General features: G+C 29.0%; 65 protein-coding genes and 1 pseudogene (1 of these 66 running past the window's edge). 62 read left to right on the forward strand and 4 right to left on the reverse strand.

What is annotated here, in order from left to right:
- The first annotated feature begins 177 nt into the window (after positions 1–177).
- The 3 genes from L3B98_RS29125 (at position 178) to L3B98_RS15640 (ending at position 1130) form a co-directional block, all read left to right on the forward strand.
- Entirely contained in the window at positions 178–282 is a 105-nt protein-coding gene (locus L3B98_RS29125; protein ID WP_341274139.1) for a helix-turn-helix domain-containing protein, read from the forward strand.
- A 14-nt stretch (positions 283–296) separates the two neighbouring features.
- Positions 297–464, forward strand: coding sequence for a hypothetical protein (locus tag L3B98_RS15635; RefSeq protein ID WP_015393568.1), 168 nt, complete (start codon positions 297–299; stop codon positions 462–464).
- A 207-nt stretch (positions 465–671) separates the two neighbouring features.
- The gene (locus L3B98_RS15640; RefSeq protein ID WP_015393567.1) at positions 672–1130 is read left to right on the forward strand and encodes a hypothetical protein; all 459 of its coding nucleotides are present in this window, start codon (positions 672–674) and stop codon (positions 1128–1130) included.
- Between the two features lie 559 nt (positions 1131–1689).
- On the opposite strand, the gene L3B98_RS15645 is transcribed toward L3B98_RS15640, so the two are convergent.
- Positions 1690–2508, reverse strand: a complete 819-nt coding sequence (locus tag L3B98_RS15645) for an AraC family transcriptional regulator (RefSeq protein WP_238917425.1) — start codon at positions 2506–2508, stop codon at positions 1690–1692.
- A 150-nt stretch (positions 2509–2658) separates the two neighbouring features.
- Here L3B98_RS15645 and L3B98_RS15650 point away from each other — a divergent pair, with 150 nt between their 5' ends.
- From L3B98_RS15650 to L3B98_RS15690, 9 genes are all read left to right on the forward strand, one after another.
- A complete protein-coding gene (locus L3B98_RS15650) occupies positions 2659–4959 on the forward strand; it encodes a glycoside hydrolase family 127 protein (RefSeq protein WP_238917426.1) in 2301 nt (766 codons plus the stop codon).
- 499 nt (positions 4960–5458) lie between these two features.
- Positions 5459–5965 (forward strand): hypothetical protein, encoded by a 507-nt coding sequence (locus L3B98_RS15655; RefSeq protein WP_238917427.1) that lies wholly within the window; start codon positions 5459–5461, stop codon positions 5963–5965.
- 213 nt (positions 5966–6178) lie between these two features.
- Positions 6179–6670, forward strand: coding sequence for a GNAT family N-acetyltransferase (locus L3B98_RS15660; RefSeq protein ID WP_077363905.1), 492 nt, complete (start codon positions 6179–6181; stop codon positions 6668–6670).
- 126 nt (positions 6671–6796) lie between these two features.
- Positions 6797–7327, forward strand: coding sequence for a hypothetical protein (locus L3B98_RS15665; RefSeq protein ID WP_077363903.1), 531 nt, complete (start codon positions 6797–6799; stop codon positions 7325–7327).
- 167 nt (positions 7328–7494) lie between these two features.
- The gene (locus L3B98_RS15670) at positions 7495–8130 is read left to right on the forward strand and encodes an MBL fold metallo-hydrolase (protein ID WP_077363901.1); all 636 of its coding nucleotides are present in this window, start codon (positions 7495–7497) and stop codon (positions 8128–8130) included.
- 247 nt (positions 8131–8377) lie between these two features.
- On the forward strand, positions 8378–8734 hold the full coding sequence (locus L3B98_RS15675; protein ID WP_077363899.1) for a hypothetical protein: 357 nt from the start codon (positions 8378–8380) through the stop codon (positions 8732–8734).
- Between the two features lie 84 nt (positions 8735–8818).
- The gene (locus L3B98_RS15680) at positions 8819–9688 is read left to right on the forward strand and encodes a PhzF family phenazine biosynthesis protein (RefSeq protein ID WP_238917428.1); all 870 of its coding nucleotides are present in this window, start codon (positions 8819–8821) and stop codon (positions 9686–9688) included.
- Positions 9689–9992: 304 nt separating this feature from the next.
- On the forward strand, positions 9993–10532 hold the full coding sequence (locus L3B98_RS15685; protein WP_238917429.1) for a DUF1697 domain-containing protein: 540 nt from the start codon (positions 9993–9995) through the stop codon (positions 10530–10532).
- Positions 10533–10758: 226 nt separating this feature from the next.
- Positions 10759–11634, forward strand: a complete 876-nt coding sequence (locus tag L3B98_RS15690) for a phosphotransferase (RefSeq protein WP_238917430.1) — start codon at positions 10759–10761, stop codon at positions 11632–11634.
- Between the two features lie 284 nt (positions 11635–11918).
- On the opposite strand, the gene L3B98_RS15695 is transcribed toward L3B98_RS15690, so the two are convergent.
- On the reverse strand, positions 11919–12242 hold the full coding sequence (locus tag L3B98_RS15695; RefSeq protein ID WP_238917431.1) for a hypothetical protein: 324 nt from the start codon (positions 12240–12242) through the stop codon (positions 11919–11921).
- A gap of 81 nt (positions 12243–12323) precedes the next feature.
- On the opposite strand from L3B98_RS15695, the gene L3B98_RS15700 reads away from it, so the two are divergent.
- The 4 genes from L3B98_RS15700 (at position 12324) to L3B98_RS15715 (ending at position 15388) form a co-directional block, all read left to right on the forward strand.
- Positions 12324–12527 carry a hypothetical protein gene (locus L3B98_RS15700; RefSeq protein WP_238917432.1) on the forward strand — a complete coding sequence of 68 codons (204 nt, stop codon included), beginning with the start codon at positions 12324–12326 and terminating at the stop codon, positions 12525–12527.
- Positions 12528–12843: 316 nt separating this feature from the next.
- Positions 12844–13539, forward strand: coding sequence for an aspartate/glutamate racemase family protein (locus L3B98_RS15705; protein ID WP_238917534.1), 696 nt, complete (start codon positions 12844–12846; stop codon positions 13537–13539).
- Between the two features lie 240 nt (positions 13540–13779).
- Positions 13780–14022 (forward strand): hypothetical protein, encoded by a 243-nt coding sequence (locus L3B98_RS15710; protein WP_343073690.1) that lies wholly within the window; start codon positions 13780–13782, stop codon positions 14020–14022.
- 280 nt (positions 14023–14302) lie between these two features.
- Entirely contained in the window at positions 14303–15388 is a 1086-nt protein-coding gene (locus L3B98_RS15715) for a metallophosphoesterase (RefSeq protein ID WP_238917434.1), read from the forward strand.
- Between the two features lie 210 nt (positions 15389–15598).
- On the opposite strand, the gene L3B98_RS15720 is transcribed toward L3B98_RS15715, so the two are convergent.
- Positions 15599–16228 (reverse strand): class I SAM-dependent methyltransferase, encoded by a 630-nt coding sequence (locus L3B98_RS15720; RefSeq protein ID WP_238917435.1) that lies wholly within the window; start codon positions 16226–16228, stop codon positions 15599–15601.
- A gap of 164 nt (positions 16229–16392) precedes the next feature.
- The gene (locus L3B98_RS15725) at positions 16393–16773 is read right to left on the reverse strand and encodes an Rrf2 family transcriptional regulator (RefSeq protein ID WP_077363885.1); all 381 of its coding nucleotides are present in this window, start codon (positions 16771–16773) and stop codon (positions 16393–16395) included.
- A 337-nt stretch (positions 16774–17110) separates the two neighbouring features.
- On the opposite strand from L3B98_RS15725, the gene L3B98_RS15730 reads away from it, so the two are divergent.
- From L3B98_RS15730 to L3B98_RS29130, 46 genes and pseudogenes are all read left to right on the forward strand, one after another.
- Positions 17111–17770 (forward strand): Type 1 glutamine amidotransferase-like domain-containing protein, encoded by a 660-nt coding sequence (locus L3B98_RS15730; RefSeq protein ID WP_238917436.1) that lies wholly within the window; start codon positions 17111–17113, stop codon positions 17768–17770.
- 168 nt (positions 17771–17938) lie between these two features.
- Positions 17939–18385 carry an HIT family protein gene (locus L3B98_RS15735; RefSeq protein ID WP_238917437.1) on the forward strand — a complete coding sequence of 149 codons (447 nt, stop codon included), beginning with the start codon at positions 17939–17941 and terminating at the stop codon, positions 18383–18385.
- An 83-nt stretch (positions 18386–18468) separates the two neighbouring features.
- Positions 18469–19485, forward strand: a complete 1017-nt coding sequence (locus L3B98_RS15740; RefSeq protein ID WP_238917438.1) for a serine hydrolase domain-containing protein — start codon at positions 18469–18471, stop codon at positions 19483–19485.
- Positions 19486–19781: 296 nt separating this feature from the next.
- Complete coding sequence (locus L3B98_RS15745) at positions 19782–20300, forward strand: GNAT family protein (RefSeq protein WP_238917439.1); 519 nt, start codon at positions 19782–19784, stop codon at positions 20298–20300.
- A gap of 101 nt (positions 20301–20401) precedes the next feature.
- Complete coding sequence (locus L3B98_RS15750) at positions 20402–20785, forward strand: VOC family protein (RefSeq protein WP_238917440.1); 384 nt, start codon at positions 20402–20404, stop codon at positions 20783–20785.
- 131 nt (positions 20786–20916) lie between these two features.
- On the forward strand, positions 20917–21705 hold the full coding sequence (locus L3B98_RS15755) for a phosphotransferase (protein WP_238917441.1): 789 nt from the start codon (positions 20917–20919) through the stop codon (positions 21703–21705).
- Between the two features lie 296 nt (positions 21706–22001).
- Positions 22002–22823 (forward strand): sporulation protein, encoded by an 822-nt coding sequence (locus tag L3B98_RS15760; protein ID WP_238917442.1) that lies wholly within the window; start codon positions 22002–22004, stop codon positions 22821–22823.
- 328 nt (positions 22824–23151) lie between these two features.
- Entirely contained in the window at positions 23152–23574 is a 423-nt protein-coding gene (locus L3B98_RS15765) for a VOC family protein (protein WP_238917443.1), read from the forward strand.
- Between the two features lie 265 nt (positions 23575–23839).
- Entirely contained in the window at positions 23840–24340 is a 501-nt protein-coding gene (locus L3B98_RS15770) for a hypothetical protein (protein ID WP_238917444.1), read from the forward strand.
- A 15-nt stretch (positions 24341–24355) separates the two neighbouring features.
- A complete protein-coding gene (locus tag L3B98_RS15775; RefSeq protein ID WP_238917445.1) occupies positions 24356–25468 on the forward strand; it encodes a lysozyme inhibitor LprI family protein in 1113 nt (370 codons plus the stop codon).
- 70 nt (positions 25469–25538) lie between these two features.
- Positions 25539–25973, forward strand: a complete 435-nt coding sequence (locus L3B98_RS15780; RefSeq protein WP_238917446.1) for a hypothetical protein — start codon at positions 25539–25541, stop codon at positions 25971–25973.
- A gap of 94 nt (positions 25974–26067) precedes the next feature.
- Positions 26068–26508 (forward strand): SufBD protein, encoded by a 441-nt coding sequence (locus L3B98_RS15785; RefSeq protein ID WP_238917447.1) that lies wholly within the window; start codon positions 26068–26070, stop codon positions 26506–26508.
- Between the two features lie 50 nt (positions 26509–26558).
- Positions 26559–26990 carry a hypothetical protein gene (locus tag L3B98_RS15790; protein WP_238917448.1) on the forward strand — a complete coding sequence of 144 codons (432 nt, stop codon included), beginning with the start codon at positions 26559–26561 and terminating at the stop codon, positions 26988–26990.
- Between the two features lie 208 nt (positions 26991–27198).
- Positions 27199–27819, forward strand: coding sequence for a DUF6064 family protein (locus L3B98_RS15795; protein ID WP_238917449.1), 621 nt, complete (start codon positions 27199–27201; stop codon positions 27817–27819).
- Between the two features lie 154 nt (positions 27820–27973).
- Complete coding sequence (locus L3B98_RS15800) at positions 27974–29116, forward strand: suppressor of fused domain protein (protein ID WP_238917450.1); 1143 nt, start codon at positions 27974–27976, stop codon at positions 29114–29116.
- 112 nt (positions 29117–29228) lie between these two features.
- Positions 29229–29387 (forward strand): annotated as a pseudogene (locus L3B98_RS15805) (CatA-like O-acetyltransferase); the annotation flags it as partial.
- Positions 29388–29664: 277 nt separating this feature from the next.
- A complete protein-coding gene (locus L3B98_RS15810; RefSeq protein ID WP_238917452.1) occupies positions 29665–30555 on the forward strand; it encodes an HNH endonuclease in 891 nt (296 codons plus the stop codon).
- 288 nt (positions 30556–30843) lie between these two features.
- Positions 30844–31374 carry a GNAT family N-acetyltransferase gene (locus L3B98_RS15815; protein ID WP_238917453.1) on the forward strand — a complete coding sequence of 177 codons (531 nt, stop codon included), beginning with the start codon at positions 30844–30846 and terminating at the stop codon, positions 31372–31374.
- 64 nt (positions 31375–31438) lie between these two features.
- Entirely contained in the window at positions 31439–31669 is a 231-nt protein-coding gene (locus tag L3B98_RS15820; RefSeq protein ID WP_238917454.1) for a hypothetical protein, read from the forward strand.
- A gap of 12 nt (positions 31670–31681) precedes the next feature.
- Positions 31682–32377 (forward strand): amino acid racemase, encoded by a 696-nt coding sequence (locus L3B98_RS15825; protein ID WP_238917455.1) that lies wholly within the window; start codon positions 31682–31684, stop codon positions 32375–32377.
- A 190-nt stretch (positions 32378–32567) separates the two neighbouring features.
- Positions 32568–32819 (forward strand): DUF3781 domain-containing protein, encoded by a 252-nt coding sequence (locus L3B98_RS15830; RefSeq protein WP_238917456.1) that lies wholly within the window; start codon positions 32568–32570, stop codon positions 32817–32819.
- A 113-nt stretch (positions 32820–32932) separates the two neighbouring features.
- On the forward strand, positions 32933–33673 hold the full coding sequence (locus tag L3B98_RS15835; RefSeq protein WP_343073688.1) for a sugar phosphate isomerase/epimerase family protein: 741 nt from the start codon (positions 32933–32935) through the stop codon (positions 33671–33673).
- A 14-nt stretch (positions 33674–33687) separates the two neighbouring features.
- On the forward strand, positions 33688–34317 hold the full coding sequence (locus L3B98_RS15840) for an HD domain-containing protein (protein ID WP_077363861.1): 630 nt from the start codon (positions 33688–33690) through the stop codon (positions 34315–34317).
- Between the two features lie 75 nt (positions 34318–34392).
- Positions 34393–35181: a hypothetical protein gene (locus tag L3B98_RS15845; protein ID WP_238917457.1), complete on the forward strand. Its 789-nt coding sequence runs from the start codon at positions 34393–34395 to the stop codon at positions 35179–35181.
- 30 nt (positions 35182–35211) lie between these two features.
- Complete coding sequence (locus L3B98_RS15850; RefSeq protein WP_238917458.1) at positions 35212–35994, forward strand: class I SAM-dependent methyltransferase; 783 nt, start codon at positions 35212–35214, stop codon at positions 35992–35994.
- A gap of 53 nt (positions 35995–36047) precedes the next feature.
- Entirely contained in the window at positions 36048–36458 is a 411-nt protein-coding gene (locus L3B98_RS15855) for a peptide deformylase (RefSeq protein ID WP_238917459.1), read from the forward strand.
- 81 nt (positions 36459–36539) lie between these two features.
- Positions 36540–37055 (forward strand): GNAT family N-acetyltransferase, encoded by a 516-nt coding sequence (locus L3B98_RS15860; protein ID WP_238917460.1) that lies wholly within the window; start codon positions 36540–36542, stop codon positions 37053–37055.
- A gap of 64 nt (positions 37056–37119) precedes the next feature.
- Positions 37120–37422 carry a DUF5316 domain-containing protein gene (locus tag L3B98_RS15865; RefSeq protein WP_238917461.1) on the forward strand — a complete coding sequence of 101 codons (303 nt, stop codon included), beginning with the start codon at positions 37120–37122 and terminating at the stop codon, positions 37420–37422.
- A complete protein-coding gene (locus L3B98_RS15870) occupies positions 37419–39023 on the forward strand; it encodes a hypothetical protein (protein WP_238917462.1) in 1605 nt (534 codons plus the stop codon). Before L3B98_RS15865 ends, L3B98_RS15870 begins: the two co-directional genes overlap by 4 nt.
- Positions 39024–39337: 314 nt before the next feature.
- Positions 39338–40594: a tetratricopeptide repeat protein gene (locus L3B98_RS15875; RefSeq protein ID WP_238917463.1), complete on the forward strand. Its 1257-nt coding sequence runs from the start codon at positions 39338–39340 to the stop codon at positions 40592–40594.
- A 194-nt stretch (positions 40595–40788) separates the two neighbouring features.
- Positions 40789–41592 (forward strand): hypothetical protein, encoded by an 804-nt coding sequence (locus tag L3B98_RS15880; RefSeq protein ID WP_238917464.1) that lies wholly within the window; start codon positions 40789–40791, stop codon positions 41590–41592.
- A 43-nt stretch (positions 41593–41635) separates the two neighbouring features.
- Entirely contained in the window at positions 41636–42496 is an 861-nt protein-coding gene (locus tag L3B98_RS15885) for an NADAR family protein (RefSeq protein ID WP_238917465.1), read from the forward strand.
- A gap of 93 nt (positions 42497–42589) precedes the next feature.
- Positions 42590–43342, forward strand: a complete 753-nt coding sequence (locus L3B98_RS15890; RefSeq protein WP_238917466.1) for a hypothetical protein — start codon at positions 42590–42592, stop codon at positions 43340–43342.
- Positions 43343–43583: 241 nt separating this feature from the next.
- On the forward strand, positions 43584–44822 hold the full coding sequence (locus tag L3B98_RS15895) for a S41 family peptidase (RefSeq protein ID WP_238917467.1): 1239 nt from the start codon (positions 43584–43586) through the stop codon (positions 44820–44822).
- A 251-nt stretch (positions 44823–45073) separates the two neighbouring features.
- Complete coding sequence (locus L3B98_RS15900; protein ID WP_015393508.1) at positions 45074–45523, forward strand: hypothetical protein; 450 nt, start codon at positions 45074–45076, stop codon at positions 45521–45523.
- Between the two features lie 42 nt (positions 45524–45565).
- The gene (locus L3B98_RS15905; protein ID WP_238917468.1) at positions 45566–46234 is read left to right on the forward strand and encodes a DUF4272 domain-containing protein; all 669 of its coding nucleotides are present in this window, start codon (positions 45566–45568) and stop codon (positions 46232–46234) included.
- Between the two features lie 33 nt (positions 46235–46267).
- Positions 46268–47227, forward strand: a complete 960-nt coding sequence (locus L3B98_RS15910; protein WP_238917469.1) for a tRNA-dihydrouridine synthase family protein — start codon at positions 46268–46270, stop codon at positions 47225–47227.
- Entirely contained in the window at positions 47227–51267 is a 4041-nt protein-coding gene (locus tag L3B98_RS15915) for a leucine-rich repeat domain-containing protein (RefSeq protein WP_238917470.1), read from the forward strand. Before L3B98_RS15910 ends, L3B98_RS15915 begins: the two co-directional genes overlap by 1 nt.
- Positions 51268–51458: 191 nt before the next feature.
- Entirely contained in the window at positions 51459–52535 is a 1077-nt protein-coding gene (locus L3B98_RS15920) for an aldo/keto reductase (protein WP_238917471.1), read from the forward strand.
- A 60-nt stretch (positions 52536–52595) separates the two neighbouring features.
- Positions 52596–53051 carry a GNAT family N-acetyltransferase gene (locus L3B98_RS15925; protein ID WP_238917472.1) on the forward strand — a complete coding sequence of 152 codons (456 nt, stop codon included), beginning with the start codon at positions 52596–52598 and terminating at the stop codon, positions 53049–53051.
- 425 nt (positions 53052–53476) lie between these two features.
- Positions 53477–54343, forward strand: a complete 867-nt coding sequence (locus L3B98_RS15930) for an alpha/beta fold hydrolase (RefSeq protein ID WP_238917473.1) — start codon at positions 53477–53479, stop codon at positions 54341–54343.
- 143 nt (positions 54344–54486) lie between these two features.
- Positions 54487–55200 (forward strand): hypothetical protein, encoded by a 714-nt coding sequence (locus L3B98_RS15935; RefSeq protein ID WP_015393500.1) that lies wholly within the window; start codon positions 54487–54489, stop codon positions 55198–55200.
- Positions 55201–55275: 75 nt separating this feature from the next.
- Positions 55276–55455 carry a hypothetical protein gene (locus L3B98_RS15940; RefSeq protein ID WP_238917474.1) on the forward strand — a complete coding sequence of 60 codons (180 nt, stop codon included), beginning with the start codon at positions 55276–55278 and terminating at the stop codon, positions 55453–55455.
- The gene (locus tag L3B98_RS15945; protein ID WP_238917475.1) at positions 55456–56028 is read left to right on the forward strand and encodes a 2-phosphoglycerate kinase; all 573 of its coding nucleotides are present in this window, start codon (positions 55456–55458) and stop codon (positions 56026–56028) included.
- Between the two features lie 73 nt (positions 56029–56101).
- The gene (locus L3B98_RS15950) at positions 56102–56872 is read left to right on the forward strand and encodes a GNAT family N-acetyltransferase (protein WP_238917476.1); all 771 of its coding nucleotides are present in this window, start codon (positions 56102–56104) and stop codon (positions 56870–56872) included.
- A gap of 49 nt (positions 56873–56921) precedes the next feature.
- On the forward strand, positions 56922–57671 hold the 5' portion of the coding sequence (locus L3B98_RS29130; protein ID WP_343073689.1) for a GNAT family N-acetyltransferase. The gene runs 57 nt beyond the window's last position; only the first 750 of its 807 coding nucleotides appear in the window; its start codon is at positions 56922–56924; the stop codon falls past the right edge of the window.

Raw genomic sequence — 57671 nt, forward strand, 5'->3', positions numbered from 1 at the left:
CCGTATGTGGTGAAAGTCACAAGTACGGTTCTTAGGGGGGAAAGAAACCGAGAGGTTTCCGACCTACCCGACATTAGACATAAAAAGCCCCAATTAAGGGGCAAAAAACTAAAAGTTTTTTATAAAAAATGAGCATAGTTATTAAATCAAAATTATTATGCTCAAAAATATAAGAAAATATTCAATAATTTATTTTATAAACAAAATGTAGATATTGTTAAAAAGACGGGATTAAGTAGAGCAACAATATATAGAGTATTATCAGATTTAGGATTGAGATAGGAGGGAATATTAAAATGTTAAAAATCAAAGATTTAGAATCAGTTTTAAATACAAATATGATGAATGTAATTTATGAAGATCATTGGAATGGACAACAATATGGATATGTAGATAGTGAAGCTAAAATAGAATTAATTCTTCCAGTTAATGAAAATACTATAAAAATTAGTGTCACTCCATGATTCGTAATTTTATAGTTACAAACAGTTTGTGAATTTGACGTAGTAAATAAAAATATGTTCTTTGAAAACTGAATAATGCGGTATTTAGAAGATATAGGTAGTCAAGTCATTATAGCAGGATGAACCAATTAATTGCAGAGTGAATAATATAATATACCAAGTGTTTACTAATGAATATAAAGAGATTAACATGGAGTAGGTGTTAAAATGAGTGGTATATTTAATCAAATTATGTTTAATATACGACGAGGATATTATAAGTATATTGGTTCTGGCTCTAGCAGAGACGTGTTTGATTTAGGAAATGGGTATGTAGTGAAAATTGCTAAGAATATGGCAGGAATTGCTCAAAATAAATCGGAATATAAAATTTCTAAAAGCGATAAATCAAAATTATTTGCAAAAATTATTCAAATATCAAATGACTCAAGTATGCTTATAATGGAAAAAGCAGATAAGATATACAATATTTCAGAGGTATTGAATTATTTTAATGTTAGAAATAAAAGGGAATTATTGAACTTAAAAGAACTACAGAATATTAAGAGTAACTATAATTTGTTATTGGGTGATTTAGATAGGAAAAGCAGCTGGGGAATTATTAAAAGAAGAACTGTTATCATTGATTATGGTCTTACGAAAGAAGTTAGCCAAAGATATTATTAATCCTTTTAGATATAAGGCAGAATATCATATATTATAAAACTTAATGCTAAATTTAAGAACATTATGTAAGAGTGAGAATATAATATAGTATACAAAAGAAGAGAGGTGATTAATATGCCATTCTTTGGATTCCCTGGGTTCTGTGGGTGCTGTAGATGCTGTAGATGTTGTAGGTGCAGACGTCACAGATGTCACAGACGTTGTCGGAGATCTAGTTGTTGCTAATGTATGCTAAATTAGTTACTTTTGTAATAAAGCTATAACGAAATTGTTAATAATAAATGCCGTATTATTCAATAAAGCGAATTTACGGCATTTTTCTTGTTGCACAATACTACAAAAGGATGCATATATGGGGAATACAGTAAGATAAATTATTATGATAAGTTTTCTTATTTAATGAGATTAAAATGAAGTTGGGACTAAATGTCACAGAGGAAGATTAAATATATGGTGAATTGCTAAACTCTTCTAGGAGAGTATATTGTTGTAGTTATATTAGGAACATTAATTAGGAATTTTGTTATTTTACAACAAACACTCGTTGATATTTGATTACTTAATTATTATCCAAGTCTGCATTAATTGGTGTAGAATATAGAATATTTCTATATTTAGTTGGTGTTATACCTTCATATCTTTTAAACATCTTTAGAAATTGGGTGTAGTCAAAAAAGCCACATTCTTTTGTTATCTGCTTAACACTTAAATGCGTATTCAAAAGTAACTGCTTAGCGCGATTTATACGCTGTGATAAGATGTATTCTTTAATACCCATCCCTTTTTCTCGTTTTACGATTTTGGAAATATAGTCCTTGTTAAAATTGAAATTTTGTGCAACATCTGAAACATTAATATCTTTCTGTAAATTAATATCTATCCATCTACAAATGCTATCAACAACTGAACGGTGTTTTGAATATGTTCTGTTAAGGGTTCGCTTAAGTTCATTTAATAGCAAAATCAGCGCTGCATTTGTTTCATCAATGGAATAAGAGGAAAAATGCAAAAGCTGTTTAAACAACTGATTAATAAGTAGGGTGTCTTCGATATGGGCAAAGGTTGGGAAATTTAGATAAGATTCAATATTGGTTTCATACATTACCCAATAAAAGCTAACAGGTGAAGTACTCTTTTTATGACCGTAATGTGTCAAGCCAGAACGGAAAAACAGAATATCACCAGGGCGAATTATATATTGACGGTCTTCTTCGGTAATATACATTTCTCCTTCAAGCATGAACGCTACTTGATATAAATTAAATTTGCGTTTCATGTGATTCCAATTGCCAGCAGATATAAATTTTCCACATAAATTATAATTTAAATAATTCTCCATTAAGTCTGATTTATCCATCCTTTCTTCGATAATGACCATTGTTAACTCATAAGTATATTAGTAAAATATTATCATAATCATTGGTTGAAGTCAAAACTATTGGGATTTCTATACATGGGCTTTGCACTTGTTTCCAAAAATTAAATAACTGATTTATACATCTATTACGTATCAGGAAGGAGTACAATTATGAAATTAGCAGTGGAAGGGTTTCCAAGCTTAAGCAAAGTAAGACTTTTAAAAGGTTTTTTTAAAACATCTCAAGATCTGGGAGAAAAATATATTTTATCTCTCGATGTGGACAGGTTTTTAGCTCCCTGCTATGAGGCGCATGGTTTGGAACCAAAGAAAAAACGTTATTCAGGATGGGAAGCAAGAGCAATCAGCGGACATTCATTGGGACATTTTATGTCAGCCCTTGCAGTAACATATCAGGCTACTGGGAATGAAGAGTTAAAAAAGATTCTTGATTATGCGGTGTCAGAATTATCGCATATACAGCAGGTAATAGGAAGGGGATATATTGGAGGCTTGGTTGAAACACCCTTTGTAGAAATAATAAATGGAACAAATATAGGAAAATTTGATATTAATGGATATTGGGTCCCTTGGTACAGCATACATAAGATATACAAGGGATTGATTGATGCATATGAGTTAGCAGAAAATTCTGAAGCCCTAAATGTAGTGGTTAATTTTGCCGACTGGGCAGTTTCAATATTAAATCAAATGTCTGATGAACAGGTTCAGGCAATGCTTGAATGTGAACATGGGGGCATGAACCATATATTTGCTAAGCTTTATAGTTTTACAGGCAATAGCACATATCTGGATACAGCAGTTAGATTTTCGCATAAAGCCATTGTTGAACCACTTGAGCAATGTGTTGATGATTTACAGGGAAAGCATGCAAATACTCAAATTCCTAAAATCATAGGTATAGCAGAAATATACAATCAGGAGCATGCTTATGAGAAATATAAAACAGCTGCACAATTCTTTTGGAATACCGTGGTTAATAGACGTTCCTATGTTATTGGAGGCAACAGTTTGAAAGAACATTTTGAAGCAATTGATATGGAAAGCCTTGGTATTAAGACTGCAGAAAGCTGTAACACACACAATATGTTGCTCTTGACAAAACTATTATTTTCATGGAATCATGACAGTGCGTATATGGATTATTACGAAAATGCTCTTTTTAATCACATTCTTGGAACGCAGGATTGTCAGACAGGAAATAAAACCTACTTTACATCCTTGATGCCTGGACATTATAGAATATACAGTACAAAAGATACTGCTTGGTGGTGCTGTACAGGCACAGGTATGGAGAATCCAGGCAAATATGCTGAAGCCATATACTTTCAGGAACAGGATGATTTATATGTTAATTTATTTATAGCGTCGCAGTTTGATTGGGAAGCAAAAGGATTAACAATAAGGCAAGAATCAAATTTACCATATTCAGATACCGTAATTTTAAAAATTATTGATGGAAAAGCAGAAGCAAATATTAATATACGTGTACCATCATGGATAACAAGCGAACTCGTTGCTGTTGTAAATGGCAAAGATAGGTTTGTACAAAGTGAAAAAGGATATCTTACAGTCAGCGGTGCTTGGGAAAAAGGTGATGAAATCAGAATTACGCTGCCAATGGCTGTTTCTAAGTATACATCAAAGGATAATGTTGGCAAGATTGCCTTCACCTATGGTCCTGTAGTTCTTGCAGGGAAGTTTGGAAATATAGGACTTCCAAATGATACAATTGAGGACGAAGTGGCATTGGACACAACAACTGCGTCTGTACCAGATATATTTACAGAGGATGAGGATATATCAAATTGGATTACAATGAAGGATGCTGAGACCTTAACCTTTAAAATTTCAGCTGAGGTTACAACTGATAAAAATGAAGTAACACTTGTTCCGTTTTATCAGATACATCATGAATTTTATAGTGTGTATTGGAATTTGAACACTGTAGGGGATAAATTTGAAAAACTATTGAGTGATATTACCATCGACAGCATAGAACCTGATGGACAACAGGATGAAATAGGGCACAGCATGAAAGGTAATTGCCTCAAAGCAAAACATTATGGTTCGTTTAAAGACCTTAATGGTAATATGTCTATGTGGAGAGATGCATATGGTGTCGAGGAGGCTTACTTCAGCTATGAGATGAGTGTTGACGGAGAAAGGCAAAACTTCATCTGCGCAAAGTATTTTAGTGAGGATAACAAGTTCAAAGATGATGGAATAACCTATTTAAGGGATTTTGACATTATGGTGGATGGTAATGTTGTTGCTGAACAGACCATCGAGATTAGTGATAAGGAAAAATATTATAGGTTTTATGAAATACCAAAGGAGCTTACATTAAATAAAAGCAAAGTTAAGGTGATGTTTAAAGCGAAATCTGTTTATTCCTGTGTTGGGAAGGTGCTCGAAATAAGAATTACGAGAGGAAAAATAGATCAGTAGAGACTAGAAGTTTTGTTAAACAGTTTTTCATGCCTTGCTTACAGAAATGAATCTTTATAAATTAAATTCTTAGATAAAGTGTAGTAAGAGTTTATTATATACTCTTTAATAATGAGTTGATGAAATTAAATAGTAAATTGAAAATCGTATTATTCAAGAGATTGGATGTACGATTTTTTACTGCATAATTATAATAAAGACTCAACAAATTATAAAAGGTCTCTGAGAATTGAATGATGGAATATTACAATTTGTGCTATAATTGGTTTGTGATACTAAAAGCATATATTAAAGATTATTATATAAATTGAGTATTTAACTAAATGGATTTTAAGCAGCGATATTTGATTTTGATTATTCATATATCAAATAGGCTAATAATATGAAGCAAAGATTTGTGATAGTTAATATAAATTTTCCTTTGGGAGTTAATTAGGATAGTGTTTTGAAAATATGTTGCTTGTATTACATTGAAAGATATTTTGTAGGAGAGATTGAAATGAAAAAAGTTATTGATCATATTACAGAAATGTTGGAAGCTAATAATTTAACTTTTATAGATAAGCCAATTCTTATGGGTGGAATGTCTATGGAGTATTATGGAATACGAAAAGCTGGTGCAGATATTGATCTAATAGTAACAGATGAGGATTATCAAGTTCTTGCACATAAATATCCTAATAAGAGAAAAGATTTATATGGAGACTTGGGAATGGTCATTGGAGAATTTGAAATATGGAGAAGTATTGCACACCTTGATTATAATTTTTTTAAGAAAGATGCTATTGAGGAAGAAAATATTCTAATTGTATCAATAGACAGACTTTTATGGACTAGAGTGTGTGCTATGGAAGTAGAAAAATATAGAAATGATCTGGAATTGCTAAAAGAATATTATTATAACCATTATACTAATCCAAAATACCATCAAGAAGCCCTATTGCATGAGAAGTCATATTTAAAAATGAATGGTACTGTTTTAGGTGGCAAATATGATGATTTATAATATCGGATTCTAGTAATCTTTTTATTAAATACTTGATCATGTATATTCAAATTTAATGGTCAGTATAGCAAATGGAAGTTTATGGAGGATAATATATGTTTAAAATTAGGAATAAGGAGTTTAGTGTTAAATAAATATGAGAATATATGTTTATTATCAATATGAAGCAGATAAATTTCAATATTAAAATCAACTACGTAGGGAGTTAATAATATGATAAGAAGAGCAGAAATAAAAGATGCATCAAGGTTAGCAGAAATTTTAGTATTTGCAAAAAGAACTGCTTACAGACAGATATTTAATAATGACAATGTTTCATTTAACGAAATGCAGGTCTTAGATTTAGCATTAGATTTTCGGGATAAAGAATCTGAATTAGATGACTTATATGTATATGACGACGGAATTGTAAAAGGATTGATTAAATGGGGATATTCGAATATTAAAGATAGTGGAAATAGTATTGAAATTTTTCAACTCTATGTTGATACTTTTTTTCAAGGACAGGGTATTGGCAGTATTCTAATGAAAGATTGCATTGAACATGCAAAGAGAAAAAGTATCAAAAAAATATTTTTATGGGTGTTAGAAAAAAATCATAATGCTAGAAAAATTTATGAAAAGCATGGATTTGAAGCAGATGTTGTTAGTAAATTTGAAGATGGTACTACAGAAATACTTCTAAGATACAAACTAGAAATGTAAATTGTGATTTATTTATATTATGAGAAGGATTTATATGAAAATAGAATAAAATGGAACTTGAAAAAAGTAAATTATTTGTATATTGTAAGGTAATTTGAATTAGTGAAAGTGCGGGGGGAGAAAAAGATGAAATTAACAAAAATAATTGCTAGTTTATTAGCAGTAGCTACAATGTTGACGATATATCCAATAGGAGTAAGTGCAGAATGGAAACGGGATTCTAATGGCTGGTGGAATACAGAAGGGGATTCATGGGCAGTAGGATGGAAGCAAATAGATGGAAAGTGGTATTATTTTGGACAAGATGGATATATGGTGCATGATGTAACTATAGATGGATACAAATTAGGTTCTGATGGAGCATGGTGTCAAACCACACTAAATAATACCTCAAATTCAGAGCAAGATATTAGAAAAATTGCATATAATCAACTAACTTCACAGGATAAAGCTAGAGTAAAAGGAACTTGGATGGATAGCAAAGTTTCAGAAGTAACATTAAATGAAGGAATGGGAAATATTGATGATAAATCTTATATCGGAAAGATTGTATATCTTGTTGATTTTCAAACTCAAACTAATGCAAGACCAAATAATATGATTGTTTATATTGCAAAAGATAATCACAAATTAATAGGATACGGTTATGTAGATTAATTAGTTAGCGAAACTTCCATTGTGTTAACTAATTTAAAAATGAGGTATAGAAAATGTCGTATCAAGATGAAGTTAATAAATTATGAAAAGTCTAATGATTTATATATAATTTATGGGTATAAAAAAATTAGATAAATTACAATTTAGAAGGAGGATTATATTTTAATATGAGTGATATTATTAGAATTCCATGTGGAAGTGTAAATGCCTTTTTAATTAAAGAAAAATCTCATGCAGTTCTTGTTGATACTGGACTATCGGGGTATGCAGAAAAAATCTATGATGTTTGTAAAGATAGCCATGTTGAAGGTATCATACTGACACATGGACATATTGATCACATACAAAATACAGCAGTTTTGTCTAAGCGATTAAATGTTCCAATTGCTATAGGGATTGGAGATGAAGATTTAGTTGATGATAACACAGCACAATCTATGTATGGAAGAGGAGCAATTGGGAAAATATTCTGCTATTTCTCTCAAAAATCAATTAAAAGTAATCCTATAGAAAAATTTAAACCCACTATATTTTTGAAAGATGGAGATTCTTTAGAATGCTTTGGAATCAAAGGGAAGATAATTGGACTTCCAGGACATACTAAAGGCTCAATAGGCATTGATGTTGAACAAAGAGATTTGATTGTTGGGGATTCATTAATGAATATTTTAAAACCAACAATCTCCTTGCTTTATGAAAATAAAATTCAACTTGAACTTAGTGCGAGAAAGATTAGTGATTTAGGAAATAGATTAATTCATTTTGGACACGGAAAATCGGTACAAAACAGAAAGTGGATTTAAAGTTCAAATTTCAATTTGCACACCTATAAAAAGAGCAGCTATGCTGCAATACGGAACTTTTACCCTATGCATATATCTAAATTCTTAACTGATCGGTAAATTTAAATTTGCAGAGTTATCAATTTCTCTTGATTCGATAAGTTTTAGTTGATAATTAGTATATTACAAGCACTAAAAGAAGTTGATAAATTATATTTACGTATATAAAAGAATTGGATAAATATTAATTTGATAAGGAGGCTTCATAATGGAATTTAATAATGAAGAATTGGAAAAAGCCAAATCCATGCTATCTTCTACCATTACTAAATGTGAAAAAATGAAACTTAAGTTTTTAGAAGGAACATCTCAACATTCCCTCTTAAAAAACAGAATTAAAGCACTTTATATTTCCAAGTCGCTTCTTATGGGTGATAAAACAATAAATTATACAAGCAAAGAATTGAAAGAAGCATTGCCTCCTGTGGTTTCAATCATAAATAAAAATACAAAAGCACAAAGTAAATATGAAAAAGGAACTTCGCAATTCAATCGATTTGAACCCATAATCCAAGCCATGCTTATTTCAAAAGTATTCATTGAGAGCAAAATAAACACTGATTAGGTATTATGATAAGTTCAAATTTGAAAGGAATAGTAAAAATATGTATTGTAGATTATTATATGTTTAGTCAAGGGGGAATTAATTATGAAGGTAAAAGCTTATACATTAAATTCATTTGCAAAATGCATAGAGGGAGGAAATCCTGCTGGAGTTGTGCTCAATGCAGATGATTTATCAGAAGATAGTATGAAAAAAATTGCGGGTATTATTGGCTTTAGTGAGACTGCATTTGTCATGAAATCAGAATTAGCAGACTTTAAAGTTAGGTTTTTTACCCCGAATGAAGAGGTTGATATTTGTGGACATGCCACAATAGGAACTTTTAGTACACTATTAATCAAAAGATTAATTAAACCTGGTAAGTATCTTCAAGAAACTAAAGCAGGAATTTTAGGTATAGAATTAAAGGAGGATTTTTCAATAATGATGAATCAAAATGCGCCAAGTTATCATCAAACAATATCTAAGAAAGAAATTGCAGATTCATTGAATATTACTATGAATGAAATGATTGAAGAACTACCAGTACAAATTGTATCTACAGGTCTTAGGGATATACTTATACCAATTAAGAATATAGATCTAGTTAATGCAATAAAGCCAAATTTTGAAAAAGTGTCAGAAATCAGCAGTAAATATAATACGATCGGCTATCATATTTTTACTCTTGAATCGCTTAATAATTCAAATGCCTACTGTAGAAATTTTGCACCACTCTATGGAATACCAGAAGAATCTGCAACTGGTACATCTAATGGTGCTCTTGCATGTTATTTATTTAAATATGATAAAATTAAGTCTGACAATGCTAATAATATAGTTATTGAGCAAGGTTATTCAATGGAAAAGCCTTCAGAAATAATTGTTGCTTTAAGAACTGAAGGCGAAGAAGTTATTGAAGTTAAGGTTGGTGGGAAAGCATTAAATTTATCAGAAATAGAGGTTCAAATATAGTAGATAAATAAAAGCTTACTAAATAAAGCACAATAATATAAATACGTTATTAAGTTGGCAATTCTTCTTTATGCTCCATTTCAAGTGAGATTAGAACGAATAAAACAACGTGAGATAACTCGTTACAGAAGTGTTCATTAGACTAATAATGTGCATAACAAGTAAATATTGTGAATTAATTAAGAAAATTGAAGAATATGGTATCATAAAAATATGCTATAATTAACTCATAAATGTGCTATTATATGAGTTTATAGTTTTTTACTAAGAAATAAATTAGAATTTGATGAGGTGACTTTGTTATATGAAAAGATATATTGCATTTTTAAGGGGCATCAATATAAGTGGCAAAAATAAGATTCCAATGGTTGGATTAAAGGCAGGTTTTGAAGAACTTGGTTTTTTAGAAGTTAAGACATATCTGAATAGTGGCAATGTCATCTTTTCAAGTGATGAGGATCACAAAGAGGATTTTTCTGGTCAGCTTGAAACAATGATAAAAGACAGGTTTGATTTGCAAATACCTGTTTTTGTCATATTAAAGGAAGAACTTGAAGATATATTACATAATGCCCCTGACTGGTGGGGAAATGAAGACAAGGAAATATACGATAATCTTATTTTTATAATGTTGCCGGCAACATTTACTGATATATTTAGTGAAATAGGAGAGCCTAAAGAAGAATTTGAAAAGATAAAGAATTACAAAAAAGCAGTATTCTGGTCTTTCAATCGAAAGGATTATCAAAAGACAAATTGGTGGTCGAAGACAGCTAAGGCAAACATTAGTAGCAAGCTGACAATCAGAACGGCAAACACAGTTAGAAAGATAGTTCGGATGTAATAAAGTTGCAAATACCAGTTTATAGAGTAAGTTAAAGGACTAATTTTAAAATATTACCAAGATAAAATTAAATATAACTTAAAGAGAATACCGTATTATTCAAAAAAGAATATACGGTATTTCTTTATACATAACTCTAATATATTATCTATTACTCTTTTAATTATTAAATATTTTTAAATTTGTCTAATAGAATATCTGCATTTCAAGAAGGGGATGATTAGGTTTGCCTATAAATGATTTTAAGACTAGGATATTGATTGAAAAAGGATGGTCAGATGATAAAAAATATTGCGTTATAACTCCTGAAGGAAAAAAGTATTTATTACGTATTTCAAAAATAGAGCAAAAAGAACGTAAGAAAGTTGAATTTGAAATGATGCAGTATGTAGAGGAACTTGGTGTTCCTATGTGCAAACCTATTGAATTTGGCACTTGTGATGAAGGTGTATTTTTTCTACAAAGTTGGATCGAAGGAGAGGATTTTGTAGAAATTCTTACAACTTTAACCAATGAAGAACAATATTTATATGGAATTGAGGCTGGTAAAATACTTAAGCATATTCATACTATTCCAGCACCTGGTACACAAGAGGAATGGGAGGTACGATTTAATCGTAAAATTATGCGGAAGATCCAAATGTATAAAGATTGTCCTATAAAATATGAGAATGGACAATCGTTTATTGACTATATAAATGAGAATCGTTATTTGCTGAAAAATCGATCACAATGTTATCAACACGGTGATTACCATGTGGGGAATATGATGATTGATTATGAAGGAAAACTTCAAATTATTGACTTTGATAGATATGATTTTGGTGATCCATGGGAGGAATTTAATCGAATTGTTTGGTGTGCACAACAATCACCACTTTTTGCTTCGGGGATGGTAAATGGGTATTTTGATGGTAATGTACCAATGGACTTTTGGCAATTACTTGCATTATATATTTCAAGCAATACATTATCAGCACTACCTTGGGCAATTCAATTTGAACAAAGTGAAATTGACACCATGATAAATCAAGCTAAAGATATTCTAGAATGGTACAAGAATATGAAAGATTCAGTTCCAAGTTGGTATAAGAGCATGTAATATGAGGACAAAAAGAAGTTGAAAAATTTTAATCGATTATGCTGGAAATGGATACAGAAAACTATATTGGAGATAATATTAGCTTTGAATTAAATTTGCTGGAAAGATATACTGTTATTAGAATTTGGCGCAGATATTAATAGGTATAAGAGAATGGAATACTATACAGAAGTGTCCATTAATCTAATAATGTTCATGATATGTAAATATTGCGAAATAGTAATACAAGAAAGATAATATACTTAATATAGTGTTTAGAATTACACTAAACACTATACTGTAAACTATGAAAAAGGAGAAAAAGATATTTCACCAGCACCAACAAGAACTATAACATCTCCTTCTTGAATAGGACCAAGTTTTACAGTTTCATTTGGGTCATTAAATCTTAAAAATATTTCTAGACTACCTTTAGAATTAATAATTATGCTAGTAAGAGGTTTACCAGGAGTTATAAGTTTAGCTGTAATATATTTTCCAGTATATTGAGAGGTATTATAAATACCTTGTGTGTAAGTAGTTGCAATAGGAATTGGTTGTGCTTGAGGGATTTTAACAAATGTAAATAAGGATATTAGAAAAAATACTAAAAATTTCTTTATATTCATAACAGCACCTCCATTTTATTAGTATTTTGTTTTTGAAATTAGAATATACGCACTATAGTAAGAAAGTGAGGTAGAGCAACAATGACAAATTATGAAGTTTATTTTGGAACAAAAGAAAGGGCATTAGATTCTTTGACTTTACTCCTTGAGTTTCCAGATCATCCAAGACAAGAGGTAAGAGAATTTCAAAAGGAAGTTAAAGAAATGGGAGAAGTTAGATGGTTGAAAAGTGAATGTACAAATAAAAGATGGTGGAAAAACGAACTAATTACAAGGAATAGGTAATGCGTAATACTAAAATTTTATTAAAAAAGCCCCAATAAAGGGGCTACAAGGAACGAAAAATTTTTAATCATGAGTACATTCTTATTATGTGAAATTTAAGAAATAAATATTCAAGTTGTAAATTTGACGCAGTAGATAAAGATCTTGTTCTTTGAAAATTGAATAATGTGATATTTACAATATATGCTATAATTGATTTGTAGTAGTAATTGAATGTGAATTATTGAAAGCTGATGAAAATTGATAGGTTATTAAAAATAACCTAATATTCGTATAAAACTAATATGAAATTTTATATCTGAAGGAGATGGTTAATCTGAAGACGATAGGTTTAATAGGTGGAATGAGTTGGGAATCATCACTTGAATATTACAGAATTATAAATGAAACTGCTAAATTAAAATTAGGAGGACTTCATTCTGCGAAATGTATAATGTATTCAGTAGATTTTGAAGAAATAGAAGTTTTACAACATCAAGGTAAATGGGATGAGTTAGCAAATATTATGGTTAATGTTGCTGAAAAACTTAAGAATGGTGGCGCTGATTTTATTGTTATATGTTGTAATACAATGCACAAGGTGGCAAGTGATATAGAAGATAAAGTAGGATTAAAAGTTTTACATATAGCTGAAGCGACAGGTAAAGAAATAATTCAAAATGGTATGAAGAAGGTTGGATTACTTGGGACTAAATATATTATGGAACAAGATTTTTACAAAAAATTTCTAAAGGAAAAATTTAATATAGATGTAGTTATTCCAGATGAATGTGAAAGAGAACTTGTTCACGATGTAATTTTAAATGAATTATGTAAAGGCGTAATAGATGCTTCTTCAAAGAGAAAATATTTAAAAATAATAGACAATTTAACTTTAAAAGGTGCGGAAGGAATAATATTAGGCTGTACTGAGCTACCCTTATTGATAAAACCAGAAGATGTTAATATACCAATTTTTGATACAGCAACAATACATGCCATTTCTGCATTTGAATTTGCATTAGATAAATAGTAATTAAGTTATTAAATGTTAGTTCTTAATATTGTTATGCCATAATATTTATAAAACATGAATCAATAAAATTAAATAGCAAATTGTAAAATCGCATTGTTCAAGAAATTGAATCGGCGATTTTTTTAATGCGTCATTCTATTAATAGATGTAGGTAATAGATTAGATTTATATGTTTGGTATAATGAATTAATCCTACATAGTTGTACAAGAATAGTCGAATAGACTGATGAAACTCCTATTTTAATATTTGCAGAACTTGATAATGAACGCTATTCAACAAGGCAAATTTCTGTATTCTTAGACAGGCACGTGGAGATTATGGGAGATGAGGAAGATTTTGTATCTGAAGAACCATACCCATCAAATGAAGAAATAAATAATATGGGTGAGTTTAGAATTTTTAATATATCAAAGTCTGAATTTGAAAAAATATGGGTAAGTTATCCAAAGTATTTTGAGAATGATTTAGAGTATAGATAGCAATTAAATGTATAAATTGCTAAAAAACATAATAATAAATTTCAAGGCTAAAGGAAATAAAAACGAATACAGGATTATGAGAACATTATATTAATGTGTAAATTTTTAAATAATTAGATGAATATAATTGGAACAATACTATGAGCTAAAAAATAAATGACCAACTATAAAATCATATTATTGGAGATATGAATATGCTCTGATAAGAATCTATAAGAGAATTTATCACTATATTTAGTCCATGTAGAAATCACTATTATAATGAAAGTAGAGGAACAAAATGAATAATAAAACTTATGAGAATAAAATACCAATTTATTTAAAAGAAATGGTTGATCTACAAATTGCAAAAGCAAAAGAGTTTCAAGGTCAAAAAACAATGAGTTTTTCTTTTTTTACTGATCCCCATATTACTGAAACATCGACTTTTGCAGATATAGAGACTATAAATTATATAAACAATAATATGGATATTAAATTTACAGCTTGTTGTGGAGATAATCTTGATAATGGAATAACGAAGCAAATTCATTTAGATACAGCAACAAAATTAATTAGTAAGATATCCTTTGATAATTATTTTACTGTTAAGGGAAATCATGATGATAACTCTATAAATTCAAATGGAGTAGACAATGTAAAATATACTATGCTGCCACAAGAACAATATAATATTATGTTTAAAAGGCTAGATGGAATTGTTCAATTTGATGAATCAAATAGAGAAGGAATGTATTATTACTATGATATTCCAGAATACAAGGTTAGAGCGATTTTTTTAAATTCCATTGATATTCCTTATATTAAAAATCAAGATAATAAAGCAGCATGGAAGTATGATGGACAAAATACTTATGCTTACTCAAATGCTCAATTAAACTGGTTGGCGCATATTGCTTTGAAGCTGCCAGATGAGCAATGGAAGGTTATGCTCTTTACACATGTTAATCCATTTCCAGAAGGAATGATAGGAGCAGACAATCTTGTATATAATGGAACTGTAATGTTAGATATTATAGATGCATTTAAGATGGGAGCAAAATATAATTCCATAGCAACTACTGGAGATTTTGGACAATCAGTTTCAGTTGATTTTTCTTCACAAGGAATTGGAAAGGTTATTGCATTTTTCTATGGGCATACGCATAGTGAACAAGTATTGACAAGAAATGGAATTAAATATATTAGTACATGGAATGATGTGCCTAGAAAATCCTTAAGCAATCCAAATGCACCAGCAAGGGCAATAGGTACAACATCAGAAATATGTTTAAATATTGTTACAGTGAATTTCGACTTAAGTAAAATTTTTATAACTAAAGTTGGGGTAGGGACTGATTTAGTAATTGATATTTCACAAAATTGAATTTAATTTAAGCTCATTATTAAAATAAATTTGTGATTTTTTGTATACATAATTCTAACAAACTACTAACTGGCAATTGTACTTATGTTTTTTTTGAGGGGATAAATAAAAAATAGAACATCGTTTGTTCTATTTTTTATTTTCTTATATGATTATTCTATTATATGGTTTAGTTATATTTTATGATTTTATTTGAGAACTTTATCGGTGTTATATCTTCTTTCTGCATTTTATCATTAAAAATTTTACTGGAGGTTTATCTGGATTATCCTTATATATGTCATCAACCTCTACAAAATCTACAAGTCCATAATTTCCGAATTCTTTCTCTATAGACTTAGAATTATAGAAAAACAGTTTCACACCATATGTTGTTTCATAATAATTTTCATCAAGCTTTCTACCATTACCGTACATTGGAGCTTTTTCTGAAACAGCTGTAAAAATCATATATCCACCTGGTTTTAAATGGTTATAGCAATCATTAATAAACTTTTTTCTTTCAGCTTCATTTAACAAATGAATAAGTGCAAAGCTAGCTACACCATCATAGAGTTTATTTTCAAAAGGCATATCAGATACTGATCCATGGTAAATTTTATTATTAATTCCATTTTTCTTTGCAATATTAATTGCTGTTTGAGAAATTTCGATTCCTGTAACTTCCATGTTATTATCAATAAACGGTTTTATATTTCTTCCGTATCCTACACCAGGAATTAGGATATCCTTTAAATTATTTTCAGCAAAGTAATCTGATACTATAATCGCAGTACTTGAGGGCTCAAACCCCCACATTGCTTGCTTTTCTGCAAAACTTCTTTCCCAAAATTCAGACATATAAACATCTCCTTTATAATTTTATTTATAATATAAATATCATTTTAGAATACACATTGTAATAAGTTATTTAAAGCACGAGTACAATTATTTTAATCAAATATATTATAGACTGTATTTATCTATAATTAGAACATAAAGAAACTTATGAAATTTAATTGTTTTTATATAATTTCAAATAGTTTTTTATTTTTAAGATAGGTTTCCATCATATTCTCGGCTTCTTCCATTGCTTTTTGAATTTTGCACGCATGATTCTCCTTCATTTCACATGTAAACATAGGGCTACTTCCTTCAGTTGCCTTAATTACATCTAAAAGTGAAATTTCTTCTTTGCTCTTCTGCAAAACATAGCCACCATTAACACCGGGAGTTGATTTAATTATATTAGCTTTAACTAACTGTGTTAAAATCTTTGACAAATAACTTGGCGAGATATTTAAATGGTTTGCCAAAGGAAGTAAACTTAGATTATCTCTTTTATCATACTTAATCATATAAGCAACTATATGTAATGCATAATTAGTAGCTTTTGTATATTTCATATTAATCCTCCATGTAGTATTATTAATCGGATATTATAGACTCTATTTATCTATAATATATCCTTTTATACTTTTAGTCAATACTAATTAATGATTAAGTAATTTTTATTATTTGTGTTATAGAAACTTCCAAATTCTAATTTGAATAGTAGTTTAAATTTTAGTAATGGGAAATTAAGATGATCGAGTTAAAAGAGTAATAGGTTTTGTGTAATAAAATTAATAGCAATTAATTAAGAATGTTCTTTAATAATTGAATACTTCAATGTTTGTAAGATATGTTATAATCAATATTGAATAGAAAATTATGGTATGAAAAAGAAGTGAGGAAATAATTATGGTAAATATGTTATTTAGTTTATATAATTTTCATGAAAGCTGGGCAAGGGAAAAAGTATCAAAATACATAATGCCTAAGGACAAGATTTTAATAATACCATTTTCCTTTAGTGAAACAATAGGAAGTGATAATGATTGGCAGGATGCGTATAGTAGGAATACTGGAAAATATTATGAAAGCATTGTAACACCATTCTTGAGCTATGGAATTGAAGAAGAAAATATAAATTTTATAAATTACTTTAAAGATACAGTTGAAAATGCAAAAGATAAAATAAAAAAGAGCAATGTAATATTCTTTACTGGTGGGTTGCCTGATAAAATGATGTTACGTTTAATTGAATTTGATTTAATTGGGTATATTCAAAGTTTTACAGGTGTTGTTATTGGCAGTAGTGCAGGAGCAATGATTCAAATATCAGAATATCACATTACGCCAGATAGAGATTATAATACATTTACATACAATAAAGGACTTAACTTTATTAAAGAATTTGATATTGAAGTTCATTATGAAGGCAGTGAAATGGTTAATCAGTATATCAATAAGGTATTAGAAGAAAAGAGAAAGAAAGTATATGGAATTACAAATACTGGTGGAATAATTATTGATGATGAAAAAATAACTCTGTTGGGAGAGGTTAAAACCTTTAGCTAACAGAAATTGAATTTATCGAAGAACATTCAAAAGAATGGTTGTAATATGTAAAATTGAAAAAGTTAGATGAATTTTAATTTATGAATGAAATAAGATTTTTTTAAAAATGCATAATGGTAAGTAAGTGCGAACTGAAGATAATTAATATTTTATTTAGGAGGGTATAAAATGAGTTGTAAAATGTGTGAAAAGCAAAAAAATATTAAAGATGACCCATATTTTATTATGGAACTTGAAACAGGATATGTAATTTTAGGATGGTTTCAGAAGTTTAAAGGCTATACTGTTTTCAATTGTAAAGAGCATGGTCCTGAATTACACAACTTAGAACATTCCTTTAAAATAAAACATCTTGAAGAAATGTCTATAGTAGCAGAGGCTGTTTCTAATATATTTAAGCCTGATAAGATGAACTATGAACTACTCGGAAATGGATGTCCTCATATTCATTGGCATCTTTATCCAAGAGTAAAAGGTGATACTCCTATAGTTAGTTCGATATATCAATTGTCAAATGAGGAATTATTTGATGAATCTACAAGACCGAATGAAAAGCAGAGGGAAGAATTGAAAGAAAAGATTAAAAATGAAATTGTACGTCTACTTTCAAGATGAGTATTAAACGAAGTAATTGTAGGATAAAGTGAACTGGTTAATATTGATTATATGAAATATGGACAAGTTATTGGAGGATGTCAATGACGAATATTAATTTAAATGAATACTTTAAAAAACAAAAAAAATTTAGTGGAAATGTATTGGTATCAAAAAATAATGAAATTATATTTAATCAATCATATGGGTATTCAAATAAGGAAAAAGGAATAAAAAATACACCTGAAACAAAATTCATGATTGGTTCTATGACAAAGCCAATAACTGCATTATGTATTATGCAGTTATCAGAAAAAGGTATGCTTTCAACGAAGCAGAATATTGAAGATTATATTCCAGACTTATATAAGGGTCAAGGAATTACAATTCATCATCTTCTAACTCATACTTCTGGGATACCTAACCACGTAATGCTAAAAAACCAAATAAAATGGGGAGAACGTCATACACCTCAAGAAATACTACAAATTGTAAAAAGTTATAAATTGAAATTCCCTGTTGGTGAAAAATGGTCGTACAGTAATACCAATTATCTTATTCTTGGCTTGATAATTGAAATGGTTTCTGGAATGAGTTATCACCAATATGTTAAAAATAATATATTTATTCCTGCTAAAATGAATAATTCAGGTTTTTGTGATGAAGAACAAAAAAATGTAGCCAATAATTATATTAAGGGTGAAAAAGGCTTCTATATAGACCCATCAATATGGTTTGCTTGTGGTGATATTGTATCAACTGTTGGTGATTATTATTTGCTTGATAGAGCAATTCAGGATGGTAAACTATTGAAAACCCAAATAGTAAGGGAAATGCAAGAGCCTCACTATGATGGCAAGTATGTAAAATATGGCTATGGATTGCTTATTAAAAAACATTTTGATTGTAAAAGTATATGCCATGGTGGGGGAATTGCGAATGGTTACACTTCTCATTTTGAGAAATATATTGATGACGATATTACTATTGTTGTATTAAGCAATGATTTAGTAAACTATCAATTCTTATCATTGGGAGGGGCTGGTGGTACATATATAAGTAGAGAGATTGCTTCCTTAATTTATGGTAAAAAGTTAGGTGCTTTAAAGAAGATATTCTAAAAGAGGTTTTTAATATAGATAGTTACTGGATATCTTTTATAAATCATGAATAAAATATAGTTTAAATTAGAAATTAAAAATGATTGTCTTTTACATCATGTAATATATAAGTGATAATAATTCAAGTTATGCTGTTTTAAAACAATGAAAGGTTAGGATGATTATGTATCTAGAACACCAGAAGAATATGATACATGGATTATAGATGGACAAGTTGAAATTGAAGATTTAATAGAATTATCATTAATGAATTGTAATTTGAGAAGCAGGTTTTACTGCTAAAGGAGAATATAAAAATGAGAATTGAGACAGATGAATTAATTATTCGTAATTTTGAGTTAAGGGATGAAAAAGATTTATGTGAATATATGCTGCAGAGAGTTAATGCTGAATTTGAAGCATATCCAGATTTTTCTTGCAAAAAAGCAAAGAAAGAGATTGAATACAGAGCACAAAGTGATGAATTCTATGCAATTGAGCTAAAAAAAGAGAATAAAGTAATTGGAAATATTTATTTAGGAAATAGGAGCTTTAATTCAAGAGAGCTGGGATATGTATTAAATGTGAATTATCAACATAAGGGATACGGAAGTTGTGCTAGTAAAGCAGTTACAGATTATATGTTTAATCAAGGTGTTCACAGAATTTATGCAGAATGTGCTCCTCAAAACGCACCTTCATGGAAGTTAATGGAGAAGATTGGAATGATACGTGAAGCGCATTTTAGAAAAAATGTTTCATTCTGTCAAGATGAGAAAGGACAGCCTATATATTGGGATACCTATGTATATGCATTATTAAATCCATATAATTAAATTTATACTGACCGACAAATTTCAATTTATGAATGAAATAAGATTTTTTTATAAATTCATAATGGTAAGTTTAGGTATAATAAAAGAAGGAGAGATTGCGTATGGAAAAAACTCTTCATTCAATACTTGCGGTGTTTCCTACTCCAAATATCGAAGAAACCGCTAAGTATTATAATGAGATTATGGGATTTAGAATTGTTAAATATTTAGATGTAAGAGAACCACATATATGCCTTTATCGAGATAGTGTGGAAATTGTATTGACTAAAGCAAATAGCGAAAAAGTCTACACTAATAGAGAACTTTATGGTTATGGGGAAGATGCTTATTTTATTACAGACAATCAAAAAGCATTACAAAATGAATTTATAAGCAAAGGTGCTAAAATTGTTCGTCCACTCCATATGACAGATTATAATAATATGGAATTTGTGTTAGAAGATATAGATGGACGGTGGATTGCTTTTGGAATGAAACAAAAGTAACACTACTGCAAATAATCGCAATGATAGTTGAGTTAATGCATATTTTTCTATATTAGCGAATTAGAATAATGATGTATTATTTCAATTTTTAGGTTTCAAATTACAAATATTAATTTTCTAGGGGGGAGCTAATGAAAAAATTATCTGGAGGTAATTCTACAAGCGTATATAAGCAGAACGAAACAGTTTTGAGGGAACAGAAGACTTGGAGTTCAACGATACATAGAGTATTACTACATTTAAAAAAAGTTGAATACACTAATAGCCCACAATTTATAGGAATTGATGATATGGGAAGGGAAATATTATCATTTGTTCCTGGAGATTGTAAAGTTGATTATCCTTTTACCAATGATAAAAATGAACAATTATCTATAATTAGAAAAGTGGCAGAAATTATGCGTAAATATCATGATGCAACGCTATCCTTTGAAAGAACAGATATAGATAGTTGGATGTTTTCATATAAAGGAGCTTTAGAAAAGGAAGTTATATGCCACAATGATATTGCACCATATAATATGACCTTTGTTAATAATATGCCATATGGATTAATTGATTTTGATACATGTTGTCCTGCCCCTAGAATATGGGATATTGTATATGCACTGTATAGATTTGTTCCATTTAGTAAAAAAAATTATGATAATGGAAAACAGGAATACAGGAATTATGATGTTGATAGAGATAAGGAGTTTAGGAAAAAGAGTATTAGGGTATTTTTTGATGCATATGGGATGGAATGTCCTAAGGATTTATTTGTACAAATGACAGCTAGACTACAGGCCCTTGCTGATTTAATTTATGATGAATCTCAAAATGGAAATAGTGCCTTTAAGAAAATGTTGGAAGAGGGACATAGGGATTTGTATTTATCGGAAATTGAATTTATCAAAGAACATGCTAAAGAATGGCTATGATTGCTACGAAATTGCTCTTTGGTTGTAAAATTTCGTCATGGCGGATTTTATCTCTTTGAATTTATAGCAAAAGTATTTCTGGACATTTTAGATTTTTACTTTTTTGTAATAAATATTATCATTCAATAGTGTTATTATTTAGGATATATGAATAATGGTGCATATTCTAATATTCTTAAGAATATGTGCTAAAATTAGTTTTAAATGTCAAAATTAATTTTCGAATATTAATAAATGTGGTATAATTATGGTGAAAATATATATTATGGAAAGTATTATTTTAGGAGGATGTTTTTATGTCATTTTTTAAACGCGCCATGGCTAGCATGGGAATTGGATCAGCAAAAATTGATACTGTACTTGAAGGAAATAGTTTTAGAGTAGGCGAGGAGTTTAACGGGAAGATTTATGTTAAGGGAGGCAATGTTGACCAGTATATTAATAAAATAACTGTTAAGTTGATGACATATTATTTGACAGAAGAAATTAAGCGAACTGTTGATGATAACGATAACGAAAAAGAAGAAATTATTACAGAAAGACACAATATTGTAATAGATCAAGTTGAATTTGTTGAAGCATTTACTGTAGAAGCAAAGCAAACATTGGATTTTGATTTTTCATTTAAGATTCCTGAAATTACTCCAATTACTTTGGAGAGACAAGCAGTTTGGATAGAAACAGATTTAGATATTGCGTCAGGAATAGATTCATCAGATAGAGATTATATAGAAATATTGCCACATCCATATGCTCAACATATTTTTGATATATTTGCAAAAATAGGTTTCCAACTAATTGAATGTGAGCAGAAATATACAAACTTTGATGGAAGATCCCTTCCAATAGTTCAAGAATTTAAGTTTAAACCAACAAATTTTTTAAATGGAGAAGTGGATGACGTTGAAATAATATTTAATTTATATAATAATGGCTTAGAAATGTTAGTTGAAATAGATAGAAAGTTAAGGGGAATTAAAGGATTTTTCCTAGAGTGTTTAGATCTTGATGAGAGTGTAATTCGCATAAGGTTTGATGGAGAAAGATTTGAAAATGATAACGGAGAAATTCAAGAAGAAATTTGCAATAGGATAATGCAAAATGCTCAGGTTTGTTAATATTTAATTAATCTAAAAAATATCTATGTATGTAATAGAGGTTAAACCTAGGGTTAGGATACGCGTACAAAAATATTAAGAGGTACAAGCTATAAGACGATACTTCAGTTAACATATACAATTATAATGTAACTTACGAAAAAGTATTTAGAAGTCTTATTATAGCTTGTACTTATTTTATTTGTTTCCAATTCGATTAGGCGATTTAATATGAAAGAATTAAGGACAGAAAGATTGATACTACGTAGATTTTCAGAGAATTATGGATAGGATTTATATGAGTATTTTTTAGTAATTTGTAAATTTTAATAAATAAGGAGGCAAAATAATGATTCAATCAATTGTACATATTGCTTTAGTAGTAAAAGATTATGATGAAGCAATCGAGTTTTATACAAAAAAACTTCATTTTACATTAGTAGAAGATACATATCAACCTGAGCAAGAGAAAAGGTGGGTGGTAGTGTCTCCGCCAGGTTCAAATGGAACAACAATATTGCTTGCAAGAGCATCTAAGCCTGAACAAGAACCTTTTATAGGGAATCAAGCTGGAGGAAGAGTGTTTCTTTTCTTAGGAACTGATAATTTCTTGCGTGATTATAATGAAATGAAAAAAATAGGAATAGAATTTGTTAGAGAACCTAAAGAGCAGGATTATGGGATAGTTGCTGTATTTAAAGATTTATACGGAAACTTATGGGATTTGGTTGAGTTCAATGAAAATCATCCTATGTATAAAAGAGTTAAATAAATCTTGATGAAATAATAATAGATGAGATTTTAATTCGGTATTATGCCTTTTCACAAAAAAAAGTTACTGTTTAAAGTGGTTCTGTAATTACAAGGCTTGCAAGATAAATTATAATTTGGGAGTGAGATGCTTATGTGTTTAGTTTGTGATAGAATTCAAGAAACGATTGAAGGTAAAAACAGATATTTTGTTAAAGATTTATAAACAGAGTATTTCATATTAAAATATGTAAAATGGTTTTATTAGTTTAAAAGGAAAATATATTATGAATAGAAAAGAATTGATTGAACAGAAAAAGAAACAATTATATTTCAAAAATTTAATGAAATCAATAGATGTAGTAACGACTAAAGAAATTTATGAAATTGGAACTGAGAGAGACTACTATAAAGACATTATTTATTCTTACCATAAACTATGGCAAGAGGGTAGGATTAAGCCATATAGTAAATTGACATGCAAGGCAACTGATAAACAATGTTGCAATTGGATTATAGACCAATCAGAATTAAAATGCGATAAAGAATATATTTTTATTAAAGTTGGCTATTATGAAGGTTACGCTAGAATCATATTTAATGATTTATTTGAAGCAGTACTTGAATTATGGAATCATGAATTGAAATTAAATAATTTATATAGTTCTATTAATTGTGGTTTTTGTAAAGGATTTTGTTTAATTGATTTAGCAGATAAAAAAATAATTGATGTTGCTTTAGTTAGTGATGATGAAGAAAATTATCAACTTTGGAAATGGTATTATTAAGTATATTCTTATTTTATGGGAGGAGTGGTTAAGATAGAGTTTAAAATTATAAGTATACTTCTTATTTTTCTCTTAAGCATGTCATTTACTGCATGTTCAAATAATAAAGACAGCGCAAACCTAGATATCAATAATGAAAGTGAAAAAACTCAGTTATCATCTGATAACAATAAGAGTTTGGAAATAGAAGCATATAAAGCAGTATTACAAAACAAGGCTGAATTTTTTAGTACGGATAATAATAAAGATGTATATTTGAATGATTTTTTAAGTAATGAAGAGATTTATGGAACTGTATTCAAATTAACTCACTTTACAGTACTTGATATGGATGGAGATGGAATACCTGAAATTGTTCTTGAATTAACTGTTGGCAATTATGTGGAGTTTTATGAGGTCTTACATTATATGAACAATAAAGTTATTGGATATATTCAAGTGCTTAGAGGCTTTGGAAATCTTAAAACAGATGGAACAGTTCATTATTCAAACAGTGCTTTTAATAACGGATATAGAAAATTAAATTTTAAAACAAATGCCTGTGAAGATTACATATTAGGTTATCATAATACAGATGACAACAATGGAAATCCAATAAGAACATATTTCATTGATGATAAACCTGCTACAGAAGAAGCATATAACGCTTTTGTTAAAGAGCAAGATGAAAAAAAGGATGTAGTTTGGTATGAATTTTCTCAAGAGAACATTGAAACTAAAATAACTGATAGTCAAACTAAACCGAGTACAGAAAATAATAACATTAAACAGAAAACTAAGAAACAGGAATATAAGGATAAACTAGATAAAATTGAATTGGGATTTAAGGGCTTAGCCGATAAGGCTTTAACTACAAAGGATATGTATGACGAGGCATGTAAAGAACATAAACAATGGGATGATGAACTAAATGATATTTATGCTGTATTAAAAGTTCAGTTATCTCCAAGTGATATGAAAAGCTTGCAAAATGAAGAACTTCAGTGGATAAAGGATAGAGATTCAAAAGCTAAAAAGGATGCGTCAGAAGCGGCTGGTGGTACATTGGAAAAAGTTTTATATGTGGGATCTTTGGCGCAGTCAACAAAAGAAAGATGTTATGTGTTGGTAGATAAGTATATGAAATGATGAAAGTTACTTTATAAAAATATAGCAACTAAATTGAATTAGACTCAGTAAAATAGATTTGTTGTATATAATGAACAGTGTGTGGCTTGGATTTATAATAGTATCAAGAGGTGGGATAATTATGCTATTTGGATTATTTAATAGTAAAAAAGATAATGATAAAAGTAGTAATATGAAGTATTATGCTGTTGATATAGCAACGAATTTTAATGATGAAGATAGAGAATATATGAAGCCAATTTATATAGTTAAATATTATTCTAAATTAAATAACACAGTTATTAATGAAGCGTTTTTTTCTAGAAATATAGAAAGTGGAGGTATTACGTTAGAACAAGCTTTTTTAACCTTAGAGGGAATCTTGAAGCAGAGTATAGAAAATAGATTGTTAATTAATACAACTATTAATGAAAAATATATGTTGTCTAACGAAGAAGAAATGATAATTAATAAACTCGAAGATATAATTAAATTTTGGTTGCCATTATCGATAGAAAGAGGATAAGTATTGTATTTTGAAAAGGTGTTGAAAGGTCTAATGTTGATATAAATTCTGATTTTTTGATATTAGGGAATATTAATGAAAGTGAGATGATACTATGGAGAATATCACAGAATTGATTGAAAAACTATATTCTAAAGATGATAAAGCTGCATATAAAGCATTACAGTTATTAGAAGCTGAAAGCGAGAAATCTAATGATGTTTATAAGTTTTTTGATAGATTTGTTGAATTAATTGAAGATAGTAACTCATATAGAAGAACAAGAGGAATTATATTAATAGCAGTTAATGCAAAATGGGATATAGAAAGTAAAATAGATGAAATTATTGATGAATATTTAAAACATATTTTAGATGAAAAGCCTATAACATCAAGACAATGTATTAAGGTATTGCCTAATATTGCAAAATATAAACCAGAGTTAGTAGAATGCATTACAGAATCATTAAGAAAAGCGGATACTAAGATATATAAAGATAGTATGCAGGCTTTAGTATATAAAGATATTATGTCTGCTCTTAAGAAAATTAATTGAAAAATTATAATTTTTAGAGCTGATTATGTATGAAACAGGGGGAAGCTACCATGAGCTTAGAGATAAAACAGATTTTTTTACCAAATCCGAACACAGATAATGAACATGTGACTTATGAAAATAAATTGCAGCCATGCATATTTTTCGAAGATTTATCACTTAAGGCATTATTTGAAAAGCATAATGATGAAATTTTTAAAAATATAGTGCGGGAAATGACTGACTATGTTAATGATGAAAATACTTGCAATGATGACATAGTAATGTTTCCTCGAAGGTGTGAACTGACTGGTGAGTGGTATGTTGGAGAGATTTATTTTGAGGACTTTAATTATCTAAGTGTTATGACACGTTTTTTAGGATTTCATCCAAATTCAAAAAGAATGCCCATTGATGATTATTTGGGACTTGAAGTACATTTTTATTATGATGAGGAGCAAGATAAATTTATTTTCGACGGAATTGACAGCTCATGCATTTAACTAAAATTTTTTATTATCAAAATATATACTTTTTTACAGATATCTTTATGGAAAGATACATATGAATATGCTGTTTTGAAATCTGAATTTATACAACAATATTGCTTGTAAGAGCATCTAAGCTTTAACAAAAGTCTTTTATAAGGAATCAAGCTGGAGGAAGATTGCTTCTTAATATAAATAATTTTGAGAGTTGAGATGATATAAAATGGATTCACAGATATTTTGGAATGTAATAGAAATGTATAATAAACAAACCATTATAATACAAAGCATTCTTTTGATTTTTATAGTTCTAGCAATTATTTTATCTTATAGTAAAAAGATTAATTGGATTGCAAAAGCTGCACTTGGTATTGGTAACTTATTTATTGGGATAGTATTTTTCGGATTATATGGGGTAGACCCAATTCAAAAATATTTTGCATTACCTTTGTATTTGTGTTGTGGTATGTTGTTTCTATTTGATAGCATTAAAAGTAAAGATGATGTTCTCAATAAACCAAATAGGTGGCAAAGCATTTTAATAATATTATATATAGCATATCCTTTTATTTCCTTTGCATTGGGAAATAGATTTCCTAGGTTAGTAACATATGTAATGCCATGTCCAATTATTAGTCTTAGTATAGCTGTATATTCTTGCTACCATAAGAAAAATAAAATTCTATTAGTTTTACTAACAATTTGGGGATTAACGGGAATAAAGTCGTCAATTTTCAATGTTTATGAGGATGTTATTTTATTGGTTTGTGGAATATATGGAATTTATCTTATTTATAGAGAGTATAAGAACAATAGGCATCTAAAGATGAGGAAGAAAACTTAATGAAAATTATAGCGAATTAGAGATGGGCATTATGCCTAAAAAGGATTGTCTAAAAGAACATTAACTAATCATAAGGTTTGCAAGATAAATATAAATTGTATTGAATGTTTTAACTAATTAAGGAAAATTTAATTAAAAATGAAAGGGAATAAAAATGGGAATATTTAAGAAATTATTCACTAAACAAAATGAAAATAAATCAGTAGAAGTTGAGAAAGTAGAAAATAAAATTTTGATAGAGAGCTGGTCGCCAGTGTGCAATATTCAGGCATTTGTTGAAAAAAGCCAAACTACAATTTATTTCTATTTATGGTTTAATCCTGGCTCTGAAAACAGCACAATAAAGCCATGTTGGGTCTGCAATATATTTAAGGGAGAGAAAGATATTGATTATAAAGCAATGGATAATGGTGATGCACCTACAATGCCTTTAGAATACTGTAGTCATAGCAATGAAGGAATTGATATTGATGAAAATGATTTATCAATTATATGGTTTGAAGAAGGGGATGCAGCTGCATTGATTGAAAATAATAAACTTTTGGCAGTAATACCCGGATGGGCAGAAAATGGATTTTATGGATATTCAAGATATGCTATTGGAACTGCACCATTTGCATGGGAATTAACAGAAGCTGAAGATAATCTTTATAAAAGAGTAATGAAAAGCAAAAAATATTGGGAATATCTAAATGAAGATTATTTTAAAGATGTACAGGCTATGCATTTATCTGTATTAGAAAACTTTTTTGGAAAGCATGAGAAGTATTATGCTATTGATAATAATGAGTTTCCTTCTAAGGCCTTAATTACTGGAACTAAGAATAATGTTAATTATGCATTTACAGCAGGGGTAAGCGTACTATGTCAGCCTAAAATTGAACAGTTTTTAGAAGATGGAGAAGCAGAGAAGAACAGAAGAATAGAACTCGGATTTGCATGCTGCGAGGATTTTAAAAATAATGATGGTTATATGAAAATGTTAAGTTATATAAGTGGACAGACAAATCTTCCGTGGCAGGAAATAACCTGGATTGGAAATGGACATACTATTCCTTGTAATGCTATAAGTAATTTTGAAGCTGTATTATTGATAAATAATAATCTGTTTCCTAAAATTAATTCACCAAAGTATGATAATTTTATGGAGGAAAGAATTAATTTGTTATGGATAATTCCAATAACTAGGGAGGAGTACAATTATATCCAAGATAATGATGTTGATAAGCTCCTCAAAAAATATAATGGCAATTTAGAAGATATGATTATATTTGATGAAAATGCAAAGTTTATTTAACTAGAGTTTATAATTGATAATCAAAAACTCTTATTTGAGATTAATTATTATAAATAAGAATTTAAATTAGATATATGCAAGCAGTTTTAAATGAAGTAGCCCTTTTCTCTTTCCAATGGTAACATTGGGAAAGTTTTTTGAAGAAGGTAAGAAAATTATTATGCCATTAACTATTCAGGTTCATCATGCTGTTGCTGATGGATATCACTGCTCATTATTTTTTTCAGATGTAAACAAAATATTATTAAATCCAGAAGAATATTTAAAGTAAACTCAAAATGTACTTACAACATTTTTATTAAAATATAGAGAAATTATTTATCCTTGACCAAATAATGAAAACAGCTAATCATCAGCATACTTTAGTGAATTTTAAAAAATGAATTGAAAAAATAAATAGTTTGGAACATTATTATGAATTTTTAAATAGTGGATTTAAATGTTTTATTATAAAAGAAAATGGTAATTTAGAAGATAGATATAATGAAATTATTAAGAACTTTAAACTAGCATAGAAGCAGTTTGATTTATATATTCGGAGGTTTAATATGATTGAAAAAATATGTGAAGTTATTGATGGTGAGTATCGCTGCGATATTGATATAACTACTGAAGAATGGAAGCAATTACTAATAAATCCTAAAGTTTTTGATGATAAAAGCAAAGAAGCTATACGAAAATGGTACATAGAACCTGGATATTCTGCTACCTGTGGTTATATAGGTAAAAAATATAATGAACATAGTATGAGTGCTAATGGAATTATTAATGGATTAGCTGGAAGAGTCCAAAAAGAACTTGGGCGATTCGTTGTTAAGGGTATAGGAGATATAGCTACAGGGACAAGATTTATTGTGGTAATGAAAAGTAAACAAATTAATACTAAGCCAAAGACTTGGGAGTGGACATTAAGAGAAGAACTTATAGAAGCGATTGAAGAATTAAGTATATTTTCAGATGATAGTTATTCAGATGATGATCTTGTTTCAGATATTAGTAAAAGTGATATTACTTTGGATGCTACAGATTTTAAATATACAGGTAAATCTAAAAATAAGAAAGTTCCTTTGTGTATTAAAAATAAATATGTTTATCCTAGAAGTCGTAGAGTGTCAATAAATGCGTTGCGACATGCACAGCATAAATGTGAATTTGACAATACTCATGCAACATTTCTTAGGAAGAATTCAAATCTAAACTATACTGAACCACATCATCTAGTACCACTTACTTATTACAACAAATTTGAAGTGTCTCTTGATGTTGAAGAAAATATCGTTTCCTTATGTTGCAATTGCCACAAGAACATACATTTAGGACAAGGATTTGAAGGAATGATTGAGAAACTATATAATGCACGAAAAGATTTATTAAAAATAGTTGGTATAGATATTTCTTTAGATGAGTTGATTAAACTATATAAAGATGATAAATCTTAAAAATTAATAATAGATAAGATGCTCAAATAATAAAATAGATAGAGCTATTTTTAATTAAACTGTAAAAAGGAGAAAGTTATGAGGGGAAGTATTATTTTATTTGCAATAAAATAGAGTGATTTTTACTATTGTTGTTAATACCTACTGCTATTATTTCAGTAGTATTACTTATATTTAGAATTTGATATTGAAGTTCATGCCTTATGAAAGAACTGAAATTGAGAATCAGCGCGCTTATAAGGTATTAGAATAAAAGAAAAAGAAAGAATATTGTCTGGGGGAGTTTATATGGAGGAATTAAGAACAGAAAGACTTATAATGCGTAGATTTTTAGAAAATGATGGAGAGGATTTATATGAGTACTTTTCCAATCCTAAAGTGCTAGAATTTGAACCATATAAACCATTTACAAAACATGAGGCATATATGGAGGCAAAAAGGCGTGTAAGTGATGAAAAATTTCTTGCTGTATGTTTAAAAAACGGAAAAGTAATAGGGAATATCTACTTTGCTAAAGGAGAATTTGAAACTTGGGAAATAGGGTATATTTTCAATGAAAAGTACTGGGGAAATGGATATGCAACTGAAAGTATTTTTGCACTTATGAAATATGCATTTGATAACCTTGATACTAGAAGGATTATTGCCATGTGTGATCCAAAGAATCCAAATTCGTGGAAATTATTAGAACGAGTTGGTATGAGAAGAGAAGGAACGTTGCTTCAAAATATATACTTCTTTAAAGATGAAGAATGTAACCCTATATGGAAAGATACATATGAATATGCTATTTTGAAATCTGAATTTTCGCAACAATAAAATGTGAATGGTTTCCGAAGCAACAAGGCATATGCCAGGACATATTTCTATTTTTATCGAATCAATGAAAACTTTAATAAGTGGAGATCTGTTGGTTTCAGAAGGTGGTGTATTGAAAATTGCCGATGAACAATTTGTACTAGATAAAGAGGCAGAAATAAATTCACTAAAGAAAATTGTTAATTTTGATATTGGAAAAATTGATAAGAAAGATGTATATATAAGTTTACGCAAGAGCAAAAGTACAGAGCAACTATATCGTGAATTGATAAAAAATATAAAATGTAAGCTTTAGGGAGTGGTTAATATGAAAAAGTTAGGCCTAGTTGGTGGAATGGGACCGGAGTCTACAATTCCATACTATCATGATATTGTATATGGAGTGCAAAATAAAGTAGGAAAAAATTTTTTCCCTAATATGACTATTGAAAGTGTTAATGTTTTTGATATCCTTAAAATGTGCGAACTAAAACAATATGAAGCACTTATAAATTATTTAATGGTAGCTATCAATAATTTGCAATCCAGTGGTGTAGATTTTATAGCTTTATCCGCTAATACTCCGCACATTGTTTTTGATGAGCTTAAGAATCGTTCAAATATCCCACTTGTCAGCATTATTGACGCTACTTGTAATGAAGCAAAACGACGTAATATATCTAAGGTGGGATTACTCGGAACTATCTTTACTATGAATGGGGACTTTTTTAAAAAGCCGTTTACTGAAAATCATATAGAAGTGATAACTCCATCTGATGAAGAAATGGATATTGTTAATCAAAAGATTTCACAAGAATTGGAGTTTGGTATTGTCAAAGAAGAAACTTTATCAGCATTTTTGAAGATTGTCCAGAGAATGAAAGCTGAAGATAGAATACAAGCAATTGTTTTAGGTTGTACCGAATTACCATTATTGTTCAAAGGTGTCCAAACACCAGTAGAGTGTTTGGATACAATGCAGATACATATTGAAACTCTTATCAATATGATTATAGATGATTGAATGAAATTTCAATCTGACCAGGTGATTTAATAAGTAAATGTATAGGTTATATTTTCTGATCAGTTAAGAATTAATAGATATGAGTAAAAAGTTCTGTATTGTAGCATAGCCACTCTTTTTATAAGTGCATAGCTGCTCTTTTTATAGGTGTATAAATTATAATTTGAAAGGCTGATATATAGTGACGAAAATGGATGATAGAATTGAACTGATTTCTAACTTAGATAAGTTGCATACAACAGATTTAGGAGTAGTTAGAATTAAGAAAAATCTTTCTTTAGACGTGGATGATGTTATTAGTTGGTGTAGAGAAAAAATAGAAAATCAAAATGCCTTGATAACTAGAAGAGGAAAGAATTGGTATATAAACATAGATGATTGTGAAATAACAGTAAATGCTTATAGTTATACAATTATTACAGCTCACAAGATAAAAAATTAAAGTGAGATTATTTGAATAGATAGTTTCTATGGATAAAATCTATGATAGCAAAAGAGAGAAGGAAGTATATTATGATTACTATTTATGATTGGTTTGGCTATGAACTGACGAAAATGGAACGTTATCGTTTGATAAAAGATGCTGGATTTGATGGGATTTTATTATGGTGGAGTGATGGCTTTGGGCGTGATTGCTTTGGTGTAGGTGATTACCGTAATGTACCTCTTATTGTGCGAGAAGTAGGGCTTTTTATAGAAAATATCCATGCGCCAGTTTATGGGGAAAATAATCTTTGGCTTGATAATCTTGACGGCGAAGATATTATGGCTTGCTATTTGCAATGCATTTCAGATTGTGCAGAATTTGAAATTCCAACTATGGTGGTGCACTTACCTAATGATAATCATCTGTATAATGAAGTAGGGATTGATAGGATAAAGAGAATTGCTGAGAAAGCTGAAAAATTTGGTGTTAATATTGCGATGGAGAATTTAAGAAATTTCTCTAATTTGTCATATGTATTGGAGCAAGTAGATTCACCTCGTATTGGGTTTTGTTATGATTGTGCTCATCATAACAGGTATTGTTCAGACAATGATTTATTAGCAATGTATGGTTCTCGTTTGATGGCACTACATTTGCATGATAATTATGAAAAAGCAACACATAGATTGCCTTTTGATGGCACAATTGATTGGACTAATGCAATGAAAAAAATTGCAGAAACAAATTATTCGGGTCCGACTGCCATCGAGGCTATGAATTGGGATTATAAGGATTTATCAGCAGAGGAATTTTTAAAAGAAGCCTTTGAGCGAGCAAAAAGGTTAGAAGCATTACGATTTTATTATTGATATAGGAGGATAATATGTTTCCAAATAGAGAAATAGCTGAAAAAGAATTAGAGTTAGCAGGAGAATTAAACCCGGGTCCTTGGACAGAACACTCTATTAATGTAGGATTGGCAGCACAAATAATTGCTGAAAAATGTGGTAATCTTAACCCAGAAAAAGCATATGTGCTAGGAATTCTTCATGATATTGGTAGGAGATGTGGCATAGTAGCAAGAAGGCATGCGATTGAAGGATATAAATTTATGCTTAAAAAAGGCTGGGATGAAGTGGCACGGATTTGTTTAACACATTCATTCCCAGTTCCTGATTTTGATAAAGAAATAGGTAAAAATGATATGAATGATGAAGAAAGTGAATTTGTAAGAACTTATATTAATGAAGTGATTTATGATGACTACGATAGGCTGTTGATTCTTTGCGATTCACTGGCAGATGCTCAAGGTTTTTGTATGTTAGAAAAGCGATTTGTTAGTACTACAAGACGTTATGGCACCTTTTCATTTACAGTGGAACGTTGGAATGCAACCTTTGAAATAAAAGAGTATTTTGAAGAACAAATGAATTGTTCTATTTATGATATTCTTCCCAATATTAAAGAAACTACATTTGTGGATGTGCCATTATGGAAGCCACCAGTAAGATAGAGTAATCTTCACTTCAGAGTGAGTGTATTAATCCTTGCTGATTTGTTTTAGAAATATGTTAAGGAGGAAAGAGCAATGGATTTTGGAAATATAATATTTGCAGCTATATGTTGTTTGTGTTCATTGATTTTTGGAGTAATAGCTCTTTGGGCGTTCAAACGGAAAGATCCAATGCACTTTTGGTCAGGAACCACAGTAAGGCCTGAAGAGATAACAGATATACCATCATATAACCGGGCAAATGGTTTGATGTGGACAATTTATACAATTTGTATGGTTATTACGGGTGTATTCTCACTTTTTAGCATTCTAACAGGTGCTATTTTATTAATTATCTTATGTATACCAGGAACTGTGGTATTAATCGTTGCATATAATCGCATTTATAATAAATACAAAAGTACATCGTTTATTTACAGGACTGATGAGTTAACAGCTAAGACTCCAAAAGCGGTTATTATCGCAATAATTTCAATTACTGCAATAATTGTTATTTCATTAGTTCCATTATTTTATTATGGGGAAAAAGATCCTGACATAAGTATACTTGATAACCAAATACAAATAAAAGCTATGTATGGATTAAACGTTGACTTCTCAGAAATTTCTAAAATATCTCTTATAGAAAAAAGCATGAGTGAAATTGGTACTGTTAAAAAGACAAATGGTTATGACGGTATTGGAGGAACATTAAAAGGAAATTTTAAAGCAGATCACCTTGGTGAAATTTTACTCTTTGTGAAATCAAAGTCAGCTCCTACAATAAAGATTGAAAGAACTAATAAGGAAGCTGTATATATAAGTTTACGTAACAGCGGAAATACAGAACAATTATACCAGGATTTGATAAAAAAATATCATTAAAAAAGAATTAACTTATGGGAGGGCTAAAATATGTCAATAATTACAGGGTTGGAAAACACATTTAATTTAGTATGCACTGAATATGATAAGTGGCGTCCTACTTATGTTAAAGCATTATATGATGATATTTTTGATGCAAAAGAAATAAATTCGTCAAGCAATGTTTTGGAGGTTGGAATAGGAACTGGTCAAGCAACATTGCCAATAATTGAAACAGGTTGCAAATTAACTGCTATTGAATTAGGAGACAAGTTAGCAGAGTTCTCACGTTATAAATTTAAAGATTATGAAAATTTCAAGGTTGAAAATTTAGCATTTCAAGAGTTTGAGTATCCTTCTAATTCCTTTGATATCATATATTCGGCTACAGCCTTTCACTGGATTCCTGAAGAGATAGGATATACAAAAGTATTTGATATGCTGAAAAGTGGTGCTATTTTTGCACGATTTGCTAATCACCCATTTAAGGATAAGATACGAAATAACATAAATATTGAATTTGAAAAAATATATGCAAAGTATATGCCAGGGGCATTAGGTGGGGAAGAATATAGTGAGGAAAATGCCCAAAATATAGCAGACATAGCTTTTAAATATGGTTTTATAGATATAAGTTATAGGCTTTATCATAGAACAAGAAATTTTACTGCTAAGGAGTACACATTATTATTAGGAACTTATTCAGATCACATTGCTATTGAAGAAAAGACAAGAAGGAAATTCTTTGGTGAAATAGAAGAGGTGATCAATGATAACGGTGATATTATTACTATATATGATACAATAGATTTACAACTTGCAAGAAAACCATAACTTAAAAACGTATTTTCAATAAAAAAATATAACTGGAAAAAGAGGGATAAATAATGATAAAACCAATTGTAAAAGATATATTGTTCTTAGGACAAAAATCAGAAAAGGCTACTAAAAATGATATAGCAGTAGTTGATGATTTGATTGATACATTAAGTGCAAACTTAGAGCATTGTGTTGGTTTGGCTGGTAATATGATTGGCGTAAAAAAGCGTATATTGGTATTTACTGTAGGCAGCCTTATTGTGCCTATGATAAATCCAGTAATATTAAAAAAAGAAAAGCCTTATGAAACAGAAGAAAGTTGTTTATCTTTAATTGGCTTTAGAAAAACAAAAAGATATGAAATGATAGAAATTGAATATTTTGATAGAAATTTTAATAAGAAAAAGCAAGTTTTTAATGGATTTACAGCGCAAATAATTCAACATGAAATGGATCATTTTGAAGGTATAATAATTTAATTTGAATAGTTAGTAAGAATCTTCAATTGATGAGGGTTCTCTTAGCTATTTGGGATAAGTTTTCTTATAGGAGGTTATGACATGGTATTAGAGACTCAAAGATTAACATTAAGAGAAATGACACAAGGGGATTTTTTAGCTCTTTGTAAAATTTTACAAGATGCTGATGTAATGTATGCATATGAAGGAGCATTTAATCTAGATGAAGTTCAAGCTTGGCTTGACAAACAATTTAAACGTTATAAAGAATATGGCTTTGGTATGTGGGCCGTTGTTTTGAAGGAAACAGATAAAATGATAGGACAATGTGGGTTATCAATGCAAGATTATAATAATAGCAAGATAATGGAAGTTGGGTATCTTTTTCAAAAAGAATATTGGCATAATGGATATGCAAGTGAGGCTGCAATCGCTTGTAAAGAATACGCCTTTGATAAACTGAATGCTATGGAAGTATATTCTATTATTCGAGATACCAATACAGCATCTCAAAATGTGGCAATACGAAATGGAATGACTTGTATTGATAAGTTTATAAAGCATTATAGAGGTGTTGATATGCCTCATGTTCTATTCTCTGTTAAGAAGGTTTTATAAATTATTATTAGTTAATATAAATAAAGATCGGTTTTATTTAGTAGAGTTTGAGAGGTGGTTATAATTGAAGTCATCATTTTTTATGGGGATAGTTATTGCATTAGCAGCTTATTTAATAGGTTTTTTATCAAATAATTATAATGTAACGTTAAAAATAACTGGATTTGTTTTAATTGTCTCCTTTGTTATAGCTGGTATATTAAATGGTACATTTATTAGCGGTGATAGATACAGAGCTAACTTCATGAATGAAACCAAAGAAGATAGAGACAAAAAAATGAAAATGGTAAATTATTTGCTGCTATTGTCAATACCAAATGCTATTATTTCGCTGGCGATAATAATATTTAGAAATAATTTACAATGAAAGAATGGAGAATGAATAAAGTGGATTGGAGAAAAGAACTGACAGGGTATTTAGAAAAAGATGAGGAAATTCCAGCTAAGATGGTTCAAGAATGGACAAGCTTACCTTTAAGCAATTTAGATAAGTTGTTGAAAATTCATTATGATGCATGTAAGTTGTCAACCAAGTTATATCATGAAGAAGGAGAATTGATGCAATATTTTGATGCAAGCCTTGCTAAATTAATTTTAGCTATAGCATCTGATAAGGATGAAGAGGGAGTGAAATATTTATTTGATCATCTTGATAAGGAGGCACTTAAACGTATAAAACCTTTTACAGAAATAGAACATGCACAACTTATTTTACTTAGATATATTGTTGAAGATAATGACATATATGCATTATTTGAAAAAATGACACTTATGGGCGATAATAATATGCAGAAATTCATCAAATGCTTATTGAAAGATGGAAGTGGGAATCCAAATATTTCAGATGCTAAAAGTAGGCTTTTTAGAAAAATGGAAATAAAAAAGGTAATTGACAAGTTGGATTTATTAAGTAATGATATTATTTCTGATGATGATGAAATTTATGATTCATTAGATAAGTGGTATGATGAGGATAAACATTATTATATTAGTGAAGTTATTAAACTAATTCCTGAAAATAAATGGAGTAAAAAACTTATTATAGAATATGTGTGTGCATGCAACAATACAAATGAACCAAATGAGGCAATTGAATGTCTTAAGAAATATGATTTTCTCGGGGATGAGTCCGCTGTATGGCATTACCTATATGGATATGCATTATGTATGTTAAAGCAGTATGAAAATGCAATAATAGAATTTAAGCATTCGTTGGCGATAGATCTTAATAGAGAAAGTTCGAAGGAAATGCTTGAAAAATGTGAGAAAGTATTAGCAAAAATAAACCATAAGAAAGTGAAACGTAAGAATATTGTGATTGAGTATGATGGAGATAAGAGTAAGTATTTTGTTAAAAGTGGAGCCTTTGATCTGGGATATTTAGGTTGTTATGAAGCTAAAAAAATAGAAGTAGAGTTTGATATTGAAGATATACCTGATGGACTTGAAAATATTGTGAATTCAGAAATGAAACAAAAAGTGATTGCAAAGAAATTATCACAGTTTTACCAGGAACGCCAGAAAGAACTTTTGGAAAATCAAAATGAAATCAACAATACTTTCTTACAATATATATTTAATGATATAACAGATTGTGAATATCCTTTTTGGGAAACTGAAAATGGAGAAATTGAATCCTTCATTATTAAAAGAAAAATGCCTAAAAATCCAGAAGATGTGTTTAGTAGTGAAGTTTTGGATAAGATTGGGCAGGCATCCGAAGAGTATTATGAAAAACCAAATGATGGAAGTATCAAAAAAACAGATATGAAGTTGATAATTTCAGAATGCTTCCCAATGATAAAAATAAAAAGCCTTATAGATTTGATAGAACCAGAATATCTTGTATTTAATGGTGCAAATGTAAGCTTTCAGTGTAGTAGCGATGTATGTGGTGGAATGCTTATATGCAGTGCATACGCTGAAATTCATAAGGATAATTCATTCTGGGATTGGCACAATCACTGATAATTTATTGAGGAATGCATTAATATATTAAAAGATATTTTGCTAATTTAAAATAATGGTTGGAAATATCTCAAACTAATACATAGGTTATGTATTTTATTAAAACACAGTGCTAAATATATATTTTAGTACTGTGTTTTTTTGTATAATTAAGTATTATTTTAAAAGTATTAGTCTATATTTGTATTTATGGTATAATTTTATATAGCACATAATTGAAAGCTATGGTATCAATTTGGTAATTGAACACAAATGTGATTTTGTTACTAAATACTTTTTTGATAATTATATGAAATGGAGAGATATTGTTAATTATGATTTTTTGGTGGGATGTATTAGGGATAAAACAGGATAGTGATTTTAAAACAATAGAATATGCTTATGAAAAGTTATTAAGAGAATATAATCCTAAAAAAGATATTGTAGGGTATCGAAGACTTAGAGAAGCATATGATGAGGGGATAAAATATGCAAAGAAGAATAATATAAATATCAACGAAACTGAGAGTATAATCGGAGAAGTGAGTAGTGATTTTAATATTATTGATGGCTATTTAAATGAACAAGTAAAGATATTTTTGGAGAGGTTAAAAACAATATATAAGGATATAACATTGAGAATAAATTCTGCTGAATGGGATAAATTATTGAATTCAGATATCCTTAGGAATGCAGAAGTTAGTTTAATTCTTGAGGATAAGGTGTTTGAGTTTTTACTAGATCACAAATATTTGCCAGCAGAAATATTGACGAAGTTAAATAATATTTTCAGCTGGAGTCAGAATAGAGTAAAGTTATATGATAAATATTCGAAAGAATATGTTAATGAATTATTACATAGACTTAAGGAACCTAATAATCTTAAATATGATTATATAGGGACAATAGATCCTGTTATTGCAGATGAATATTTATATGAAAGAGAAATGGCATATGAAGCTCTTGAAATGCAAGATTATGGTGAAGCTCATGATTGTCTAAATGAAGCCTATGATTTATTTAGTGATGATGCTGAGCTTTTAAGATTAATGGGAGATTGTTATTATATAAGTGAAAATCACGTAAAAGCATTAATGCTTTATAAATCAGCTTTTGAAATGAATAATAAGGATATGCATAGTGCATTACGTATTGGAATTATTTTAGTTTTAGATAAGAATTTTAGCACAGCTATGCCTTATTTAAAGACATTTTTATCATGTAATAAGAATGATAAGTTAGCATTAGATTATACTGCATTCTGTTATTATTATAGTGATGATTTAGTAAAGGCTAAGGAATATTTTACAAGAGTACTAAGTTTTGATGAGAATAATGAAATTGTAAAAGAATATATAAAAAATATAGAAGCACAGTTGCATGGTGAGCAGGTTAAAAAAATAAAGTTTAATAAAAATAATCTTATTGAAGAAGCAGTAGTTAAAAAAGAAATTAAGATTAAAAAAATAGTTGATAAGAGATTTGAAAGGAAGGAAAGTAAGGCTTCAAGAAATTATAGAATAACAATTGCAATTATTATTGCAATAAGTCTTGGTGTTCTTAGATATGCATTATATTGTTTTCTAAAATAGCAATTGCAATTATTTCAACAATAAGTTTTGCTGTTTTTAAATTAGAGTTACATAAGATTCTTTATCAAATAATGAAAGATATATTTAATTAATAGTAATTTGTAGTGGTTGTTTTTATAAGAGGACGAAATATTAAGATTAGATTAATAATGTGTAGGTAATTTAAAAATACAATTTGATTAGGGGGAACAGTAATGGGGTTGTTTAAAGCTGGAAAGAAAGAAGAAGGATATAGATGCACGCAGTATGCTTTATTTGATGGTATAGAGTTTGATCCAGAAGTTTTTATTCATGGTTTTGAAGAAGATTGGGGAGTAAAATTAGATATAGAAATAAGAAATGAAGATAAAATTAAATTTTTGCATTTTAATATAGATAAGATTCAGTTTGTATGTTCATTTATGAAATCTGAGTATCCAGATAATTCACCAATTGAAGCTGCAAGAAGAAATCCATTTTGGAAAGAGGCAGAAGAATGTGTTGAAAATCATAAGACATTTATGATTGTTGCTATTTTAAAGAATGAATGTTTAGACCAGATTAAAACTTGCTCTATATTTACACAGGTTTGTTGTTCGTTTATGAGACTAGCTAATTCACTATGTATGTATAATGCTGATGCAGGTTTAGTTATAGAAAAAAATAGCTATCGTAACTATATGTACATAATGAAAGCTGCAAGGGAACATAATGATTATTATCTTCCATATCAAAATTGGATAAACATTAATTATATTAGAGAAGAAAATGGCGAAATAGGAGCGTTCACAACAGGATTAAATATGTTTAATATGTTAGAAATAGAGTTAGTACATGTAAAGTATGAAGTTGAGATAATGCAGAAGATTATAAATACTATTTTGTTTTGTATAATAATGGACAATAAGACATTAGAAAGTGGGCAATTAATTAAGTTAGAGGAAGGTATTGAAATTATTACAAAACAAGCAAAAGGATATTATTTAAATGATAGAGAAGTTATGCATATTCTTTATTAATAATATAGTAAAGTTTAATGAAGTAAAAAGGAGAAAGAGTATTATGGGAAATAGAAATGGTAACTTACTAATGGCTCCAGAATGGCTTATGTACCCTAATATTCCATATGGAAGCATTGGCTGGAGAATGGGGTATGGTGAAAGTTATGCAATTGATTTTTATAGATGGTTCAACAAATTAGAAGAGGATGAGAAGAAGAAATATAAAGAAATGTTTCCAGAGCCTAAAAGATGGACAATTGGAGATAATATTTTTAGGCATAATAAATATTGGACATACATCTGGCAAAAAGATGGAAAGCCAGAATATGATTTAAATAAGCTTATTTCAGATTATAAAAATGGAAAAAATTTAGAATACATTTATTTTTGGGGGCATCATCCTAAAAAAGATGGTTCTATTACAAAGTCTTGCTTTAGTCAATGGTGGAAAAGCAGTTTTAATGTTGGAGTTATTAAATATTTATTTATGGAACAATACATGATGGCTGAAAAAGCTAGACTTTTTGAAGATAAAGAAATTGAGGAAAAGATCATGGGTAGTAATGATCCTAATGAAATAAAAGGACTTGGACGTAAAGTTAGAAACTTTGATGAAAGTATTTGGAATAATATTAAATATTCAATCGTTGTAAATGGAAATTATAATAAATTCATGCAAAACGAAAAGCTAAAGTCATTTCTTCTTTCAACAGAAGACAAAATATTAGTGGAAGCAAGTCCTTATGATAACGTATGGGGTATACAGATGTCAGAGGATGATATGGATATAAAAAATCCAGAATTGTGGCGTGGAGAAAATTTACTTGGATTTGCACTAATGGAAGTTAGGAATGAAATAAGAAGAATATCCACAAATAGTAACATGATTGATTTCGATTCATTGCATAAAAAATATGATTAAAATTTAATATAATTTGAAATTATAATATTCTTCTAAAGAATAAATAAGGACAAAATGCTATTCACATTTTGGCGTTAAGTGGGAGAAATAAAAATGATAGATTTTAAGAAGGATTTTTCTAATCAATTGACTTTATTAGAGAATGTAATTGAAGATAATATTTATATAAATAATTATATGGAATATTCAAAATGGATAGTTTCTATTGAACATATGGATGTTATTGTGTTTGGAGATATGTATTCGCCAAAATATGAATATATAGATATGGCAGATAGAATATTAAAAGATTTTGATAGATATATAAATTTAGCGATAGATCGATTTAAGCGTTGGCTTGGATATGATGCTTCATATGTATGTATAAGTATGGAGTTTGGACAAATATATTATAGTGACACGCGACTTTGGGAGAATAGTTTTAGTTTAACATTTACGAGACAGGAAAATATAAAGTCAGAGTGGAAATATACTGCAAAATTTAAAGGTGATGGATGGCCAATTGGAATAGAGGTTTGGTCTGAAAAGCGATGTAGCGAGTTGGAAAGAAAACACTGTTTTATAGATTTTGATGAGGATGATACTGGTGAACTTGAGAATGAGAAATATCAAAATGAACTGATGGAGTTTTTTAAAGAACATGTAAAGATTGACGGAAAATACTACGTAAATGAAGCTATATGCAGTCGTTATTGTGGTACTAGGATTATAAGCAATTATTTTTATGCATTAGGAATAGATCAAGATACAGGTAATAGTGTAAATGATCTATATTCTAATTATACTGTTAAGTATATGAATAAGAATGAATTTTTCCCTATAAGTATTGAGTTTTGGATTAGTTAACATTAGTTTATAGCGATAATATAAAAATAGTGGTGATAAAGAGTTTTTTATAATAATCATTGAGATTTTGGATTTATACAATTCTAAAGATCTACTTTACACTTTGTAGATTTGACGTAGTAATTGATAGAAATAATGTTCTTTGAAAATTTAATAGTACTATATTTGTAAAATATGTTACAATTAATAAAAAATGGTATATAAGCATGTAATAATTATTTTAAGTTAAGAAGGGGATAAGATGAAAAAAAGTAAACTAATCATTATATGGATGGTTATGATATTTACTCTTGTAGGATGCAGAGTGAATAATGGCAAGCCTTCAAATGAAAGCAATAATAGTAATAATAAGCAGCTAACGGAAAAAGAAAAATTAGATGATTTTGAATATATGTATACAATACTTAAAGAAAATTATCCGTTTTTTGAAGTTAACAAAAGACTAAATGGGGTAGATTGGTTAGCGAAGAAAGATGACTATCTTAACAGGATAAAAGCAACGCCAAATGATCAAAGTTTTTATAGTACTTTAAATGTAATAATATCAGACATTAATAATGGACATACCGCAATCGTAGACAAAAATTGGTATTCTACTTTTAAAAGTTCTTATGAAAAGTACTCTGACCACAGAGAGGCATGGTTGGAACAGATAAATAAACCAAAAACTATTGAAAGATATTCTTCTATGAAAGAAAAAGAAGATTCAAATTCTTCAGAAGAAGATTCAAGCTATAAAAAATTAAAGACAATGGATTTAGAAAAAGGGAAGGTTGCTTATATTTCAATATATTCTTTTTTAGATCCACATATGGATGAAGATATGAAAATAATTAATCCTTATTTAGAACAGATAAAAAATTATAAAGCGCTAGTAATTGACATAAGAAATAATAGCGGCGGAAATAATGAATATTGGGCTAGTATAGTTGAAAGACTGATTAGTAAACCATTAGAATATAATTATTATATGGCTTTTAGGGGAGGAGATTTTGAGGAACAATTTCTTAAGAATGTATATGGATTCGGATATGAAAAACTTGAACCTATTTCAAATATAGATAATGAAAAGCTTACAAATATGCCTCCAGAATTGAAAGAAGATTTTAAATATTATTATAAAGCTACAGATACAATAGAACCTAAGAATTCCATTGGATTTAAAGGTAAAATTTATTTGCTTGTAAATGGGCATAATTTTTCTTCAGCGGAAGAATTTGCTAATTTTTCTAAAAGTACAGGATTTGCAACATTAGTAGGCGAGAAAACAAAAGGAGATGGTATTGGATTTCAACCAGCAATATGTTCACTTCCCAATAGTGGTTATCTCTTTACATTTCCAGAAGTAATGGGACTGAATCCAGATGGAACATGCGACTTTGAGAAAAAAACAGAACCGGATATAGCAGTACCAGCACAAATGAATTCAGATATTTCAAAGGATCAGGCGATACAAACTGTTCTAAAACTTGTAAATTGATTTTGAATGTTTTAATATTTGACCCTGTAAAAATAAATAATACATTAAAAAATCGCATATCAATAAATTTGCGATTTTTTTACTGCGTAATACTAAAACATGGTGTATAGAAAGATAATAATAAAGGTGAGTGGAAAATTATAAGAATAATATTAATGAAATTATAAACAGAATGCATTAAAAAACGAGGTGATAAAGTGATTTGTAATAAAATTATGAAAAAGCATTTATCAAAATTGGAGAATCTTAGAATGATAGAAACAAAATTTAACTTGTTTGATTTTGAAAATATAATTTTACCTAATATATATGAAAAAGTAAATTCAAAGGGAGAAACATATTATTGCATTAATAATTTTTGTGGATTGAATAAAAAGAGATATGTTGAATATTCAGGAATTGATCTTACTAATTTTGAATGGGATGGGAATGAGGTTTATATCTGTATAGATACTGAAAGTGAAATATATTCAACTCTAAAAGTTGGATTAATAGCAGTGAATTCTTGGAAAAATATATTAAAATTAAAGTTTCCACAAGTTCAGTTTGATATAGTTATGAGCATTTCTGATGGGATAGAATTTGGGATTACGCCATCAGTTACATTGAGACTTTATGCGATTCGTAATGAGTATCATTATGTAGAAGCTGATTCGATAGAAAATTTTACACAACCTGTTTTAATAGAGCAAGTAATTTAATAAGTTTTTAGGAAAGAATTAAAAAAAGAAAGGGAATGAGTTATGAATTCAGAGGAAAGAAAGCTAAAATCAATTGAAATATTAAAATTAAATCAAGTTCCATATATGGAAGGACTTCCAAGAATAGAAGATGTAAATGAAATAGAGGTTAGAAGTGCTGAAGAAATTGCTAAACGTGCAATAGCTTGTTTAATTGCAATTCAAGTAGCCTGTGACATTAATAATGGAGAAAACGTTGAAGAATCCAGAGAATTTTTTAAAGGATTTTTAGAAAAGTATGGAGTATCAAATGAATTAACAGAAGCAGAGAAAAAAATTATATTTGGTACTCCAGAGGAACAAGATGTAATTAATATGGCATGGAAATATGAAGCCTATTGGACACTTATTTGGGCATTAGGGATTTTGGATGAACTTAACTATCCTTCACAAATATGTGATTGTGATTTTGCAATTAATGTGGTAGCAGATTGTAACGATTTTGATGAATTTATGAAAAAAGTTAATTTAAGAAGTGTAGATGAAATACTTAATGAAGCAGACTTAATTTTTAGATATAACTGGGCTTGTGTAGATGCGAGAATACATGGAAAAAATGCACCAGCCAAATTAGATTCTGGAGTTGTGTTTGAGCGCCATTGGGGACTAAATTGGCTTATTGGTAAGGGAACAGAAAATGATGATTGGGATTGTGTATCAACAGATACTTAACAAATTAATCTTAACAAAGGAGGATATCAATATTTGGAGATAAAAGAATTAAGACTAGGAAAAATAATAATACCATGTAATGTCCTTATGGCACCACTTGCTGGGTATACATGTTATCCTTTTAGAATGCTGTGCTATGATCTAGGGGCAGGACTTTGTTATACAGAAATGGTAAATTGTAATGCACTTAAATACAAGGATGAAGCAATGCAAAAACTTCTTTTCACAACAGCTGATGAGAAGATAAAAGCAGCTCAGTTAGTAGGTTCTGACCCAAGAATTATGGAGAAAATGGCTAGAAGCGAATATCTTTCTGAATTTGATATTATTGATATAAATATGGGCTGTCCAGTGCCAAATGTATTTAAAAGTGGTCAAGGAAGTGCACTCCTTGGGGATTTAAAAAGGGCTTCTTCTATTATCAAAGGTTGTAAAAAGAGTGGGAAAGTGATTACTGTTAAAACTCGTATTGGAATAAAGGAAGATGTAATGATTGCAGGAGAATTTGCAAAAATGTGTGAAGATGCAGGAGCTGATATGATTACAATACATGGGCGAAGTCGCAATATGATGTATTATGGTACTCCATATTTTAATCAAATTGAGCAAGCAAAGTCAGTAGTTAAAATACCTGTAATTGCAAATGGAGGGATTTTTTCAATAGAGGAAGCTGAAAAAATGATGAATGTTACAGGAGCAGATGGAATTATGATAGCAAGATATGCTCTTGAAAATCCATTTATATTCAGTGAGCTTATTCATAAAAAGATCAAGAAGGATAAGTATACAGTAATATCGGAGCAAATTGATTTAACATCAAAATATTATGATGAAATATTTACTATCTTGTATATAAGAAGATTGGTGGCTTATCTTATGAAAGGAAGCAAAGCGGCCAGACAATATAAAACTGAATTATATAATTGTGGTAATATAGAAGAACTTAAATTCATTGTGAAGAAAATATTTTTGGAAGAAAGAGAGAATTATTAATGGAAGATGGATTTATTATCAATGATGGAATTTTAGAAGCATACACACTTAGAGATATAGTTGTTAAGATTCCAGATGAAGTTTGCGTAATAGGAAAGGGAGCCTTTAAAGGATGTGCTTCTATTGAAGAAATCATACTTCCTGAAACAATAACAAGAATTATGGATACTGCATTTAAGGGATGCAGAAAGCTAAGAAAGATAAATTTTCCTTCAAAACTTACTTATATTGGAGAATATGCATTTCATCGTTGCCATTCATTAGAACGTGTAGAGCTCCCAAGTTCAATAAAGAAGCTTAATAGTTGTGCTTTTTTATATTGTGATGCTCTTGAATATGTCTCAATGCCAGGAGTAATAAATTTAGAGAGACATGTATTTTCCAATGATGAAAATTTAAAAACTATAGAAGTTTCAAAGGATTTAGATATATCAAGTATTTGCGATGTTTTTACAGGCTGCGGGAAAGTTTCTAGAATATGCTTAACAGATAAAACTAATAAAACTAACTTTGATATTGAAAGTGTAATTGATATTATAGCATCAAATTCTAATGCACATCCTGTAGTTAAAGCTATTGCTACAGACATATATAGGATGATGGAAATTGAGGATAGAGTTCTTACAAGATTTCTTATAAATGCAAATGAAGTTGAGATACCAAAAGGAATAACAGAGATAGGGAAAAGTTGCTTTTTTGATAAGAAAGGTGTAGTTTTTGTTAAATTTCCAGAAACATTAACTAATATTGAAAGTAGGGCATTTAGAAATTGTATTAATTTAGAATCTATAGAATTTGCAAATGAAAATGTGAACATAAGTCCTGATGCATTTAAAAACTGTACAACACTAAAATATATTAAATTATCTAATGGACAGACATACGAACTTAATGGCTTGCCAGATATATATGATGAAGATATGCTAGAAATAGTTAAAAAAATTCATTCACAAATACTGAATAATTTCTTTATTAGTGGAACTACTTTAGTTAAATATAGAGGGAGTGAGGAAAAGGTAGTTGTACCAGATGGTATAACTGTAATTGGAGAAAAAGCTTTTGCTGGTAATGAAGCGATTGGAAAAGTTATTTTACCACAATCCACAAAAGAAATTCACGAAGAAGCTTTTGCTGATTGCTTACTTTTGCAAACAATTAATTTTGTTGAAGGACTTAAATACGTTGGTATATCAGCTTTTGAAAATTGTGTAAAGCTTATACGAGTAGATCTACCAGAATCAATCACTATAATTGAAAAATCAACATTTAATAGATGTAGAAAATTAAATGAAGTGTCTTTTGGAAGTAAGGTTAAAGAAATTAGAAACTTGGCTTTTTATGGATGTAATTCACTAAAAAATTTGCAGTTTACTAAAGGAATTGAAAGTATAGGCGATATGGCATTTTACAAATGTATTTCTTTAACTGAAGTATGCTTGCCAGAATCTTTATGCAAAATGGGAAGTAATGTGTTTACGGCCTCAGGTGTAAAATCAGCAGTAATAAATTGTGATTTAAATGAGTGTGGTACAGATATTTTTTCAGAATGTAAAAAACTAAGAAAATTAACCTTTGGAGAAGAAGTTAAAAGTATTGGGGATAAATTTGCATTTAAATGTCCTTCACTTAAGTATATTAATTTTCCTACTTCAATTGAATATATTGGAAGAAATACTTTTGAAGATAGTATTTACATGAAGGAAATAACTCAAAGTGATAAAATTAAACATATATTTATGAATGGAGTTAATCTTTCTGATAATATTGTAATTCCCGAGGGAGTAACGTCTATTGCAGGTGGAGCATTTTATGGTAATACTAATCTTAAATCTATAACACTTCCAAAATCACTTAAACGAATTGGTTCAAGAAGCTTTTGTGGCTGCACTTCCCTTAAAAATATAATAATTCCTAAAGGAATAACTAAATTGGAAGAAGGAATTTTTGCATATTGTACATCTTTAGAAACTGTTGAATTTGAAGGTGAAATGATATATATATCTGATAATTCATTTTATGGTTGTAGTGCTTTATCAAGGATTAATTTATCAGAAATAAATTATGTAGGTGAAAATGCATTTAATGGTTGCAAAAATCTTTATGAAATGGATGTTAAATTAACAGATATAAAAGCAAATGCTTTTAAAAATACAGGATTTTTGAAAGAAATGAAAAATAATTCACAATTAATAATATTATCAAATATTGTTATTGATGGAACGGGTTGTTTTGGAGATGTTATAATTCCAGAAGGTGTAGTAAGTATTGCTCCATATGCTTTTTCAGGAAATGACAATATAAATAGTATAGTGTTTCCTAAAAGCCTTGAAGTTATAGGAGAAGATGCATTTGGTGGTTGCAAAAATGTAAAAGAAGTTATTCTTCCTGAATCCTTAAAATATGTTGGAAAAAAGGCATTTGAAAAATGTATAGGTATTACGAAGGTTTCTGGTATTGTAGAAAAAATTTGTGAGGGAGCATTTTCATATTGTATTAACTTGAAAAATGTATTTCTTCAACAAACAATATCTTTTGGGAAAGAAGCATTTTGTGGATGTGAAAGTCTTGAAGTTTGTGAATGTATGGAACTTGAGTATATAGGAGATAATTGCTTTGATGAATGTGGAGAATTAAGAAAATTTGATTTCACTAATGTTAAAGCTATAGGAGTTAATGCTTTTAATGATTGTAATTCGATTGAAAGTATATGTCTTAATGCAGATACTAAGATTTCTAATCATGCTTTTGAAAATTGTGGTAACTTAAGGGAGATAATAGTGTCTAATGAACACATTAGATATGGAAGCTATGCATTTGCAGGATGTACAGCACTTAAAGCAGTAATAATCGGTGAAAAGGTATATCCAACTGAAGATTATTCAATTATTTTTCAAAAAAATGCGCCAGATATTGTGAAATCAATATACAATAGTTCAATAAGTTGTTTTGATATAGATGAAAATCTTTCTTTATACGGATATTTTAATAAAGGACGTTATATACATATACCAAAAGGAATAAGAAGAGTTGAACGTGAAGTTTTTAAAGATGCAATGAATCTTGAAAAAATTTATATCCCTGAAAATGTTGAGTATATTGGAGAAAGAGCTTTTCACGGGACAATGTGGCTAGAAAAACAAAGCAAAGTTTCACCTTTGACAATTGTAAATAATATACTAATTGATGCAGCTGGATGTAAAGGTAGAGTTGTAATTCCTGAGTATATTAAAATAGTTTCAGGATGGGCATTTGCAAATTGTTTTGACCTTGAAGAGGTTGTTTTTTCATCTCAAAAAACAGTTATAGAAGAATATGCATTTAGGAATTGTATTAATTTAAAAAAGGTTATTACTGCAGATGGAAAAGAGTATAAATTAACAAAAATCTCAGATAGAAATGATGAAATGCTCCCTAAAAATGTAAAGCAAATATTTATGGATTGTTTAAATTGTTTTAAAACAGATGAAAATGATGCTCTTGTTGAATGCACAGGAAATATAAAAGAATTAATATTGATAGATGGCATAAGAGAAATTAAGGATAAAGTGTTTAAAGATAGTAATTTATTAACAAATATAACTTTAACAACTAATGTTAAGGCAATAGGAAAAAATGCCTTTGAAAATTGTAAATGGCTTGTATATGTGAAAAATGCATGTAAGGTTAAAAGAATAGATAAATTTGCATTTTCAAGCTGCTATTCGTTAGAAAATATAGAGATTTCAGATCAACTTGAATTTTTAGGAATGAGAGCATTTGAAAACTGTTCATCCTTAAAAAGTATTATAATACCAGAGGGAATAACTGAAATTCCTGAAAAAGCATTTTATAGATGTAAGAGTTTAGAAAAAGTCTATCTTCCATCAACATTAAAGGTAATAGGAAAGGAAGCTTTTGCATTTTGCTATGAATTAACAGATATATATTTTCCAGAAAAACTTGAAATCATAGATTCAAGAGCCTTTTCATGGTGTTCAAAAATTGATAAAAAACATGTTCCAGAAAGTGTTGTAGTAAGTGATGATGCCTTTAGCATTTGATAACTAGTGTGTATGTACATAAAATATAATGCATTGGATTAGTGAAAAATGAATAATTAAGGAAGAAAAGCCTTCTGGCGTTTTAAAATAATAATATTTTTTTAGATATACTGAAGAAATATCATCCTCAATTATTCACTGTTCATTTTAATCATTAATTATATGTAAAAAAGCATGAGAGGAGTTAAAATATGAGATACAGAAATTTAGGAAGTACTGGATTAAAGGTATCTGAAATTGGATTTGGAACAATTCCAATACTTAGTGGAAATGCACCTGTATTGCCAGATTACTTTAGTCCAAATGAAGAAACTGCAATACAAATAATGGAACACGCATATAGGCTTGGTTGTAATCTTTATGATACAGCAATTGTGCCTGAATATGGAGATGCAGAAATAAAGCTTGGTAAATTTGCTGCTCATATAGGAAGAGAAAAAATTATAATTGCAGATAAAGCAAGGTTTTTTAATGGAGATGAAATGTATAAGGCTGTCAATGAATCTTGCAAAAATCTAGGTACATATGCAGATATTTATTTTGTACATCAAGTAGATGAAAGTAATGAAGATATTACCTTTGAAAAATATGGTGCTATAGATGCATTAAATGAATTGAAAGCAGAAGGTAAAATCAAATTTACAGGACTTGCAACTCATTATTATGAAATACTATTAAGAGGTGCGAAGGATAATAGAGTTGATATACTTCAAGGAAGCGGAAATATTTTTGAAAGAGGAATGCTTGATAGAATAGAAGAAGAACCTAAGTTTAGAGCAAAAGGATTTATTTTGAATAAAGTATATGCAGCAGGGATATTACCTTCATTTTTTTCAATAAAAAAACTTTTATCAGGTGTACTTTCATATCCAATATCAACTGCACTAATAGGTATGGGAACTTTAGAGCAAGTAAATCATGCAATGCTCAATGAACCTGACAACTATTATCGACCAACCTTTTCACAAGTAATGTCTAAGCTGGAAAAGAGTTTTAATCCTATTCCTTGCGATAGATGTCAAAGATGTAGATGCATATATGGTATTGAAATACATGTGTTTTTTAGACAATATAATTATTATTTTCTTGGTAAAGATTATTGGGCACTCAGAAAACTTGACCTCGGCATAAAAGAAAGTGCTGAGAAATGCAAAAAGTGCATAGATATGTCATGCTTAAAAAAATGTCCAAAGTCAATAAATATTCCTAAAGTTATTCAGAATATAAAAGAATTAGTAGAAATTCATATTAGAAATTCATTAATATAACTATTCTACATTAAATATTTGAAAAGCCTAATGGAATTTTATAGACGGAAGGAGACTGTAATGAGTTTAAAATATATAAAAGCAATAAAAGAAGATGCAGCTTTGTTAATAGAAATTTATAATGCATCGTTCTATGATGATTATATTAAATATGGGGAATGTCCTGCATATGGAATATCAAGAGAGCGAATGGAAGAGTCTATTGATAAATTTCCTAAATTTATTATTTATTATGATAATATTCCTATTGGAGTTATTTCAGTTGAAAATAGGGGAGGAGGAGAATATTACCTAGGTTGTCTGTGTGTGATTCCCAAATATCAAGGTAAAGGTATTGGTGCGCAAGCAGTTAAATATATGTTGGGATATTTTAAAGATTGGAGTAAAATAACATTAATAACCCCTGTAGACAAGGTTGAAAATATAAATTTTTATACAAAGAAGTGTGGGTTTATAGTTAACGGGACAGATATGGATGGTAATGTAAAAGTAGTTCATTTTCTAATGGAAAGATAAACTTTAATTAAATATTTAAGATTATAAATATGAAGATCATAAGGTAATTAACAAATTTTAAATTTTACTTAAAAGGGACATGCCGTAGTACTTTTAGCTTTTTAAGCGAAAGGAATAATTGCAAGTTGAACCTATTAATGCTGAATAGCTCACATAAAAAATGGAGTTAAGGAGGAGTATATGAAATCAAAATTTATGTTAATAATATCAATTATTCTATTTGTAGTCGCAATTATTATTTTATGGAAAACCGATAATCATGTTATTGGCAGTGCTTTTTTGTTAATTTCATTGCTCATAAATCTTATTATGCAACTTATTTACCTATGGAATAATAGAAGAGTGAAATAAGTCATATTTTATCTTACTATAAGCGGAAGATATAATAAGTGTAGTGTTAACTAAAAAATGAAAGGAAAGAGATCATGGAAATCAAACAGTTTAATATAAATGTAGGATGTAAAAACATACAAATTAGAGATGAAAGCAAAGACCTTTTATTTAATGTTCTTGTACAATATCCAACAAAAGAAATTTCTGTCCCAACAGCATTTGGCCCATATACAATGGATGTTTGTATAAATTCTAAAATATTAGATGGGGAATTTCCGCTTGTTGTGATTTCTCATGGTAATGGAGGTTCACATCTTCTTTATAGAACAATTAGCACACATCTTGCTAAAAATGGTTATGTTGTGGCCATGGTAGAACATTATGGTAATAACAGGAATAATAATGAATTGGAAAACACAGAAGAAAATCTTATTTTAAGACCAAAGCATATAAGTTTAACAATTGATAAACTTCTTTCAGATAGTTTTTTTGGAAAATATGTTAAAGCTGACAAGATAGCAGTACTAGGACATTCTATGGGTGGATACACGGCTCTTGCATTGGCAGGAGGAATTCCAAGAACAATAGACGGTAAGAAAATAGAAACCAATATTGATAATAGAATTAAAGCAATAGTTTTACTTGCACCAGGCGCAGGTTGGTTTATGAATGGTTTAGATGATGTAAGAATTCCTATCCTTATGCTAACAGCTGAACATGACACAATAACTCCTGCTTGGAATGCTGAAACTGTGTTAAAGAGTATTCCAGATAAATCTTTAGTTACTTTTAAGCAAATTGAAAATGCTGGTCATTTTTCATTTCTCAGTCCATTTCCAGAGTCAATGAGAAATCCAAATTTTTTGCCATCGACAGATCCAGAAGGATTTGACAGAGAAAATTTCCATGCTCAATTACCAAAAGATATACTTGCTTATCTTAATGAGAAATTATCTTGAACAGATGTACAAGAGTTTTAGAAGTTGAATATAGGTTAAAAGGTTTTTAAATATAGACTTAAGTTATGTCCTAATTAATGTAGGCAATAAGATTGTTTCTGATAAGAGTTATATATAATTTTATTGAGGGTGGGGAAAATTTTATGTGTACAAGTTTTATTTATCGAGGAAATGATACAATTATTGGAATGAATTTTGATAATAATGGGATGAAATATTCTATTGATACTAAAAATCCTAACTGGTTTACTGTAAAGGTTGACGGAGGACGAGGAAAATATCCGTCGTTTGGAGTAGATTGCTTTGGTAGATTTTTTAATAATCTTGTAGTTAATTCAAATGGAAAAGGATTATATAGAAGACCAAATAAAAAAGTTACTCATACAACCAAATTTATAATGGATATACTAAAGGGAGTTATTAGTACTGAAAAATTAGAAGAATATTTAAGTAATGTTGAAGTTGTTAATGGACCAGATTGGAGCTGCCATAATATGATTTGTGATTCTAATGGAAATGTGTGGGTAGTAGAACCAGGTCGTGGGAATATAAGAAATATAGCAGACTCTTCAAAGTTTTTTGTTATGACAAATTTTTCATTATGGGATTATTTGTATGAAAATGTTGAATGTAATTGTGATAGGTTTAAAGTAGTATCAAGTGAATTGGAAAAAGCGGAGAAAGTAAATGTTGAAACGGCATTTAGTATACTTGATTCTGCAAGTCAAAGGAATGGAGAATGGATTACTGAATTTTCAATGGTTTACTCAAAAAATATGAACACTGTATATTATTGTTTAAATGGTAATTTTAATGAAAGGTTTGAATACAAGTTTTTATGTCTCAAAAATGAATGATAATTAATTCATTTTATATGTTCTAAACGAAGCTTAAAGTAAATTATACAAATTATTTATTGAGGAGAATTACAAATGGAGATTATTTACAAGATTAATGATATTGATTTTGGTATTTCAAAAGAATTTAAAAGTGAGTATCTTACACCAATAACATTAAATCTATTATCAAAAGTGAAAAATGAATGGGATGATTATAATGAAGTGTATCATTGCTGCAAGTTAATTGAAGCTGTAAAATGGAGTGAGATATAGATGGTTATTTTAATTGGTGGAGTAAGTTGTACAGGAAAAACAGTGATGGCTCAAAAGCTACTTGAAAAATACAAAATTCCATATTTGTCTATTGATCATATAAAAATGGGACTGATTCGTGGAAGTAAATATTGTGATTTTTCTGTAACTGATAGTGATAAAGAACTTACATATAAATTATGGCCAATAGTAAAGGGAATAATTATGACCAATATAGAGAATGGGCAACACATTATTATTGAAGGCTGTTATTTACCTCAAGAGCATATTAATGATTTTGAGCCTAATTATTTAAAAGAAATAATTGCATTTTATATAGGTTTTTCGAAGGACTATATTGAAAAATATTTTGGCTCAGGAATTATAAAGCATAGAAATAAGATAGAACAAAAGATATTTGATGAGCATTATATGAACAAAGATAACTTCATTAAACTTCACTTGCAAGTTAAAGAACTTTGTATTAAGAATAATGCTAATTTTTTTGAAATTAGTAATGATTATGCAGGTGAGATGAACAGTGTATATAAGTGGATTGATGAGGAAGTTGAATTAAGAAGACAACAGGAATAAAATGTGAAGTTAATTTGTAATTTTAGAAAAAAATGAAATATAAATTATTAGTACTGAAATGGAGAGAATGAATATGAGCATTTATGAGATTACTGAAACAAAATGTTTGGAAAAAGTATTTGAAGGCTGGCAGGAAACATTAATTTGGTCATGCTTACAAGGATATATGGGAAGAGCATATGCAGACAGTATTACTAATCCCAAATCAGCTAAAATAGTAATAGGAGATTTTTGCTTTTTTGCAGGTAAAGCCAACATAGAACTTGTATTGAATAAGCAAGAGGCTTATAAATCAAATTTCATAATTATGATTCCACAACATGATGAATGGAGCAAGCTGATCGAACAAACATATAAAGAAAATTCAAAAAAAGTATATCGTTATGCAATTAAAAAAGAAAAGAATATATTCGATATTAAGGAATTAACAAAAATTGTTGAAGATATAGAAAATGAATTTACTATTCAAATGATAGATGAAAAGGTTTTTGATCAGGTTATTAGCAACTCATGGTCGGAGGATTTATGTTCACAGTTTAATGATTACGAGGATTATAGAAAACGAGGACTTGGAGTAGTTATACTAAAAGATGGAATTGTTGTTTCAGGAGCATCATCTTATACTGTATATAAAGAAGGAATTGAAATTGAAATTGATACTAGAAAGGATTATAGAAGAAGGGGCCTAGCATTAGTTTGTGGAGCTAAATTGATTTTAGAGTGCCTGAAAAGAGGGCTGTATCCAAGTTGGGATGCACAAAACAAAGGTTCAGTTGCCTTGTCTGAAAAACTTGGATACCATTTTGATAAGGAGTATGTAGCATATGAAATCATGAATTATTAAATGGTACAAAAAATAGAGAAATAAATCTGAATATAAAGAGGAAAATATTATGAATATACGACAAGCTATAAAAATAGATTTAAATACTATAAAAAACATAACTTATGAAACAATTCAAACAATATATCCTCATTATTATCCAAATGGAGCAGTAGATTTTTTTATACAGCATCATAGTGATGAAAATATATCTGCTGATATTGATTCTGGTAAAGTGTTTATTCTAGAAATAGATAAAAAAGCTGTAGGAACAGTTACTATTAACGGTATTGAAATCTGTCGCTTATTTGTTTTACCACATTGTCAAGGAAAGGGCTATGGTGGAGCTTTAATTGATTTTTCAGAGAATTATATATCGAAAAACTCTAAAAAAGTACAGCTAGATGCTTCGCTGCCAGCTAAAGGAATTTATTTAAAGCGAGGGTATAAGGAAATAGAATCTCATTTAATATTAACTCAAAATGGAGATTATTTATATTATGATGTTATGGAGAAAAATTTAAATTTGCCATCTATGATGCTAAATTATGATGGGAAAACATTTATTCTTAAAATCAATACTGAAAATGGTGAAGTAGATAACAAAACAATATTTAACTATCACCAAAATGAAAATGTTGTTTGGGCTGAATATATTGGTGGTGATATTATTAGAGGAAATATAATTGGGACTGTATCGGAAAAAGGTGTATTGGATTTTTATTATCAACATATTAATAAACAAGGTCAACAAAGAATTGGAAAATGCCATAGTGTACCACAGGTTCTGGAAAATGGGAAATTAGAATTACACGAAGAA

It is taken from the genome of Clostridium sp. YIM B02555 (assembly GCF_022320955.1).
Lineage (GTDB): Bacteria > Bacillota > Clostridia > Clostridiales > Clostridiaceae > Clostridium > Clostridium saccharoperbutylacetonicum.

What these genes read in the sequence shown, in the direction of transcription:
- L3B98_RS15700 (WP_238917432.1), top strand. Translation starts at nt 12,324, where the DNA reads ATGACAAATTATGAAGTTTATTTTGGAACAAAAGAAAGGGCATTAGAT.
- L3B98_RS15920 (WP_238917471.1), top strand. Translation starts at nt 51,459, where the DNA reads ATGAGATACAGAAATTTAGGAAGTACTGGATTAAAGGTATCTGAAATT.
- L3B98_RS15855 (WP_238917459.1), top strand. Translation starts at nt 36,048, where the DNA reads ATGATAAAACCAATTGTAAAAGATATATTGTTCTTAGGACAAAAATCA.
- L3B98_RS15675 (WP_077363899.1), top strand. Translation starts at nt 8,378, where the DNA reads ATGGAATTTAATAATGAAGAATTGGAAAAAGCCAAATCCATGCTATCT.
- L3B98_RS15880 (WP_238917464.1), top strand. Translation starts at nt 40,789, where the DNA reads ATGGGGTTGTTTAAAGCTGGAAAGAAAGAAGAAGGATATAGATGCACG.
- L3B98_RS15845 (WP_238917457.1), top strand. Translation starts at nt 34,393, where the DNA reads ATGGATTTTGGAAATATAATATTTGCAGCTATATGTTGTTTGTGTTCA.
- L3B98_RS15790 (WP_238917448.1), top strand. Translation starts at nt 26,559, where the DNA reads ATGAGCTTAGAGATAAAACAGATTTTTTTACCAAATCCGAACACAGAT.
- L3B98_RS15760 (WP_238917442.1), top strand. Translation starts at nt 22,002, where the DNA reads ATGTCATTTTTTAAACGCGCCATGGCTAGCATGGGAATTGGATCAGCA.
- L3B98_RS15950 (WP_238917476.1), top strand. Translation starts at nt 56,102, where the DNA reads ATGAGCATTTATGAGATTACTGAAACAAAATGTTTGGAAAAAGTATTT.
- L3B98_RS15685 (WP_238917429.1), top strand. Translation starts at nt 9,993, where the DNA reads ATGAAAAGATATATTGCATTTTTAAGGGGCATCAATATAAGTGGCAAA.
- L3B98_RS15725 (WP_077363885.1), bottom strand. Translation starts at nt 16,773, where the DNA reads ATGAAATATACAAAAGCTACTAATTATGCATTACATATAGTTGCTTAT.
- L3B98_RS15800 (WP_238917450.1), top strand. Translation starts at nt 27,974, where the DNA reads ATGGGAATATTTAAGAAATTATTCACTAAACAAAATGAAAATAAATCA.
- L3B98_RS15740 (WP_238917438.1), top strand. Translation starts at nt 18,469, where the DNA reads ATGACGAATATTAATTTAAATGAATACTTTAAAAAACAAAAAAAATTT.
- L3B98_RS15640 (WP_015393567.1), top strand. Translation starts at nt 672, where the DNA reads ATGAGTGGTATATTTAATCAAATTATGTTTAATATACGACGAGGATAT.
- L3B98_RS15945 (WP_238917475.1), top strand. Translation starts at nt 55,456, where the DNA reads ATGGTTATTTTAATTGGTGGAGTAAGTTGTACAGGAAAAACAGTGATG.
- L3B98_RS15930 (WP_238917473.1), top strand. Translation starts at nt 53,477, where the DNA reads ATGGAAATCAAACAGTTTAATATAAATGTAGGATGTAAAAACATACAA.
- L3B98_RS15730 (WP_238917436.1), top strand. Translation starts at nt 17,111, where the DNA reads ATGGTAAATATGTTATTTAGTTTATATAATTTTCATGAAAGCTGGGCA.
- L3B98_RS15795 (WP_238917449.1), top strand. Translation starts at nt 27,199, where the DNA reads ATGGATTCACAGATATTTTGGAATGTAATAGAAATGTATAATAAACAA.
- L3B98_RS15870 (WP_238917462.1), top strand. Translation starts at nt 37,419, where the DNA reads ATGAAAGAATGGAGAATGAATAAAGTGGATTGGAGAAAAGAACTGACA.
- L3B98_RS15695 (WP_238917431.1), bottom strand. Translation starts at nt 12,242, where the DNA reads ATGAATATAAAGAAATTTTTAGTATTTTTTCTAATATCCTTATTTACA.
- L3B98_RS15755 (WP_238917441.1), top strand. Translation starts at nt 20,917, where the DNA reads ATGAAAAAATTATCTGGAGGTAATTCTACAAGCGTATATAAGCAGAAC.
- L3B98_RS15780 (WP_238917446.1), top strand. Translation starts at nt 25,539, where the DNA reads ATGAACAGTGTGTGGCTTGGATTTATAATAGTATCAAGAGGTGGGATA.
- L3B98_RS15885 (WP_238917465.1), top strand. Translation starts at nt 41,636, where the DNA reads ATGGGAAATAGAAATGGTAACTTACTAATGGCTCCAGAATGGCTTATG.
- L3B98_RS15680 (WP_238917428.1), top strand. Translation starts at nt 8,819, where the DNA reads ATGAAGGTAAAAGCTTATACATTAAATTCATTTGCAAAATGCATAGAG.
- L3B98_RS15830 (WP_238917456.1), top strand. Translation starts at nt 32,568, where the DNA reads ATGGATGATAGAATTGAACTGATTTCTAACTTAGATAAGTTGCATACA.
- L3B98_RS15670 (WP_077363901.1), top strand. Translation starts at nt 7,495, where the DNA reads ATGAGTGATATTATTAGAATTCCATGTGGAAGTGTAAATGCCTTTTTA.
- L3B98_RS15895 (WP_238917467.1), top strand. Translation starts at nt 43,584, where the DNA reads ATGAAAAAAAGTAAACTAATCATTATATGGATGGTTATGATATTTACT.
- L3B98_RS15850 (WP_238917458.1), top strand. Translation starts at nt 35,212, where the DNA reads ATGTCAATAATTACAGGGTTGGAAAACACATTTAATTTAGTATGCACT.
- L3B98_RS15655 (WP_238917427.1), top strand. Translation starts at nt 5,459, where the DNA reads ATGAAAAAAGTTATTGATCATATTACAGAAATGTTGGAAGCTAATAAT.
- L3B98_RS15875 (WP_238917463.1), top strand. Translation starts at nt 39,338, where the DNA reads ATGATTTTTTGGTGGGATGTATTAGGGATAAAACAGGATAGTGATTTT.
- L3B98_RS15715 (WP_238917434.1), top strand. Translation starts at nt 14,303, where the DNA reads ATGAATAATAAAACTTATGAGAATAAAATACCAATTTATTTAAAAGAA.
- L3B98_RS15925 (WP_238917472.1), top strand. Translation starts at nt 52,596, where the DNA reads ATGAGTTTAAAATATATAAAAGCAATAAAAGAAGATGCAGCTTTGTTA.
- L3B98_RS15810 (WP_238917452.1), top strand. Translation starts at nt 29,665, where the DNA reads ATGATTGAAAAAATATGTGAAGTTATTGATGGTGAGTATCGCTGCGAT.
- L3B98_RS15765 (WP_238917443.1), top strand. Translation starts at nt 23,152, where the DNA reads ATGATTCAATCAATTGTACATATTGCTTTAGTAGTAAAAGATTATGAT.
- L3B98_RS15745 (WP_238917439.1), top strand. Translation starts at nt 19,782, where the DNA reads ATGAGAATTGAGACAGATGAATTAATTATTCGTAATTTTGAGTTAAGG.
- L3B98_RS15820 (WP_238917454.1), top strand. Translation starts at nt 31,439, where the DNA reads ATGAAAACTTTAATAAGTGGAGATCTGTTGGTTTCAGAAGGTGGTGTA.
- L3B98_RS15660 (WP_077363905.1), top strand. Translation starts at nt 6,179, where the DNA reads ATGATAAGAAGAGCAGAAATAAAAGATGCATCAAGGTTAGCAGAAATT.
- L3B98_RS15785 (WP_238917447.1), top strand. Translation starts at nt 26,068, where the DNA reads ATGGAGAATATCACAGAATTGATTGAAAAACTATATTCTAAAGATGAT.
- L3B98_RS15840 (WP_077363861.1), top strand. Translation starts at nt 33,688, where the DNA reads ATGTTTCCAAATAGAGAAATAGCTGAAAAAGAATTAGAGTTAGCAGGA.
- L3B98_RS15645 (WP_238917425.1), bottom strand. Translation starts at nt 2,508, where the DNA reads ATGGTCATTATCGAAGAAAGGATGGATAAATCAGACTTAATGGAGAAT.
- L3B98_RS15900 (WP_015393508.1), top strand. Translation starts at nt 45,074, where the DNA reads ATGATAGAAACAAAATTTAACTTGTTTGATTTTGAAAATATAATTTTA.
- L3B98_RS15935 (WP_015393500.1), top strand. Translation starts at nt 54,487, where the DNA reads ATGTGTACAAGTTTTATTTATCGAGGAAATGATACAATTATTGGAATG.
- L3B98_RS15815 (WP_238917453.1), top strand. Translation starts at nt 30,844, where the DNA reads ATGGAGGAATTAAGAACAGAAAGACTTATAATGCGTAGATTTTTAGAA.
- L3B98_RS15750 (WP_238917440.1), top strand. Translation starts at nt 20,402, where the DNA reads ATGGAAAAAACTCTTCATTCAATACTTGCGGTGTTTCCTACTCCAAAT.
- L3B98_RS15825 (WP_238917455.1), top strand. Translation starts at nt 31,682, where the DNA reads ATGAAAAAGTTAGGCCTAGTTGGTGGAATGGGACCGGAGTCTACAATT.
- L3B98_RS15720 (WP_238917435.1), bottom strand. Translation starts at nt 16,228, where the DNA reads ATGTCTGAATTTTGGGAAAGAAGTTTTGCAGAAAAGCAAGCAATGTGG.
- L3B98_RS15905 (WP_238917468.1), top strand. Translation starts at nt 45,566, where the DNA reads ATGAATTCAGAGGAAAGAAAGCTAAAATCAATTGAAATATTAAAATTA.
- L3B98_RS15770 (WP_238917444.1), top strand. Translation starts at nt 23,840, where the DNA reads ATGAATAGAAAAGAATTGATTGAACAGAAAAAGAAACAATTATATTTC.
- L3B98_RS15915 (WP_238917470.1), top strand. Translation starts at nt 47,227, where the DNA reads ATGGAAGATGGATTTATTATCAATGATGGAATTTTAGAAGCATACACA.
- L3B98_RS15775 (WP_238917445.1), top strand. Translation starts at nt 24,356, where the DNA reads ATGGGAGGAGTGGTTAAGATAGAGTTTAAAATTATAAGTATACTTCTT.
- L3B98_RS15650 (WP_238917426.1), top strand. Translation starts at nt 2,659, where the DNA reads ATGAAATTAGCAGTGGAAGGGTTTCCAAGCTTAAGCAAAGTAAGACTT.
- L3B98_RS15940 (WP_238917474.1), top strand. Translation starts at nt 55,276, where the DNA reads ATGGAGATTATTTACAAGATTAATGATATTGATTTTGGTATTTCAAAA.
- L3B98_RS15635 (WP_015393568.1), top strand. Translation starts at nt 297, where the DNA reads ATGTTAAAAATCAAAGATTTAGAATCAGTTTTAAATACAAATATGATG.
- L3B98_RS15665 (WP_077363903.1), top strand. Translation starts at nt 6,797, where the DNA reads ATGAAATTAACAAAAATAATTGCTAGTTTATTAGCAGTAGCTACAATG.
- L3B98_RS15860 (WP_238917460.1), top strand. Translation starts at nt 36,540, where the DNA reads ATGGTATTAGAGACTCAAAGATTAACATTAAGAGAAATGACACAAGGG.
- L3B98_RS15735 (WP_238917437.1), top strand. Translation starts at nt 17,939, where the DNA reads ATGAGTTGTAAAATGTGTGAAAAGCAAAAAAATATTAAAGATGACCCA.
- L3B98_RS15835 (WP_343073688.1), top strand. Translation starts at nt 32,933, where the DNA reads ATGGAACGTTATCGTTTGATAAAAGATGCTGGATTTGATGGGATTTTA.
- L3B98_RS15890 (WP_238917466.1), top strand. Translation starts at nt 42,590, where the DNA reads ATGATAGATTTTAAGAAGGATTTTTCTAATCAATTGACTTTATTAGAG.